The sequence below is a fragment of the Robertmurraya sp. FSL R5-0851 genome, assembly GCF_038002965.1.
Classification (GTDB): Bacteria; Bacillota; Bacilli; order Bacillales; family Cytobacillaceae; genus Robertmurraya_A; species Robertmurraya_A beringensis.
This window is the reverse complement of record NZ_JBBOOE010000001.1, coordinates 646697-702813: the sequence shown is the minus strand read 5'-3', so window position 1 is coordinate 702813 and position 56117 is coordinate 646697. Positions and strand designations below refer to the sequence as shown.

67 protein-coding genes, 3 pseudogenes and 1 riboswitch (2 of these 71 running past the window's edge) are annotated in these 56117 nt (G+C 39.7%); of the genes and pseudogenes, 18 read left to right on the top strand and 52 right to left on the bottom strand.

Going from position 1 to position 56117, the window contains the following annotated elements; translation table 11 throughout:
* The 5 genes and pseudogenes from MKX65_RS03690 to MKX65_RS03670 form a co-directional block, all read right to left on the bottom strand.
* Positions 1–949, bottom strand: the 5' portion of a protein-coding gene (locus tag MKX65_RS03690; RefSeq protein ID WP_169187606.1) for an ISLre2 family transposase. Its footprint begins 389 nt before the window's first position; 949 of the gene's 1338 nt are visible here — the first part of the coding sequence; its start codon is at positions 947–949; the stop codon falls past the left edge of the window.
* 692 nt (positions 950–1641) lie between these two features.
* Complete coding sequence (locus tag MKX65_RS03685) at positions 1642–2082, bottom strand: hypothetical protein (protein WP_377058055.1); 441 nt, start codon at positions 2080–2082, stop codon at positions 1642–1644.
* Positions 2083–2188: 106 nt separating this feature from the next.
* Positions 2189–2704, bottom strand: a complete 516-nt coding sequence (locus MKX65_RS03680; RefSeq protein WP_340902409.1) for a hypothetical protein — start codon at positions 2702–2704, stop codon at positions 2189–2191.
* A gap of 506 nt (positions 2705–3210) precedes the next feature.
* The gene (locus tag MKX65_RS03675) at positions 3211–4254 is read right to left on the bottom strand and encodes a Ger(x)C family spore germination protein (protein ID WP_340902408.1); all 1044 of its coding nucleotides are present in this window, start codon (positions 4252–4254) and stop codon (positions 3211–3213) included.
* 118 nt (positions 4255–4372) lie between these two features.
* Positions 4373–5157 (bottom strand): annotated as a pseudogene (locus MKX65_RS03670) (spore germination protein).
* On the opposite strand from MKX65_RS03670, the gene MKX65_RS03665 reads away from it, so the two are divergent.
* From MKX65_RS03665 to MKX65_RS03640, 6 genes and pseudogenes are all read left to right on the top strand, one after another.
* Positions 5137–5682: a recombinase family protein gene (locus MKX65_RS03665; RefSeq protein WP_340906155.1), complete on the top strand. Its 546-nt coding sequence runs from the start codon at positions 5137–5139 to the stop codon at positions 5680–5682. The pseudogene MKX65_RS03670 and the gene MKX65_RS03665 overlap by 21 nt on opposite strands.
* Position 5683: 1 nt before the next feature.
* Complete coding sequence (locus MKX65_RS03660) at positions 5684–5917, top strand: DUF4158 domain-containing protein (RefSeq protein WP_340902407.1); 234 nt, start codon at positions 5684–5686, stop codon at positions 5915–5917.
* A pseudogene (locus MKX65_RS03655) lies at positions 5847–6794 on the top strand (DNA topoisomerase); the annotation flags it as partial. The gene MKX65_RS03660 and the pseudogene MKX65_RS03655, both read left to right, overlap by 71 nt.
* Before the next feature lie 199 nt (positions 6795–6993).
* Positions 6994–8277 carry an MDR family MFS transporter gene (locus tag MKX65_RS03650; protein ID WP_340902405.1) on the top strand — a complete coding sequence of 428 codons (1284 nt, stop codon included), beginning with the start codon at positions 6994–6996 and terminating at the stop codon, positions 8275–8277.
* A gap of 122 nt (positions 8278–8399) precedes the next feature.
* Positions 8400–9629, top strand: coding sequence for an aminopeptidase (locus tag MKX65_RS03645; protein WP_340902402.1), 1230 nt, complete (start codon positions 8400–8402; stop codon positions 9627–9629).
* A 144-nt stretch (positions 9630–9773) separates the two neighbouring features.
* Entirely contained in the window at positions 9774–9995 is a 222-nt protein-coding gene (locus tag MKX65_RS03640) for a hypothetical protein (protein ID WP_119706709.1), read from the top strand.
* Between the two features lie 27 nt (positions 9996–10022).
* Here the strand turns inward: MKX65_RS03640 and MKX65_RS03635 are convergent, their stop codons facing one another.
* On the bottom strand, positions 10023–10154 hold the full coding sequence (locus MKX65_RS03635) for a DUF6254 family protein (RefSeq protein WP_340902399.1): 132 nt from the start codon (positions 10152–10154) through the stop codon (positions 10023–10025).
* A gap of 202 nt (positions 10155–10356) precedes the next feature.
* On the opposite strand from MKX65_RS03635, the gene MKX65_RS03630 reads away from it, so the two are divergent.
* The 3 genes from MKX65_RS03630 to MKX65_RS03620 all read left to right on the top strand — a co-directional run bounded on the left by MKX65_RS03630 (position 10357) and on the right by MKX65_RS03620 (position 11446).
* A complete protein-coding gene (locus tag MKX65_RS03630; protein WP_340902397.1) occupies positions 10357–10629 on the top strand; it encodes an acylphosphatase in 273 nt (90 codons plus the stop codon).
* A gap of 126 nt (positions 10630–10755) precedes the next feature.
* A complete protein-coding gene (locus MKX65_RS03625) occupies positions 10756–11280 on the top strand; it encodes a DUF421 domain-containing protein (RefSeq protein WP_340902394.1) in 525 nt (174 codons plus the stop codon).
* A gap of 13 nt (positions 11281–11293) precedes the next feature.
* Positions 11294–11446, top strand: coding sequence for a hypothetical protein (locus MKX65_RS03620; RefSeq protein WP_445677903.1), 153 nt, complete (start codon positions 11294–11296; stop codon positions 11444–11446).
* Between the two features lie 46 nt (positions 11447–11492).
* On the opposite strand, the gene MKX65_RS03615 is transcribed toward MKX65_RS03620, so the two are convergent.
* From MKX65_RS03615 to queF, 10 genes are all read right to left on the bottom strand, one after another.
* Positions 11493–11786: an antibiotic biosynthesis monooxygenase family protein gene (locus MKX65_RS03615; RefSeq protein WP_340902393.1), complete on the bottom strand. Its 294-nt coding sequence runs from the start codon at positions 11784–11786 to the stop codon at positions 11493–11495.
* Between the two features lie 52 nt (positions 11787–11838).
* On the bottom strand, positions 11839–12795 hold the full coding sequence (locus MKX65_RS03610; RefSeq protein WP_340902391.1) for a siderophore ABC transporter substrate-binding protein: 957 nt from the start codon (positions 12793–12795) through the stop codon (positions 11839–11841).
* Between the two features lie 16 nt (positions 12796–12811).
* Positions 12812–13573, bottom strand: coding sequence for an iron ABC transporter ATP-binding protein (locus tag MKX65_RS03605; protein ID WP_340902389.1), 762 nt, complete (start codon positions 13571–13573; stop codon positions 12812–12814).
* Positions 13570–14520: an iron chelate uptake ABC transporter family permease subunit gene (locus MKX65_RS03600; protein ID WP_340902387.1), complete on the bottom strand. Its 951-nt coding sequence runs from the start codon at positions 14518–14520 to the stop codon at positions 13570–13572. The genes MKX65_RS03605 and MKX65_RS03600 overlap by 4 nt, the downstream gene beginning before the upstream one ends.
* Entirely contained in the window at positions 14513–15463 is a 951-nt protein-coding gene (locus tag MKX65_RS03595; RefSeq protein WP_340902385.1) for an ABC transporter permease, read from the bottom strand. The genes MKX65_RS03600 and MKX65_RS03595 overlap by 8 nt, the downstream gene beginning before the upstream one ends.
* 671 nt (positions 15464–16134) lie before the next feature.
* A complete protein-coding gene (locus MKX65_RS03590; protein WP_340902383.1) occupies positions 16135–16641 on the bottom strand; it encodes a YfiT family bacillithiol transferase in 507 nt (168 codons plus the stop codon).
* Between the two features lie 24 nt (positions 16642–16665).
* Complete coding sequence (locus MKX65_RS03585; RefSeq protein WP_340902381.1) at positions 16666–16848, bottom strand: DUF3934 family protein; 183 nt, start codon at positions 16846–16848, stop codon at positions 16666–16668.
* Between the two features lie 98 nt (positions 16849–16946).
* Entirely contained in the window at positions 16947–17750 is an 804-nt protein-coding gene (locus tag MKX65_RS03580) for a nucleotidyltransferase domain-containing protein (RefSeq protein WP_340902379.1), read from the bottom strand.
* Positions 17751–17851: 101 nt separating this feature from the next.
* A complete protein-coding gene (locus MKX65_RS03575; RefSeq protein WP_340902377.1) occupies positions 17852–19858 on the bottom strand; it encodes a methyl-accepting chemotaxis protein in 2007 nt (668 codons plus the stop codon).
* Positions 19859–19978: 120 nt separating this feature from the next.
* Complete coding sequence (gene queF / locus MKX65_RS03570) at positions 19979–20476, bottom strand: preQ(1) synthase (RefSeq protein WP_119706693.1); 498 nt, start codon at positions 20474–20476, stop codon at positions 19979–19981.
* Between the two features lie 268 nt (positions 20477–20744).
* Between queF and MKX65_RS03565 the strand changes: the two genes are divergently transcribed.
* The gene (locus tag MKX65_RS03565; protein WP_340902374.1) at positions 20745–21125 is read left to right on the top strand and encodes a YckD family protein; all 381 of its coding nucleotides are present in this window, start codon (positions 20745–20747) and stop codon (positions 21123–21125) included.
* 57 nt (positions 21126–21182) lie between these two features.
* Here the strand turns inward: MKX65_RS03565 and MKX65_RS03560 are convergent, their stop codons facing one another.
* A complete protein-coding gene (locus MKX65_RS03560; protein ID WP_340902372.1) occupies positions 21183–22175 on the bottom strand; it encodes a Gfo/Idh/MocA family protein in 993 nt (330 codons plus the stop codon).
* Positions 22176–22317: 142 nt separating this feature from the next.
* Here MKX65_RS03560 and MKX65_RS03555 point away from each other — a divergent pair, with 142 nt between their 5' ends.
* Entirely contained in the window at positions 22318–22890 is a 573-nt protein-coding gene (locus MKX65_RS03555; protein WP_160547232.1) for a TetR family transcriptional regulator, read from the top strand.
* 78 nt (positions 22891–22968) lie between these two features.
* Positions 22969–23901: an SDR family NAD(P)-dependent oxidoreductase gene (locus MKX65_RS03550; RefSeq protein ID WP_160547233.1), complete on the top strand. Its 933-nt coding sequence runs from the start codon at positions 22969–22971 to the stop codon at positions 23899–23901.
* Positions 23902–23944: 43 nt separating this feature from the next.
* On the opposite strand, the gene MKX65_RS03545 is transcribed toward MKX65_RS03550, so the two are convergent.
* The 3 genes from MKX65_RS03545 to MKX65_RS03535 form a co-directional block, all read right to left on the bottom strand.
* The gene (locus tag MKX65_RS03545; protein WP_066052591.1) at positions 23945–24145 is read right to left on the bottom strand and encodes a cold-shock protein; all 201 of its coding nucleotides are present in this window, start codon (positions 24143–24145) and stop codon (positions 23945–23947) included.
* A gap of 213 nt (positions 24146–24358) precedes the next feature.
* The gene (locus tag MKX65_RS03540) at positions 24359–24796 is read right to left on the bottom strand and encodes a DUF1284 domain-containing protein (RefSeq protein WP_340902368.1); all 438 of its coding nucleotides are present in this window, start codon (positions 24794–24796) and stop codon (positions 24359–24361) included.
* A 50-nt stretch (positions 24797–24846) separates the two neighbouring features.
* Positions 24847–26178 carry an oligosaccharide flippase family protein gene (locus tag MKX65_RS03535; RefSeq protein WP_160547235.1) on the bottom strand — a complete coding sequence of 444 codons (1332 nt, stop codon included), beginning with the start codon at positions 26176–26178 and terminating at the stop codon, positions 24847–24849.
* 575 nt (positions 26179–26753) lie between these two features.
* Between MKX65_RS03535 and MKX65_RS03530 the strand changes: the two genes are divergently transcribed.
* Positions 26754–26876, top strand: coding sequence for a hypothetical protein (locus MKX65_RS03530; RefSeq protein WP_340902366.1), 123 nt, complete (start codon positions 26754–26756; stop codon positions 26874–26876).
* A gap of 244 nt (positions 26877–27120) precedes the next feature.
* Here MKX65_RS03530 and abc-f read toward each other — a convergent pair.
* From abc-f to safA, 8 genes and pseudogenes are all read right to left on the bottom strand, one after another.
* Positions 27121–28536 (bottom strand): annotated as a pseudogene (gene abc-f, locus MKX65_RS03525) (ribosomal protection-like ABC-F family protein); the annotation flags it as partial.
* A gap of 141 nt (positions 28537–28677) precedes the next feature.
* Complete coding sequence (locus MKX65_RS03520) at positions 28678–28803, bottom strand: RAxF-45 family protein (protein WP_306663969.1); 126 nt, start codon at positions 28801–28803, stop codon at positions 28678–28680.
* Positions 28804–28883: 80 nt separating this feature from the next.
* Positions 28884–29516, bottom strand: coding sequence for a response regulator transcription factor (locus tag MKX65_RS03515; RefSeq protein WP_340902364.1), 633 nt, complete (start codon positions 29514–29516; stop codon positions 28884–28886).
* The gene (locus tag MKX65_RS03510; RefSeq protein WP_160547237.1) at positions 29509–30546 is read right to left on the bottom strand and encodes a histidine kinase; all 1038 of its coding nucleotides are present in this window, start codon (positions 30544–30546) and stop codon (positions 29509–29511) included. The genes MKX65_RS03515 and MKX65_RS03510 overlap by 8 nt, the downstream gene beginning before the upstream one ends.
* On the bottom strand, positions 30543–31280 hold the full coding sequence (gene liaF / locus MKX65_RS03505) for a cell wall-active antibiotics response protein LiaF (RefSeq protein ID WP_340902362.1): 738 nt from the start codon (positions 31278–31280) through the stop codon (positions 30543–30545). Before liaF ends, MKX65_RS03510 begins: the two co-directional genes overlap by 4 nt.
* A 90-nt stretch (positions 31281–31370) precedes the next feature.
* The gene (locus MKX65_RS03500) at positions 31371–32015 is read right to left on the bottom strand and encodes a PspA/IM30 family protein (RefSeq protein ID WP_160547239.1); all 645 of its coding nucleotides are present in this window, start codon (positions 32013–32015) and stop codon (positions 31371–31373) included.
* A 23-nt stretch (positions 32016–32038) separates the two neighbouring features.
* A complete protein-coding gene (locus tag MKX65_RS03495) occupies positions 32039–32383 on the bottom strand; it encodes a lmo0954 family membrane protein (RefSeq protein WP_160547240.1) in 345 nt (114 codons plus the stop codon).
* 220 nt (positions 32384–32603) lie between these two features.
* Entirely contained in the window at positions 32604–33218 is a 615-nt protein-coding gene (gene safA / locus MKX65_RS03490; RefSeq protein WP_340902360.1) for a SafA/ExsA family spore coat assembly protein, read from the bottom strand.
* 121 nt (positions 33219–33339) lie between these two features.
* Here safA and MKX65_RS03485 point away from each other — a divergent pair, with 121 nt between their 5' ends.
* Positions 33340–33477 carry a hypothetical protein gene (locus tag MKX65_RS03485; RefSeq protein WP_340902357.1) on the top strand — a complete coding sequence of 46 codons (138 nt, stop codon included), beginning with the start codon at positions 33340–33342 and terminating at the stop codon, positions 33475–33477.
* Between the two features lie 184 nt (positions 33478–33661).
* Here MKX65_RS03485 and MKX65_RS03480 read toward each other — a convergent pair whose 3' ends face one another.
* On the bottom strand, positions 33662–33889 hold the full coding sequence (locus MKX65_RS03480) for a hypothetical protein (RefSeq protein WP_340902354.1): 228 nt from the start codon (positions 33887–33889) through the stop codon (positions 33662–33664).
* A 238-nt stretch (positions 33890–34127) separates the two neighbouring features.
* Between MKX65_RS03480 and MKX65_RS03475 the strand changes: the two genes are divergently transcribed.
* The gene (locus tag MKX65_RS03475) at positions 34128–35657 is read left to right on the top strand and encodes an FAD-dependent oxidoreductase (RefSeq protein ID WP_445677941.1); all 1530 of its coding nucleotides are present in this window, start codon (positions 34128–34130) and stop codon (positions 35655–35657) included.
* A gap of 33 nt (positions 35658–35690) precedes the next feature.
* Here the strand turns inward: MKX65_RS03475 and MKX65_RS03470 are convergent, their stop codons facing one another.
* The 10 genes from MKX65_RS03470 to MKX65_RS03425 all read right to left on the bottom strand — a co-directional run bounded on the left by MKX65_RS03470 (position 35691) and on the right by MKX65_RS03425 (position 43124).
* A complete protein-coding gene (locus MKX65_RS03470; RefSeq protein WP_340902350.1) occupies positions 35691–35828 on the bottom strand; it encodes a hypothetical protein in 138 nt (45 codons plus the stop codon).
* Positions 35829–35953: 125 nt separating this feature from the next.
* Complete coding sequence (locus MKX65_RS03465; RefSeq protein ID WP_340902348.1) at positions 35954–36094, bottom strand: hypothetical protein; 141 nt, start codon at positions 36092–36094, stop codon at positions 35954–35956.
* Between the two features lie 74 nt (positions 36095–36168).
* Complete coding sequence (locus MKX65_RS03460) at positions 36169–37311, bottom strand: DEAD/DEAH box helicase (RefSeq protein ID WP_340902345.1); 1143 nt, start codon at positions 37309–37311, stop codon at positions 36169–36171.
* Positions 37312–37396: 85 nt separating this feature from the next.
* Positions 37397–38614, bottom strand: coding sequence for a Ger(x)C family spore germination protein (locus tag MKX65_RS03455; RefSeq protein WP_340902343.1), 1218 nt, complete (start codon positions 38612–38614; stop codon positions 37397–37399).
* Entirely contained in the window at positions 38611–40200 is a 1590-nt protein-coding gene (locus MKX65_RS03450) for a spore germination protein (RefSeq protein ID WP_340902341.1), read from the bottom strand. The genes MKX65_RS03455 and MKX65_RS03450 overlap by 4 nt, the downstream gene beginning before the upstream one ends.
* Complete coding sequence (locus tag MKX65_RS03445; RefSeq protein ID WP_340902339.1) at positions 40197–41309, bottom strand: GerAB/ArcD/ProY family transporter; 1113 nt, start codon at positions 41307–41309, stop codon at positions 40197–40199. Before MKX65_RS03445 ends, MKX65_RS03450 begins: the two co-directional genes overlap by 4 nt.
* Complete coding sequence (locus tag MKX65_RS03440; RefSeq protein ID WP_160547248.1) at positions 41306–41482, bottom strand: hypothetical protein; 177 nt, start codon at positions 41480–41482, stop codon at positions 41306–41308. Before MKX65_RS03440 ends, MKX65_RS03445 begins: the two co-directional genes overlap by 4 nt.
* A gap of 210 nt (positions 41483–41692) precedes the next feature.
* Positions 41693–41851, bottom strand: coding sequence for a DUF1540 domain-containing protein (locus tag MKX65_RS03435; protein WP_340902336.1), 159 nt, complete (start codon positions 41849–41851; stop codon positions 41693–41695).
* An 84-nt stretch (positions 41852–41935) separates the two neighbouring features.
* Positions 41936–42379 carry a threonine/serine exporter family protein gene (locus MKX65_RS03430; RefSeq protein WP_160547250.1) on the bottom strand — a complete coding sequence of 148 codons (444 nt, stop codon included), beginning with the start codon at positions 42377–42379 and terminating at the stop codon, positions 41936–41938.
* A 16-nt stretch (positions 42380–42395) separates the two neighbouring features.
* Positions 42396–43124 (bottom strand): threonine/serine exporter family protein, encoded by a 729-nt coding sequence (locus MKX65_RS03425; RefSeq protein WP_340906153.1) that lies wholly within the window; start codon positions 43122–43124, stop codon positions 42396–42398.
* Positions 43125–43234: 110 nt separating this feature from the next.
* On the opposite strand from MKX65_RS03425, the gene MKX65_RS03420 reads away from it, so the two are divergent.
* Positions 43235–44230 (top strand): D-2-hydroxyacid dehydrogenase, encoded by a 996-nt coding sequence (locus MKX65_RS03420; protein WP_340902332.1) that lies wholly within the window; start codon positions 43235–43237, stop codon positions 44228–44230.
* A 173-nt stretch (positions 44231–44403) separates the two neighbouring features.
* On the opposite strand, the gene MKX65_RS03415 is transcribed toward MKX65_RS03420, so the two are convergent.
* From MKX65_RS03415 to mscL, 7 genes are all read right to left on the bottom strand, one after another.
* A complete protein-coding gene (locus MKX65_RS03415; RefSeq protein ID WP_340902331.1) occupies positions 44404–45126 on the bottom strand; it encodes an amino acid ABC transporter ATP-binding protein in 723 nt (240 codons plus the stop codon).
* On the bottom strand, positions 45123–45779 hold the full coding sequence (locus tag MKX65_RS03410; RefSeq protein ID WP_340902330.1) for an amino acid ABC transporter permease: 657 nt from the start codon (positions 45777–45779) through the stop codon (positions 45123–45125). The genes MKX65_RS03415 and MKX65_RS03410 overlap by 4 nt, the downstream gene beginning before the upstream one ends.
* Before the next feature lie 80 nt (positions 45780–45859).
* Entirely contained in the window at positions 45860–46000 is a 141-nt protein-coding gene (locus MKX65_RS03405) for a transporter substrate-binding domain-containing protein (RefSeq protein WP_340902329.1), read from the bottom strand.
* Entirely contained in the window at positions 45984–46118 is a 135-nt protein-coding gene (locus MKX65_RS03400; protein ID WP_340906380.1) for a hypothetical protein, read from the bottom strand. Before MKX65_RS03400 ends, MKX65_RS03405 begins: the two co-directional genes overlap by 17 nt.
* Positions 46119–46232: 114 nt before the next feature.
* Positions 46233–46412, bottom strand: a riboswitch (Lysine riboswitch).
* An 81-nt stretch (positions 46413–46493) separates the two neighbouring features.
* Positions 46494–47033: a signal peptidase I gene (lepB, locus tag MKX65_RS03395; protein ID WP_340902328.1), complete on the bottom strand. Its 540-nt coding sequence runs from the start codon at positions 47031–47033 to the stop codon at positions 46494–46496.
* A gap of 172 nt (positions 47034–47205) precedes the next feature.
* On the bottom strand, positions 47206–47637 hold the full coding sequence (locus MKX65_RS03390; protein ID WP_340902326.1) for a DUF4395 domain-containing protein: 432 nt from the start codon (positions 47635–47637) through the stop codon (positions 47206–47208).
* A gap of 346 nt (positions 47638–47983) precedes the next feature.
* Positions 47984–48373 (bottom strand): large conductance mechanosensitive channel protein MscL, encoded by a 390-nt coding sequence (mscL, locus tag MKX65_RS03385; protein WP_160547260.1) that lies wholly within the window; start codon positions 48371–48373, stop codon positions 47984–47986.
* 250 nt (positions 48374–48623) lie between these two features.
* On the opposite strand from mscL, the gene MKX65_RS03380 reads away from it, so the two are divergent.
* Complete coding sequence (locus MKX65_RS03380; RefSeq protein WP_340902324.1) at positions 48624–49679, top strand: fatty acid desaturase; 1056 nt, start codon at positions 48624–48626, stop codon at positions 49677–49679.
* A gap of 31 nt (positions 49680–49710) precedes the next feature.
* On the opposite strand, the gene MKX65_RS03375 is transcribed toward MKX65_RS03380, so the two are convergent.
* The gene (locus MKX65_RS03375; protein WP_340902323.1) at positions 49711–50058 is read right to left on the bottom strand and encodes a cupin domain-containing protein; all 348 of its coding nucleotides are present in this window, start codon (positions 50056–50058) and stop codon (positions 49711–49713) included.
* A gap of 103 nt (positions 50059–50161) precedes the next feature.
* Positions 50162–51280 carry an NAD(P)/FAD-dependent oxidoreductase gene (locus MKX65_RS03370; RefSeq protein WP_340906152.1) on the bottom strand — a complete coding sequence of 373 codons (1119 nt, stop codon included), beginning with the start codon at positions 51278–51280 and terminating at the stop codon, positions 50162–50164.
* 196 nt (positions 51281–51476) lie between these two features.
* On the opposite strand from MKX65_RS03370, the gene MKX65_RS03365 reads away from it, so the two are divergent.
* Positions 51477–52673: an MFS transporter gene (locus MKX65_RS03365; protein WP_340902322.1), complete on the top strand. Its 1197-nt coding sequence runs from the start codon at positions 51477–51479 to the stop codon at positions 52671–52673.
* 16 nt (positions 52674–52689) lie between these two features.
* Here the strand turns inward: MKX65_RS03365 and MKX65_RS03360 are convergent, their stop codons facing one another.
* From MKX65_RS03360 to htpG, 4 genes are all read right to left on the bottom strand, one after another.
* The gene (locus MKX65_RS03360) at positions 52690–52986 is read right to left on the bottom strand and encodes a 4a-hydroxytetrahydrobiopterin dehydratase (RefSeq protein ID WP_340902321.1); all 297 of its coding nucleotides are present in this window, start codon (positions 52984–52986) and stop codon (positions 52690–52692) included.
* Between the two features lie 12 nt (positions 52987–52998).
* Positions 52999–53595, bottom strand: a complete 597-nt coding sequence (locus MKX65_RS03355; protein WP_340902320.1) for a class I SAM-dependent methyltransferase — start codon at positions 53593–53595, stop codon at positions 52999–53001.
* Positions 53592–54914: a glycosyl hydrolase family 28-related protein gene (locus MKX65_RS03350; protein ID WP_340902319.1), complete on the bottom strand. Its 1323-nt coding sequence runs from the start codon at positions 54912–54914 to the stop codon at positions 53592–53594. Before MKX65_RS03350 ends, MKX65_RS03355 begins: the two co-directional genes overlap by 4 nt.
* 176 nt (positions 54915–55090) lie before the next feature.
* On the bottom strand, positions 55091–56117 hold the 3' portion of the coding sequence (gene htpG, locus MKX65_RS03345) for a molecular chaperone HtpG (RefSeq protein WP_340902318.1). It continues 851 nt past the right edge of the window; only the last 1027 of its 1878 coding nucleotides appear in the window; its start codon lies beyond the right edge, outside the window — the gene reads right to left on this strand; the stop codon is at positions 55091–55093.

Genomic DNA, 56117 nt, shown 5'->3' with positions numbered 1-56117 from the left:
GTTGTATGAACTCTTCTAACCGTTCTTCTTTCTTTTCGTTTTCAAGAGTACCAACTGCACTATTAAGTTCCACTAGGAATCCTTTCGCATCATATTGAGCCAGTTTCTTACGAATGACTCTATATCTCTTATGGCCTTTGAAAAGCGTTTTAACCTCACGAGCTACATGGAATCGGTCGATGACAAAGAATGCATTCTTATAGTGATCCTGACAAGCCGTAATCCACTGGGCTCCATCCCCATTAATTACGAGGTGATGTTCACTCGGATTGTAGTTGTAATTATCTATTAAGAACTGCTCAAATCCTTCCCAGAACGCTTCTTTACCTTTGTGGACATAGTGACGTTTTGCGATTAAGGATGTTCGTTTCCCGTTGACTATCCAGCCCTCATGTACGGAAGCAATCTTTTCTTCCCGCCCACGTCGTTTTCCACGTTGCCTTTTCACATATAGTCCGTCTACTTCTACAAAGAGCACTTTCCTCAATTGGTCGGTCGGCTTGACGAAAGTAACTTCTGTTTGTAGAAGGTGTTGACGAATAGTCTCATGGCTGATTACTTTGTAACCTAGTAGTTTCTCAATCATGGAGGAAGCATGACGATAGGATGTACCTTGAACTGCCATTTCCATTGCCATCGTTTCAACTAGGGGACTGAAACCTTTTGACCCCTCAAACTCTAAATAGTGATCAAGGAGATAAACGTATCCACCCTTTTCCCTGTCCCTATAGTAATTCCGATTGATGATAATAGAACCGAATGAAGTATCCATCTCTACGGCTCGCTTATCCTGAAGGTAAAATCTCTTTTTATCTCTATTTTCTGCAATCTGTTGATCCATTTCTTCGAGTTGCTTCGTGAGAACTTCACCAAATGTCTTTTGAAGCATAACAAATAAATCTTTTTCCAGTTCTTTTAATGTGGGTAATTGTATGGTATCTTTTTTCATAGGACTCCTCTTCCTTGTATTTGTGGTTTTCGCAGACTTTACTATACAAGAAGAGAGTCCTTTTTTCATTTGATTTTATTTTCCATCTACCGCACTTCCGTTTGGTGACCTGTTTCTCAATGGATGGGTCTACGCCCCATCCATTGAGAAACAGGGTACAACATCTCCCACAAACATTTTACTCATACGACTTTATAAGAGCTAGGCATAAAAAAGAAGGGTTAAGTTTAGATCAATGCTTTTCAAATCCTATCATACATAGGGAGATACATGGGAATAAGGTATTCGTTCCATTGGATTTAAAGAGAATTTGGAATCAATAAAAGTTTTTAGCAATGAAATATAGCAACCGTTTTGATTATAAGGCTATTTTATATATAAGGGATCCCACCAACAAAAAGCGCTTAAAACATACGCTAAGCATAATTCGTCATGAATAAAGCCGATTTTTCCTCAACTTACGAGAAATAATCGGCTTTATGGATAAGGGGGCAATCGATTGTCAAAATGAATCCATTCCTAAATACTATTTAAAAACCGGTTGATGTGAAACCATTACCATAATCTAAAAAAAGAGTATTATTCGGGGTGACACAAAAATAATTTATTCAAGTGGATTAACGGACTAGTGCGCCTAATATATGTGATATATATAAAGATATCTTACCATAGTGTAACGGGAGGGTAGTGATTTAGTACAGGATATCTGATGTTAAAAAGACTCCGGCAGGAGGAACGCCGTTCTGATATATAGGAGGTTCAGTGAGTGCTGTATCAGTTGTAGCAATCCAAGTTCCGTACTCACCTGCAAGCAAAGAGGGAGGTTTCATAATAAACCGTCCACTTAAAACGAAATGACGAATTCTAATCGAGGGATCATCAAATATAATTAAGTTACCAAAAAATGAGGCATATGGTGAATCAAAACTTATTTGTTTGGTGTTTTCTTCCCAATACCCATTAATTTGAATAGGTGTACCACGAAAATTAATTGTACCAGATACTTTATTATTACCTGTAATAGAATTAATGATGAGTACTCCCCAAATAATGGGTCGACCGGCTATAGAAGCCGAAATACCCCATTTTGATGGAAAAGGTATACTAACCATGAGTTTCTGTGCAGTTTGCAAAAGTTGATTCCTCGTTTCGTAATAATCATAAATACAAGAGTTTAAAGTTTAATTTCTATCTATACATCAGAGTGTTAAAAAAAGAAAGAAAGTCTAATAAATTATTTTAATATTTATTCATTTTGAATCTTCCATATTCGGTTTCGAACATTTCATTTACTTCCCAAGATTCAACGGTTTTATAAGCTGTTTGTTGATCAAAGCCTTTTCCCAGAAGGTAGGCCATTGCGGCAATTTCAGTTAGCGCATGTTCATAGGAAGTAAGAGCAGCTTCTTTTAGACCATAATCAACAAAAGGCTTTATTGCCATTAATGTTTCACTTTTCAAATCCTGATCCGAATTTTCTCTCTCATCGGATTCATTACCCTCTAGATTTGGATGTGCTTCTTTGTATAGCACCTCCCACTGTTCATACAGACTTGTAGCTGTCTCAAAGTCCTCAGAGTCTACTGTTAAATTTTTTTGTAATTTACTCATTAAATTACGCCATGTCTCTTCCCATTCCTCTAAAGTTCTTAAGTCAAAGAGTTTTGAGAACTTCGGTTTCACACTTTCCCAATGAACATAAATGTCGGTACACCATCCCAATAAATATTTATAGTTTTCCGTTTGGGCTTCCATTTTTTTATCACCCTTTTTAAATTTTTTCACTTCTAAAAAAAGAAGCAATATCGAGTGTTAAATGAGGTTAAATACCTTTTAAAACCAATTTACAATTCTAGGGTATCTCACTTATGTCCCTAGACTAGGCATTTGTCTCATTTAACAAAATAAATTTTGTTTTCTTTCCAAACGGATAAATATGTTGCATTCTGCAAGTATAATTTTCCTTTGCAAACAAGGCCGGTGTTAAAAGTATACAGGCATTTTTAAAACGTTCTTAACAAACAGATAAAGAGCAGGTAAGCTGAGGAACTTGATAAAAACCTGAAGGAAAGCCAACTCAATCGATTATGAAGTATATATAGGGGTCCTGCCGACAAAACGCGAATATTATACGCTAAGCAGATGTATTAGAATAAAAAGTCAATTCCATACATTAAGAATTGACTTTTGTGTAATTAATGAAGCTCCTTCTATGTAATTTCGCTACTTAATATAGTTCCAGAATTACTCTTTTATCGTTCTTAATAATGTCCGTCTTGGTATTTCAATTTTCCTGAGTTCACTAAATTAACTTGAATGTTGATTTGCTCGATACTATCCTTATTTAAGAAAAATCGCTTTTCTTTTATCTCTTTATTCCATTTCTGGGGGTTCTCACGATATAATATTTCTCCTAACTTATTAACATCCGAATTTATCTCTACTCCTTTCTCAAAAGTCTTTAAAATCTCATCCCTTATTATTTTTTCAGTGTTAGCAATTAACTTATTTTCACTAATTTCCTTTAACTTTTCGTTTATTCCAGCTTGTACGACTATGTTAATGTTATATATCACTTGTTCGTTATGGATAACAGGTGTAATTTTTATCTTGGGTTTTTCTAATACTATAGAAACAATAGGTTGGTCATCTTCAACTATCCACAAAGGAGATCGAACAGTTTTTTCATCCATCCATCTTAGACCGTTTAAATCAGATTCAGAAAGCCAGCCTTGCAGATGCTTATTCCTTACAAAGAAAGCACCGTCATTTCTTAACAATGGTGCTTTATTATCTTCCTCTTTCCAATTTTCAGTGGATATTTTTATAGAAGGAATGTAAGCTGTTTGCCCAACAGGATCGCTATCTCGTATGAATTGGAAAAATTGAATAGGTTGTATGTAGGATCTTTGCTTATATCCTTCTCTTGGTTCGTGAAGAATGGTCGAAAGTCCAGATAAGGTGAAAAATGATTTTGTTTTAAATACATCTTCAATGGATTCCTTTGTAGCATACAATAAGATATTATATCGTATTTCCCGATACCGATTAATAAAATCAATAGAGGTTTTAATATCTTGCTTAAGTAGTTTATTGCTCAAAATTAGTGTAGACACATGTCCCCAAAAAAGTCTTTGTTGTGCATCCTTGTATAATTGATTTAATGCTTCTGTCATCGTAATTCCTTCACCTCTCCCAATCCAAACCGGTGGCTGCTTATCAGGTCTGGCGCCTTCTAGTCTAGCCACATTAGAAAAGTCCAGTAATTGAGCATAGGCTATATATTTTCCATCTTTATAGTCCATTCAAGTGCTGCAACATAGTAAGTATCTTGTACTTCTTTGATATTCCAACATCCCGATAACACCGAACTAAAGAGAGTTATTATGCTTATTAAAAAGAGTTTGCGTATTTTCAATATCGTCACTCTCCTTCATCCGTCTTTGAGCTATCAGGCGTACGAACATAACTTACTCGTTCTCTATAACTTTTCCATGGTAATCGAAACAGTGCTTTAAAAAAATCCGAACTAGACTTCGGAAATACTAAAGCTAGGTAAGGGATTCCGAAAGAACGTAACCTCGCTATATAAATAACGATAAAAAATCCTGCAATCATAAAACCGTATAGACCCATAAAAATCGAACAAACAAGAACAACGCCTCTGAGAATAGATATTGCACTTGCTAATATTTGGTTCACTAGTGTATACCCTGAAATGGCAGAAAGAGCCGTAATAACAATGACTGAAGGAGAAATAAAACCCGATCGAATTGCAGCGTCACCAATGATGAGTCCGCCCACCACGGAGAGGGTTTGTCCAAGAGGTGAGGGTAATCTTTGGCCAGCTTCACGGAACATTTCAAAAAGGAATAAATCTAATGGTGCAGGAAATGGCAAACCCGATCTTGCAACAGTTACAGTCGCAAGAAGAGGAAAAGGAATCTGATCTTGATGGTATGCAAGCAGTGCCATCCAGAAGCCGGGTAGGTAGACAGCTAAAAGAAATCCTATCCATCGATAAAATCGAGCTAACGAAATGGGTAAATAGTTAATATGTGAATCTTCTGCTGTTTAATCAAGAAAGTAATGTTTACAGGAGCAATAATGACTAACGGAGAGCCATCTACTATTACGATTATTCTACCTTGTAATAAACAATCTACTGCAAAGTCAGGTCTTGATGTATCAGCAGAAAGTGGGAAGATGGATTACAACTTGATGCATTGAAACATTATGATGTGGATCAGATTTTCGAAGAAAAAGAATCGGGAAAAAAGAAAAATCGCCATCAGTTAGATGAGCTTCTAAAAATCCTCCGTAAAGGTGACACAGTGGTTGTCTATAAATTAGATCGTATCAGTCGGAGTACCAAACATTTAATTGAACTCATGGAACAGTTTGAAGAAAAAGGAATTCATTTCGTTTCTATTCAAGATAAAATTGACACAACGACAGCTATGGGACGATTCTTTTTCAGGATGTTGGCTAGCATAGCAGAATTAGAAAGGGACATTATTAGTGAGAGAACAAAAGATGGCTTGGTGGCAGCTAGAGCTAGGGGAAGAAATGGAGGTAGACCGAAGGTTGGATCAAAAAAAATCCTGCTTGCTTTAAAGATGTATAAAAGTAAAGACTACTCCTTATCACAAATTAAAGATGCTACAGGAATAGGAGCAACAACTTTATATCGTTACTTAGGAAAGAAAGAAATATCTAACGAGGAGCTATAACATGAGAGGAAAAGAATTGTTGACCTCTGATCAACGAAATATGTTTATGTCCATTCCTGACGATATTAGTGATCATGACATAGAAATGTACTATACCTTTAACTTAGAAGATCTTGAATTTATTAATAAGCACCGAAGAGACCATAATCGTATAGGGATTGCCTTACAGCTCGGTAACTTACCCTCGATCGGACTCTCGTTACCTCACGACCGATATGGAAGCGACGATGCTTGATCGAGTTGAAGCGATTGCTGGGGGCTATAAGGAAGAAGTACGTAGCATTCTCGCTAACAAAGGGAAGGTAGTCGCCAAACGGGTGTTTAATAATGGAAAAGTAACTGACCACCATGCGATTATTCCTACCGAAGAGCGATTATTTCTTCGTGATTTAGAGTCAGATGAACGAAAGCTGTACGATTTAATTGTGAAGCGATTCCTTGCTCTTTTTTACCCTGCCTATCAGTACGAAACCGTTCGTGCCATATTTGATGTGAACGGGGAGTCATTTTCTACGAAGGAAACGGTTGTAGTTGATGCAGGTTTTAAAGCTATTACAGGAAAAGACGAGGAGATAAGTGGTCAAAAGCTCGGACAGATCACGAAAGGGCAGTCCTTCTCGATGGGCCAGGTTCAAGCGGAGAAAAAGCTAACCGAACCTCCTGCACGATTCTCAGAGTCAGATATTTTAGGTCAAATGGAGAAATATGGCCTCGGAACCCCTGCTACTCGCGCCGAGATCATCGAAAGAATCATTGAAACCGAGGTCGTTGAACGGAAAAATGGACGTTTACATCCGACTCCTAAAGGAAAGCAATTGATGGATCTTGTGAATGAGGAGCTTACGTCTCCAGAGCTTACTGCACAATGGGAAAAAGAGCTTGAAGCCATTTCACGTGGCAAAGGGGATCCAAAGCAATTTTTAAAACGGATTCGGAAGCAAACCGAGCAATTGATTTCTGAAATTAAGACGAGCGATAAATCGTATCGTGCTCATAATTTAACGGGATCCAAGTGTCCAGAGTGCCAATCTTTGTTGAAAGAGAGAAACACAAAAGAAGGCAAGATTCTCGTCTGCTCAAGTTCGGAATGTAACTACCGAAAGCGTAAAAATTAACAATATAAAAGGAACGCTTAGGCGCCCCAGGCACCTAAGCGTTTTTTCAGGAACAAAAGTGTCCACCCTACACGGACAAACCAGGGCAATCTGTCCACGAGCGGTGACAGACACCACAAAAAGACAGATTGGGGGGGTTTGTCCACGGAGGGTGTCTGACACCGCAATAGGTACTGCATTGAGGAGGGTTTTCAGCATGAGAATACGCGATTGGGATTCCAATTTGAAGGTTCGTTTGTTTGGTGAGGCGTTAATGAACATTACCTTTTGGATGTTTTTTCCCTTTTTAACGATCTATTTTACCGATGAATTCGGGAAAAGCCTCGCTGGTTTGTTATTAATTCTTTCACAGGTTTTATCGGTTTTTGCCAATCTTATAGGTGGTTATTGTGCCGATCGATACGGTCGTAAACGGATGATGGTTCTTTCTGCCTTTGGCCAAGGCATTTGCTTTATGTTGTTCGGACTGGCTGATTCACCATGGCTTCAGTCTCCATGGATTGGCTTCCTCTGTTTCTCATTTGTTGGTTTTTTCGGATCCATCTACTGGCCAGCTAGTCAGGCCATGGTGGCTGATGTGGTCGACGAGGAAAACCGAAGCAGCGTGTTTGCCGTCTTTTATACATCGATTAACATCGCAGTCGTAATCGGTCCACTACTGGGTGCGATTTTCTATATGAATCACCGTTTTGAGCTTCTCCTTATCGCGGGGCTTATATGTGTCGGTTTAGCAGCCGTCCTGCAAAGATGGACACGTGAAACAGCACCAACTTACGTGCACAAGGGAAGTACCACTACGAAATGGTATTCGTTCGTTGGTAATCAGCTTCAAGACTATAAAGTCATTATCAAGGATCGAACCTTCCTTTTATTTATCATCGCTGGGGTACTAGCCGCACAAACCTTTATGCAGCTCGACTTGCTCATTCCAGTCTATACAAAGGAAGTCGTTCATAACCAATCTCTCCTAACGATCGGCAATTGGTCATTAAGTGTCGGTGGTGAACAAGCCTTTGGTTTCATCCTTGCAGAGAACGGCTTGCTTGTTGCCCTTTTAACCGTAGCTATTACTAAATGGGTCATTGGTTTTCAGGAAAGAAATGTATTTATCATCTCTTCCCTGTTATATGCCATCGCCATTATCGCATTTGGCCAAACAGAATGCATATGGGGACTTGTATTCGCTATGGCTATATTCACTCTAGCAGAACTGCTTGTTGCCGGGTTACAGCAAAGCTTTATTTCAAAAATAGCCCCTGAGCATATGAGAGGACAATACTTCGCTGCAGCAAGTCTTCGATACACCATTGGTCGAACCATTGCTCCGATCTCCATTCCATTGACTGTGTGGATCGGCTATGAATGGACCTTCTTTACCATTGCCGTTCTTGCCATCGGTAGTGCCGTTATCTATTGGATCATGTTTTCAAGGCTGGACCATAAACAACACCCTTTAACAGATGCAAAAGGCTCTGCCTAAGTATTATTAGTCGCCACCCGATCATGTACAAAAAAACCTTTCGGGTGGCGAATTTGTTTTCTTTTTTTTGAAAAAACGAATACAATAAGAAAGAAGAATCCACCAAAAAGGAGACTATACATATGAGCTTTCAAAATAACTTAGAAAAATACGCAGAGCTGGCTGTTAAAGTGGGCGTAAACGTCCAGCCTAACCAGACACTCGTTATCAATACATCACTTGACTCAGCTGAATTCGTCCGTCTAGTTGTACGTAAAGCCTACGAAGTTGGTGCCCACAATGTCATCGTCAACTGGCAAGACGATGAAGTGACGCGTACCAAGTACGAATTAGCACCTGATGCTGCTTTTAACGAGTATCCAGAATGGCGGGCTCGTGAAATGGAAGAGCTTGCCGACAAAGGCGCTGCCTTCATGTCCATCGTTTCTTCAAGTCCTGACCTATTAAAAGGTGTCAACCCTGAGCGTATCGCAAACTTTCAAAAAGCTGCGGGTACAGCATTGAGCAACTATCGTAAAAAAATCCAGTCCGATAAAGTGAGTTGGACGGTTATTGCCACTCCTTCTCCTGCTTGGGCTGCTAAAGTATTCCCAGACGCAGCACCTGAGGAACAAGTGAGTCTCCTTTGGGATGCGATTTTTAAAGCAACTCGTGCAGACCTAGACAATCCAGTCGAAGCATGGAAAAAGCATGACGAAACACTTCACGAGAAAGTTGCATACTTAAACGAACGCCGCTATAAAAAGCTACACTATACCGCTCCTGGAACAGACCTAACAATTGAACTTCCAGACAAACATATTTGGGTGGGTGCTGGAAGCATTAACGAACAAGGAAACCACTTTATGGCCAATATGCCTACAGAAGAAGTGTTTACAGTTCCACACAGAACAGGAGTGAACGGATATGTAGCAAGCACCAAACCGCTTAGCTACGGTGGAAATATCATTGATAACTTCACCATTACTTTTGAAAATGGACGCATTGTCGATGTAAAGGCGGAGCAAGGCGAGGATATCTTAAAACGCCTAGTTGATACAGATGAAGGATCACATTACTTAGGAGAAGTCGCATTGGTACCGTTCCAATCGCCCATCTCTCAATCCAATGTGCTTTTCTACAACACCCTTTTCGACGAAAATGCATCCAACCATTTAGCGATCGGAAGTGCCTACGCATTCTGTATCGAAGGTGGAAAAACGATGTCTGCTGAAGATCTTGAGAAGAATGGTCTCAACGAAAGCATCACACATGTTGATTTCATGATCGGCTCAGCTGAAATGAACATCGATGGTATTACAAATAATGACCAAACAGAACCCGTATTCCGAAACGGAAATTGGGCTTTCTAATTCGATACTAAAAAGGCTTGGTTCCCAAACCAAGTCTTTTTCTATAAGAAAAATTTTTCCCACAGATGGTCTAAACCCTCCGACTTTCCTATATTTTATAACATGGATGATTCCACATACTTCAAAGGAATAGGTGAGGTCTAGATGTTTGTTGTAACTTATTATGATCATAGAAATGTTTTATTAACTCAGTTACTCAAAAATCTCCCTGCAGAAGGGGAAAATGTTAAGATCAAGGGGCGAAAAGGAAAGATCACGGCCGTATCACCCATCGATGAAAAGTATGTTCACGTATATGTTGCTCTTGAAGCAGTTAATAAAAATAAACTTGCAGTAGTAGATAACTCCAAAAAGAAAAAGCGATAAAAAAAGCATGAGGAAATTCCTCATGCTTTACTTATTGTCGTTATTTTTCCCTTCGACTCCAGCACCTAATTCCTCAAAGCTTTTTACTTTTCCATGAGGATGCTGATTTTCTTTTCTCTGCCTCCACTGACGTTCTTCTTGACTCTTTGATTTTGTCATCACAGATGCTCCTTTTCAAATAACTTCTTATATATTTTCTCAGGAACTACTACAACTTATGTAATCATCTTGTTTTTTACAAACAAACCCAGCAGCACCTCGGTTACCTGGATAACTGAAAGAGGCTATTGCAATGAAATTCGAATTATGGGAGGATGAAACTACATATATATAATTGAAGTTGAATTTAGGAGTGAATAACGTGGACCAGTTACATATTGTCGTTTCTGGTAAAGTTCAAGGGGTTGGCTTTCGATACTATACGCAAATGAGAGCAGCCCAATATGGAGTCACCGGCTGGGTAAAAAATATGGAGGATGGCAGCGTAGAAATTATTGCTGTCGGTCAACCGGAGGATCTCCAGCTTTTTATAGAGTCCGTACGAGAAGGAAATCCATTCTCTAAGGTCAACAACATGGAAATACATACAAGGGAAAAAATCGATCCATACCCTTCCTTTAAGATTAAATATTAATACTCAGTAAAGAGACCTCATTTGAAGGTCTTTTTCTATTTCCAATAAATCACCAGTTGTGTTTTTCCTTTTTATGGACATATTAGATTTGTACCATGATGAAAAGTCTTTGGAGGAAAAGAGTGTATGAGTTATTTAGATACTGCAGCTAGAGTAAGCATCACCTTTATTGCCTTGTATGTATTCTGCCGAATTCTTGGTAAAAAATTGATTTCTCATTTAACACTCTTTGATTTCATAGCAGGGATTACGATTGGTTCCTTGGGAGGTTCTTTTATCTTTGCCGATCAAATCCCCCTTTCTATCGGTCTATTTGGAATGGTGATTTTCACCACTCTGACTCTTATTTCTGATATCCTCTCCATGAAGTCTCACCATGCTCGTAAGCTTCTTAACAGTGAGCCTTTGCTTGTCATAAAAGAGGGGAAAATTTTAGAAGACAGGATGTCCAAAGCAAGGCTTACGATGGACGATTTATTATTATTATTAAGAAAAAAGGAAATCTACTATTTAGATGAGGTGGAGTATGCTTTTTTAGAAACGGATGGATCACTTTCCGCCCAGAAAAAAATAGCTCAGCAAACCACGAAAAATCAAGATTTACAAATATCCCCCCCCTTTTCGTGGAATTCCAAGAAACTTTATTATTGATGGAAAGCTCGTTATGGATCACTTAAAGGGTACTGGAAAGGATGAGAATTGGGTGAGCAATATGTTGCAGGCAAACGGAATCCAAAGCCTTTCGGATATCGCGGTGGCTCAACTGGATGAACTAGGTACCGTTTTTCTAGATAAAAAAACAAAAGACACCCTCTAAGGTGCCTTCCATTAAACTTGTGACTCATATACATCCTGGCTAGATTCTACCACATACTCGGGCTTTGGTTTACCACATACTCGGGCTTTGGTTTACCAGCATTGGCTTTATGCCCAGCAATATGATCGGGGTGCTTCTCCCAGTTTTTCCAATCTGATTCTGACTCCCAGCGAATCATAACGATGACTTCTTCGTTCCCACGGCGACTTTTCTTCAATAGCACTTGCTTATCAATAAAGCCTGGTTGCTCTGCAATCAATCCGCCTTGCTTCGAAAAGCGCTCAATGACCTTTGAAGAGTGTCCTTCTTCAACCACAATTTTTTTCATTTGATAAAACATTGGAATGGCCTCCTATTTGTAAAAAGCCGGAACGAAGTCCGGCTTTCACCATTTATTTAAGTGCTGCTTTTACTTCTTCTACCATCAATTGCGTGGATTGAACACCATTTCCAGCGATGTACCAGTTTACAGCATCAAGGTAAATAATTTTTCCGTTTTTATAGGCATTTGTTTTCTTTACTAACTCATTTTCAATCGTTTCTTTTGCACCCACTTCTCCACCAACGGCAGCAGAGCGATCAATGACAAAAATAACATCTGGATTTTTCTCTAGAATGTATTCAAATGTAATACTTTGACCGTGTTGAGATACTTCTAAGTTCTCGTCTACTGCTTTGAATCCGAATGCATCATGAACAAAACCATAACGTGAACCTGGGCCGTATGCACTTACCTTTCCTTCGTTCGCTAATAAAATCAGAGCTTTGCTTTCAGAAGCCGATGCTTCCTTGTTCACTTCATCAATGCTTGCTTTTAACTCTTCTACTTTTGAAGCAAGAACATCTTCTTTTTCAAAGATTTCTGCTAAAAGCTCAAAGTTCTTTTCAAGTGAAGACATATAGTTGGTATAATCCACATCAATGAAAACAGTTGGAGCAATTTCAGCAAATTGGTCATATAATTCCGCTTGTCTTCCAGAAATAAAGATCACATCTGGCTCTAAGTGATGAATCGCTTCAAAATCAGGCTCTTTTAAGCCACCTACATTCGTATATTCAGAACCAGCATATTTTTCTAAGCTTTTTGGAACAGTTGCTTGTGGAACACCAGCCACTTCTACACCAAATGCATCTAATGTATCAAGAACACCAAAATCAAATACTACTACCTTCTTAGGGCTCTTCTCTACAGTCACTTCACCATATTCGTGAGTAATCGTTACTTCTTTTGACTCTTCTGTTGTTTCACCTTCCGTGCTAGCAGCCGTGCTTGCTTCCTCTTTGCCACCACATGCAGCTAATAAGAAAAGCATAGTGAAAATAATTGAAAATAAACCAAACTTCTTCATCTTTCTATCCCCTTTTTTATGAATTAAAGTATACGCAGATTCTGCAGTTGTTCATTTCTTGAATCGGTATATCCATATCATAAATTTCCTTCAAAGCTTTTGATTGGATAATTTCATTCGTTGGTCCATCTTTTACGACCTTACCATCCTTAAGAGCAACGATACGGTCCGAATAGACAGAAGCAAAATTAATATCATGAAGAACGATCACGACCGTTTTTCCAAGCTCATCCACCAAACGGCGTAAAATTTTCATAATCTGTACCGAATGCTTCATATCCAGATTATTTAACGGCTCATCCAGTAAGATATACTCTGTGTCTTGAGCAATAACCATCGCTATAAACGCTCGCTGCTTTTGCCCTCCTGACAACTCATCTAAGTATCTGTCTTCCATGTCCTTCAACGCCATGTACTCGATTGCTTGATCAACCATCTTCTCATCCTCAGCCGTTAAACGGCCCTTTGAATAAGGAAAGCGACCGAATGCAACCAGCTCACGAATCGTTAAACGAACATTCATATAATTCGATTGCTTTAAGATCGATACAATTTTTGAAAAGTCATTGGACTTCATCTTTTTTATATTCGATTGATCAATGAGCACCTCACCTGAATCTGCATCCAAAAGACGACTCACCATCGATAACAGAGTGGACTTTCCCGCTCCGTTTGGGCCGATAAAAGAAGTAATCTTTCCTCTTTGAATCGAGACCGTTACATCTTCTACGACTTTCTTTTTTCCATAAAACTTCGAAAGTACTTGAACTTGGATCAAGATGATCGACTCTCCTTTAGCAGTAAGTATATGAAGTACACGCCACCAATAAAGTTAATAATGACGCTTAGTGTCGTTGAAAAAGTAAAGATTCTTTCTACCACCCATTGGCCACCTACGAGGGCGATGACACTAATTAAACCAGCTCCACTGATCAGAATCTTGTGTTTATAGGTTCCAAACAACTGATAAGACAGGTTTGCTACAATCAATCCAAAGAATGTAATCGGACCAACAAGTGCCGTTGAGACGGAAATAAACACCGCAACAAGGATGAGCATTTTCTTTACTAATGAATCATAATTCACACCTAGATTGACGGCATTATCTCTACCTAGAGACAATACATCTAAATACGTTGTATATCGCCAAGCATAAAAAATGAGCAATCCGATAATCCCAATCGCAATCCATAAAATATCGGTATTGATATTATTAAAGCTTGCAAACATTCGATCTTGTACAATTTGGAATTCATTCGGATCAATCAATACCTGTAAGAATGTCGAAATGCTTGAGAAAAAGGTCCCTACGATAATTCCAATTAATAACAAAAAGTAGATGGGTTGATTTCCTTTCTTAAAAAGAAATCGATAGAGTAATAGCGCAAAGACAATCATCGCGACGACTGAAATGCTGAAATTCACTTGCTTGTTCGTAACCGTAACATGGGTTGAACCCAAGAAGAAAATAATGACGGTTTGGATCAGCATATACAGGGAATCTAGCCCCATAATACTCGGAGTAAGGATTCGATTGTGAGTAATCGTTTGAAAAACAACCGTGGAATAAGCGATAGCCACCCCTGTTAAAATCATGGCAACTACCTTGAATCCTCTTCTGGGAAGAGCATAATCATAGCTTCCATTCAAATCATGAAATAAATATAGAGCACAAACGGCTATTGCAGCCACAGTCAGTAATATATTCTTGGTTGAATTACGCATACGCCTTCCTCCGGAACAACAAGAATAGGAAGATTCCACTACCGATCACACCGACCATTAATGAGATAGAAATCTCATATGGATAAATAAGGACTCGGCCGAGAATATCGGTTACTAGAAGAAAGATAGCGCCCAGTAACGCCGTATGTGGCAACGTCTTTTGCAGATGATCTCCTTTAAAAATAGAAATAATATTCGGAATAATTAAGCCTAAAAAAGGAATGACCCCGACGGTAAGAACCACCGTCACCGTAATAAGAGCCACTAATACCAACCCTATATTCACGACTCGCTTATAGGCAAGACCCAGGTTTTTAGAAAAATCCTCACCCATCCCAGCGACTGTGAATCGATTAGCATACAAGTAAGCTACTAATAATACCGGTATACTTATGTACAACAGCTCGTAGCGACCTTTCATAATCATTGAAAAATCTCCCTGCAGCCATGCTGACATATTCTGAATCACATCAGCCCGATACGCAAAAAACGTAGCAACCGATGATAAAATATTTCCGAACATGAGTCCGACCAGCGGGATAAATATAGCATCCTTGAACTTAATTCTGTCCAGGATTTGCATAAAAAGAAAAGTTCCTGCTAAGGCGAAGGCAAAGGCGATTCCCATCTTTTGAAGCATTGTTGCATTCGCAAAAAATAGCATCGATACGAGAATTCCTAACCTTGTCGCATCTAATGTTCCAGCGGTTGTCGGAGAAACAAATTTGTTTCTACTTAATTGCTGCATGATCAAACCAGCAATACTCATCCCTGCTCCAGCTAGCAAAATAGCAATTAACCTTGGAACGCGACTAATTAAAAAGATCTCAGTTTCTTCTGATTGAAAGTCAAGTAACATCCTCGGTGAAATGCTGCTTACCCCTACAAAAAGAGATAGAACTGAAAGAATAAGTAACGCGAGTAGTAAGTATCGTTTCTTCATCGGCTCTCCTCTTTATCAAATATCTAATAATGAGAATCATTATCATAAGCTTTATCATATATTTATATACAAATAGTGTCAACCTAAATGAGAATGTTTTTCATGAAAAATTGAAAAATTACCCAAACTTACACCTCTCTTTTACTTGATATAAGAGGTTTTCTCAAGATGTGAAAATTTTATGACAATAGTAGATTCACTGAGTTCATATAACTAACTAAAAATAAAAAATATGTAGGATATAATTGGCAAGTTTCTTTATTATGAATACAAAACGAAATTTATATAAAACGAACTAGCAAATGAAATAAGCGGAGGATTTCCGGTTAGATACAGAATGGAGCCTTGTTTTGGGGTAAATAAGGGAGGGTTTTCCGCTTATGCAAAGCAAAATCTCCTATTTTCGTATTTTTTGAGCCAATAGGCGGAATCTCTCCGTCTATTTAAGCCTTTTTTAATAAAAATTACTAATTAAGCGGAATTTCTCCGTCTATTAATCAGCTCAAGTGCTTAACCAGGTCCCCAACCGAGAAGTGCGGACCCTCTTGAACCTAGGTATTGGTACTCAAAACGGCACTGCAAATGACATAAAGAAAAGACGTATGCATACGTCTTTTCTTGTGTATTTTAATAAATAAATACCCGAAAACAGAACCCTTTACTATAAAGGACTACAGCTTTGCATTTGTAATATGGGCAAGATGATGATTTCCATGCCATGCATACAATCCGATATTTTTCTCTACTGACACGAGCCCTGAATCTGGATGGACGAAGGTTCGTTTCATTTCTTCTTCACTCACGCTTTTTAGAAGTGCTACTAATCTTGTGTGGACTGACTCAATAAGTGTTAAAGACACCTCAACCGGTAGCTTCGAATCTTCTAACTCAGCCCATCTCGCTTCCTCATATGGCTTAATAACAGGGCTGGCTTCGGTCAAGGCCAACTTAAAACGAATATAAGCGTTCATATGGCTATCGGCAATATGATGTACCACCTGTCGGATCGTCCACCCTCCGTCACGGTAAGGCGTATCAAGTTGTTCTTCGCTTAAGCCAGAAACAGCTCCTTTTACCTTATTAGGCAAGCTGGCGATTTCCTCTATCCATTGATGTGTTAACGTTCTATTGATGTCTCCCTCAAACTGAAACGTCCCAATCGGGTATCTCTCATCCATCTTTACCCTCTCCCCATCACATCTTTATTTATCTGCTTGGTCCGAAGTTCCTTTCTCCACACCTGAACTAGGACCATGCTTCACACCTTTGCTTTTATATGGCTTTGCATTCTTAGCTTTTTTTGCTCCAGCTTGCCAACGCGTCCAGCCTTTTTTTCCCGTACCTTTGCCTACTCCACTCTTGCTCTTTGCTTTTACTCTCGCCAATTCTAATCACTCCATTGCTATACTATCTTATATTATAGACTAGTTTTAACTTATTGGAGGATCATATGCTGATATTTCACAATTTAAAGTAGACGAACTTACTGCCAAGCTTTCTCTAATAACTCTCTAAAAATCTCATTGAGTAAAGGTGTGGATATGTCTTTTTCACTTGCTTTCATGTTCTTTGTCATGCTTTCCATGTCTTCAATCTCTTGTTGTAGATAGTCGTTAAGAACTTTAATTGGAGGTTCTAACTGGAATGAGTGCTCTTTTCTCGCTTTTTTATGGGCGATTAGTTCTTCAATGGATTGTCTTTCCGGGCCCACAGGAACCAGTTCTTTTACAAGTACCTCAAACTTAATAGGTGGAAAGGTATGATTCAAAATAATCCACTTCCCTGCCAAAATCGGACGAAGAACCGTAAAGTACTTTTTATGATGTACCTCTTCTTCTATAAGGTACGAACGGAAGTTTCTTTTCGCCATACTAACATAATGGTGAATATTGGTTATAGGTGAAAACACCTTCTGTTCGATGGCTAACAACTTTTCAAGAGTAGAATAATTTTCATAGTAAATGATATCAGAATGAAGCCACTCGAAAAATGGCGGATTTGATTTTCGGAACAATCTTAATGCTTTCGTTAGTTCCCATCCACTCATGTCTAATAGTGGATGAACGGGGATAGAAAAGGAATCCTGTGAAGGGAACTCTAGTACATCTCTTCCTTGATCAATGGACAAATACCATTCCTTTGTATGTATATATAGAAATCTCACATCATAATCACTATCCATGGAAGAAAATCCCCAAGCCCGACTTCCCGACTCACATGCGTACAATACTTTAACATCATATTCTCGCTCCATTTGCTGAAGAACTTCTATTATATGTTCCTTCATGAAATCCCTCTTTTCTTTTATCATAATGGGCAGAAAATTGAAAACCAATACTATCCACTAATCGAAAAAAACCGGCAGGAACTCTTCCCACCGGTCTATTGCTATATTTTAAATTTCTTAATCATTTCGGCAAGCTTTGCACTTGCTTCATTTAACTCAATGGCTGATTGTGTGACCAAATCGAGCGCACGAACTTGCTCCTCAGTTGATTCACTTACCTTATCTGAAGCTACTGCAGAGTGCTCTGCAACGGAAGCGATGCTTTGAATTGATGCGACCACATCGTCTTTTAAATCATTGATATGGTCAATATCGCTTCTGATCGATCCGATGGAAGAGACAATCGCATGAATCGTTTGTGAAATATCATTAAACGCAACTTCTGTTTGACCAACAGCCTTGCTTTGTAGTTCTGAAATGGCTACGGTTTGCTCCATTTCCTTCACAACATGCTGTGTTTCTTTTTCAATACTTGAGATCGTTTGTTTGACTTGTTGTGCTGCTTTCGCTGATTGTTCAGCCAGCTTTCTCACCTCATCAGCAACTACAGCAAACCCTTTTCCACTTTCCCCTGCCCTAGCTGCTTCAATACTCGCATTCAAGGCTAGAAGATTCGTTTGATCTGAAATCTCTGTAATCGAATGAATGACTTTTTCAATTTCCTTCACCTTTGAGTCAAGGTTATGAATGACTGTTCCAACACTCTTAATAACCTCATCGCTTTCTATGGCTCGTTGTCTTAAGAAGTTCATTTGCTCCAAGCCTTTTACATTCGTCACTTCGGCTTGCTTGGATAAACCAGTCATTTCATTGACATTATCTTTTACTTTTTCGATTTGTGTAGATAATCCGATTGCCTTTTGGTTTGCACCGTCTACGTCCTGTGCTTGCTGATATGCACCTGTGGCAATCTCTCCTGTTGCTCTTGCTACCTCTTCACTTGCCGCAATCGTTTCCTCTGATACGGCTGTTAAGTTAGAAGCTGAGTCGTTTACACTGTCTACCGATTTTTCTACAGAGGTTATCAGGTCACGCATGTTTTCAACCATAATGTTAAAATGATCGGTCAGTTGACCGGTTTCATCCTTTGATTTGCTCTCCACATGAATCGTCAAATCTCCTGCTGCTACCTCTTGAACTTGCTGATTTAATAGGGTGATTGGCTTTGCGATACTTTTTGATAGGAAATAGGTAATCACAAGACCAATGATAATGGCGATTGCTGCAATGATGAGGATCGCGTCTTGAAGGATTTTGGCGCTTTCTAGTACGTTTTTCGTCTCATATACCATTCCGACCTTCCAGCCTGTTTGGCCGAGTGTTTGGTAGTAGAGTTCGAAATCCGTTCCATCTTCTGTATATGAAGTTGCCCCTTTTTCTCCACTATTCAATTGAGAAAAATAAGATTTTTCACTAACATCTTTTCCTTGATCCTTTGGATGAACTAAAGCTATTCCGCTTTGATCTAATAATAGGGAATAACCATTATAGCCTACTTTTGTCTCTTTGATGATTCCTGATAATCCAGCTAGGCTAAGATCCATCCCAACAACCCCAAGAGTTTCCTTCGTTACGGGATCAACCACAGACTGTGCTACCGTTACGATATATTCTCCTGAGCTTGCATCCTCATATGGATCCGTCCAAATGGTTTCTCCTGAAGATTGAACGGCTGCTGTGTACCAAGGTCTTCCCGTTGGATCAAAATCTGCAGGTAGCTCAATAACAGGGGTAGTCGTAAATTGCTTTGTTTCTGCCCCAACATAGATGGTTGCAGCATTTTGATTGAGGTTCATAAATTCTTGAAAGTCTTTGTCAATTATAGGCCAATAAATGCTTAAGCCATTTTGCTCGTTCGCTTTCACTTGCTTTAAGTAATCAATAACCCGGCTATCTTTACTATAGCGATCAACCGAACTTCCATAAAAATGTAAGTATAAGTCCATATTGCTTTTCAAGCTATCGACTTGAGCACTCGAGCTCGAACTCACACTAGTCAAGATTTCATCTTTCGTTTTAAAAAACGTCACAGCTGAAACCACTAATAAAGTAACAGCAATAAGGATACTGACCGTTAGCATAATCTTGGTTTGTATTTTATTAAACATATCCTCACTCCAACAATGTTTTTTCTTTATATCGTCACAGGTTGAAGAAATTTGAAGGATTTTGTCGAATTTTTAGAAAAAAATAAAAAGCAGAGAATTCAATCTCTGCTTTCATGGTTTTTAGCGATTATCAATCGTCTCTGGATTCAAGTCATGATTCATTAAGCGATAATGGGCCATTTCTTCGTATTTCGTACCTGGCTTGCCGTAATTTGTGTATGGATCAATGGAAATTCCACCTCTAGGAGTAAATTTACCCCATACCTCAATATAGCGCGGATCCATTAACTCAATTAAATCGTTCATAATAATGTTCATGCAATCCTCATGAAAATCTCCATGATTTCTAAAGCTAAACAGGTATAACTTTAATGACTTGCTTTCTACCATTTTCTGATCAGGAATATAGCTAATGTAAATCGTTGCGAAGTCTGGCTGACCTGTTTTTGGACAAAGGCTAGTAAACTCCGGACAGTTAAATTTTACAAAATAATCGCGATTCGGGTGCTTGTTATCAAACGCCTCCAGAATGCTAGGAGAATACTCAAACAAGTACTTCGTCCCTTGATTTCCTAATAAAGTTACGCCTTCTAATTCTTCATCTTTTCTTCCACTCATGAAAAGAACCTCCTATTTAAAAAAATAAAACCATATCCTCGTTTGGATATGGTTGATAGGTATCATCAAAGCCATAGTTTTTTATAGAGGGTTTTGTTCGCTATGAACCTCTCCCGACACACGGGAATATGAATATGTCATCGTTACTATAGTGAATTTCTGTAAAAGTGTCAACGGTTTTTTATTCCACTTGTTTTTAGCAATTCGTGCATATTTAAAGCAAGATTAGGAAAAATTAACCTTCGAATGAAGGAAAGGAGGGATATTAATGAAGAAATTTGTTGGAGTCATGGCTGCATGCTTGCTTTCGATGTCTATCTTTGGTGCCACGTCTTCTTTTGCTGAAGTGGAAAAACCTGAAGATGCTAACAACACCCAAGAAGTGAAATTAACTGACGCTCAAAAGGCAGAACTCGCTAAATTACATAAAGGTATTTTGGAGCAGAAAAAACAACTGATTCAAAAATACGCTGAATTTGGCGTGATCCCGAAGGAAAAAGCGGACAAAATGATTCAGCGCTATGAAGAGCATTACAAAATGCTTGAAGAGAATGGCTTTATTTTTAAAGGACCACACGGTGGATCCGACCGCGGACCACACGGTGGATCCGACCGCGGACCACATCACCAACACAAAAGCGAAGAATAACAACGAAAAACGGACCAGCTGTGAAGTGGCCCGTTTTTTGTTGGGTATTATTCGTGATTATAATCCCTTATTATCCGCTGGGAATTTTACACCAATTTGCTTGCGCACTTCATCCATAATTTCCATCGTTACTAAGGAGTTTTCGTATGTATTAATATTTGATTCCGTCTCGCCTTTTTCAATTAGTTCAATGAATTCCTTTGCTTCATAATACATTGAATTTACTTTTTGTGGAACGGAAAGGTCTACTTTTTCTCCATTTCGGTATTCGAGTATAACCTTTTCTGGCGTGTTCACTTTATCGATCACTAAATTTCCGTCTTCCCCTTGAATTTCAGAAGGAATGCTAGAACTCGTGATTTTTGAGTACATTAACACCGCATCCATATTTTTATAAGTTAAAAGAATACTCCCTTCTCCATCCACACCAGATTCCAGCAAGACACCAGATGCTTTAACGGATAAGGGCTTCCCGAATAGTGCCACGACTGGGTAAATACAATACACACCAATATCCATCAATGCCCCATTCGAAAAAGTAGGGTCAAAGGCATTTAAAATCGTTCCACTTCGATAGGCATCATAACGAGAAGAATACTGGCAATAGCTTGCAAATACACGTCGTACCTGACCGACTTTCTCTAGATTCTCCTGAATCACAGCAAAGTTTGGAACAAAGGTAGATTTTAATGCTTCCATTAAAAGAACATTGTTTTCCTTCGCTGTTTGAATCATTTGTTCCAATTCCACTTTGTTCGAGGCAATCGCTTTTTCACAAATAACATGCTTTCCATGCTTTAATAATAAAATCGCTTGTTCTGCGTGCAAAGAGTTCGGACTAGCAATATACACCGCATCCAGATGTTCACTTTTTGCCATTTCCTCTAGGTTTGTAAAGAAATGCGTAGCCTGGTATTTCTCCCCGAATTCCTTCGCCTTCTCTTCTGACCGTGAATATACGGACGTTAATTGAAAACTTGGCAGTTCATTTGCCGCCTGTAAAAATGATTCGGTAATCCAGTTTGTTCCTATTACACCAAAGCGTATCATTATGTTTCTCCTTTGCCATTAGTATGCTACCATTATCTTCCCTTCTTACGATTTTTTCAACCTTCATCAAAATCTCCTTGCCAACATTAGGAAATACAGGTATTATTTAATTGACCAGTGTTCAATTAATGAGGTGAAATCTTTGTCTCCTAGAAAACCTGCACAAGACGAACTAACCAAAGAAGCGATTATCCATGTTGCTCGTGAATTATTTGTAACTAGTGGCTATCCTTCTTTTTCAATGAGGAAGTTGGCAAAAGAGCTTGGATGTAGCCATGGGGCGATCTACTACCATTTTAAAAATAAAGCGGAGCTTTTTTATGGGATTGTCACTCAAGATTTCCTTACTCTTGATCAAGTACTTGAAGAGGTGCTTTCCACTCCAACTAACTCTAATGAGGAAAAATTGTATTTGATTCTTTTCGAGTACATCCGTTTCGGCCTAACCCATCAGCCTCAATATGAAGTCATGTTTCTGATTAAGGATGAGGAGATTAAAGGCTATCTGCTAGAGGCTCCTAATAAAAGCTATTTGCATTTTGCCAATGCGGTTGCTAGCCTTGCAACCAAGCGACTTTCACCAAAGGAGATATGGTCCTTATTTATTGGGATCCATGGGTTTGTCACGCATTACTGCCGAACCGAAACCACCTTTGAGGACGTGAAACCACTAGCCAAATCACATGTGGAGTTTCTATTAAAAGCATTAAAATAAAATAAAGGGTGGCAGAAGCCTTTTATTTTTACACTTTATTGAACAGTGGTCAATAACGGATAAAAGGAGAGATTTTATATGAAAAAAGCATTGGTATTAGGTGCAACTGGCGGCATGGGATTTGCTTTAGTAGAAGAACTTGTTAGTAGAGGAATCGAAACGATTGCCTTGGCGCGTTCTTCTGATAAACTAGCTCTTTTCAAGCATGATTGGGGTTCGTTAGCAAAGATCAAGGTTGGCGACGTGTTGAATGAGCAACACTTAGGTGAGGCAGTGAAACAGGTGGATCTCGTATTTCACTCTATCAATATTCCTTATGAAAAATGGAATCCTGGCTTATTTCAGATTCTTGAAGCTGTTCTTACTCAGTGTTCCAAACACAAAAAACCCCTCATTTACGTTGATAATATTTATTCTTACGGCAGACAATCATCACCGGTTACAGAACAAACCTCTAGACATCCACATACGAAAAAAGGAAACATTCGCTTACAGCTGCAAAGCAAAATTCAAACATCAAAAGTTCCTTACATCATTGCCTACTTCCCAGATTTCTATGGACCTAAAGCAGAGAGTACCATCCTTCATTACACCTTTAAGCAAATGCTAAAAAAGCAATCAGCTGGTTTTGTTGGAGACACGACCCTTCAACGTGAATTTATTTATACGAAGGACGGTGCAAAAGCGCTTGTCGAACTTGCCTTAAGAGACGACAGTTACAATCAGGATTGGAATATTTCTGGTGTGGGCACGATTTCTGGAGAAGAAATTGCGAAGATTGCCTCTCATTTTCTTGATAAACCTGTGAAGGTAAAAATGATTGGCCGACGGATGATTGCGGCTCTCGGTCTATTAAATCCTTCTATGAGAGAAGTGACAGAGATGATGTACTTAAATGAATCACCTGTCATCCTTGATGGATCCAAGTACGAAACGCTTATTGGACCACTTCCAAAAACACCCTATCAAGTTGGCATTGTCGAAAACTTAAAAGAGTTGGCCAAAAAATAGAAACAAAAAAAGACTCGTAAAGAGTCTTTTTTTCAAGCTTAAATTAAGCTTTGTTTACGTTAGCAGCTTGTGCTCCACGTTGTCCTTGTTCTACGTCAAAAGTAACTTCTTGACCTTCTTCTAAAGTCTTGAAGCCTTCGCCTTGGATAGCTGAGAAGTGAACGAATACATCGTCTCCACCTTCGCGCTCGATGAATCCAAAACCTTTTTCTGCGTTAAACCATTTTACTTTACCTTTTTCCATTGTGAGTTACCTCCTAGTGCCTTGACACCTATAATACTATCCTTGCTCTCATTGATATAAAGAAGTAGTTTCTTACATACCGAACAAAAATAATTCTCTTACATCTTACCATCAATAACTAGTTTTAGCAAACGCATTCAACGTTTATTTTTCGAGTCCTTTTGACATGATTAAACAAATTGAAGCAAAGCTCTACTTTTTTCTACTATAATTTTAGTAGAAATCATTTATTTTTTTTCGAAGCTCTTCTATCCCTTCTTTGCAAACCCCATATGGTAGCCAAGAGCATCCTTTACAAAGATAATCCAAATCGTCAGGAGTGACTTTGGAAGCTGTTAAGGCGACTAGATGTGACTTCAAGTAAGTCTTCTCTTTCTCTAATCCTAAATGGGATAGAACTTTTTCATCCATAGACAAAACATGCTCATTAGATCCTGCACTGGCCTCACATTTTGTGTTCCCTCGATGGGGACAAGCCATACATGCATCATCAAAGGCCGCTACCGTTTTTATCATAAAGTCATCATGATCATTTCTTACTTTTCCTACTATTTCCGTCATTCTTTCAACAAATGTTGGACTATAGCCCCTTCCTCTGAAACCATGAACACAGAGGAGATGATGCCCTCTTAACACCTTTTCTTCTTCCATTTTCTCTTCCTCCTCTCACTCCATTATTCTAGCAAGAAAGGCAATATCCTTTAATGATTTTCTTCCGCCAGTTTTTTTAGAGAGAAATGAGAGATACCGATCTTTTTACAAATCGTTATATAATGCATAAGTGTGAGCAACAGAGCCCCTGTGTTCAGACCAATTAGAACCCCCTCCATCTGAAAGTCGCGGAGTGAGCCAAGCACGTACATAATGGTAAACTGGATAATGGATGACCATACCGTATGATAAAACGCATCCTTCATCAGACCGAGCCCAATCAAGTAAGCCTGCATCGGGATGACAAAGAAATGAAGCAAAAAGTATGGCCAGAGGATTTGCAAATATCCGGAAGCGACCGACGACTCAAAAAACATACTTGTAAGTGGTTCAGCAAAAAAGTAACAGACGAGCATAGCTGGTATTCCGTACAATGCCGTCCCTTTTAGCACCTGCTGCAACAGTCGTTGGAGCCGGTTAAAGTCTCCAATTGCATACGCTTTAGAAACAGTCGGTATCAGCATGATCAACAAAGAATGACCAATAAAAGCTGGGAAAAACCCAATTGTCATCGCTACACCAGTGAGCATTCCAAATTGTTCCGTTGCTGCCTGCTCGCTCACCCCTGCATGTACAAGAGCCATTTTTATAATAAAGGGTTGTACCGCATGAGTTAATGAGTGAAAAATCCGAAGTCCTGTTGTTGGAATGGATACGGCCATCAAGCTCTTTCTTACCTCTTGATTAGGGAGGGCCTCTCTCGGCCTTCTTTTTAGCTCATGATACTGAATAAAAAACGTATGGATTAAATAGAGGACGATGACAAACTCGCTCCCAACAAATGTACAAAAGGCAATAAGAATGGCCGTATCCGTCTGGAATTCGAACAATTGGAAGAGAAAGACGAGCAAACCAAGCTGCACAAGCTTTCGTACCAGCTGTGTCGATGCAATCTTGCTCATTTGCTGTTTTCCCATAAAATACCCACGAGCGATGGAAGAGAATGAAATCATCGGAATCAGTAGGATAACGAGCCAGCGCAAGAGCGGATGATACGTGTCAAATGTCGATATATACGGGAGAATGATCGTGACAGCAGCAAGTAGGACGGAAGTGAAAATAATTGTTAGCTTAATCACATGCTGAAGCATGCTTTGGTGATAGCGGGCATCTTTTTCCGCAATAAACTTAGAAATCGAAACGGGCATCTCAAAGCTTGCTAGCATAATAATTAGGAAAATGGTCGGCAAAATTTGCATATATAAGCCAAGCCCATGCTCCCCTAACTCCTTAGCTAGTACCATATTCGCAATAAACTCTACACACTCACCCATAAAGGTGGCGACAACCAACAATAATGTTCCTTTCATAAATGCACTCATGCTGTCTCTCCTTACATTTAATAGCGTTCACCATACACTATATGAGACAAGTTCTAAGAATATTTTCATTAATTACTTCGGAGGTCGGGATTTGGGGTCAGAAAGAGCAGGTAACTGTATGGATTAAAGGGATTTCGACAGGTGTTGAGGGGTTTCGTACTTAGGAGTCCAAATCCTGGGGTATTCGGACAAAACTTGGTGATATTAGTGCTTGGGAGTCCGTATCCTGGGGGTATTCGGACAAGACTTGGTGGTATTAGCGCTTGGGAGTCCGAATCATGAGGGTATTCGGACAGGATTTGGTGGTATTAGCACTTGGGAGTCCGTATCCTGGGGGTATTCGGACAAGACTTGGTGGTATTAGCGCTTGGGAGTCCGAATCATGGGGGTATTCGGACAAGACTTGGTGGTATTAGCGCTTGGGAGTCCGAATCATGAGGGTATTCGGACAGGATTTGGTGGTATTAGCACTTGGGAGTCCGTATCCTGGGGGTATTCGGACAGGATTTGGTGGTATTAGCACTTGAGAGTCCGAATACTGGCGTTATTCGGACAGGACTTGGTGGTATTAGCATTTGGGAGTCCGAATGCTAGTGGTATTCGGACAGGATTTGGTGGTATTAGCACTTGAGAGTCCGAATACTGGCGTTATTCGGACAGGACTTGGTGGTATTAGCATTTGGGAGTCCGAATGCTAGTGGTATTCGGCCAGGACTTGGTGGTATTAGCGCTTGGGAGTCCGAATGCTGGTGTTATTCGGACAGGACTTGACTGGTATTAGCACTTAGGAGTCCGAATGCTGGCGTTATTCGGACAGGATAGAAAGAAATTACCTTTGGTAGTATGAATCCGATAGTTAAATGCTTACAAGTGTATAATTGCAGATAATATGACAGTCTAATCGATAGTATCGAATGCCAATTAAACTAAAATCCTTTGTTTAAAATTCAAATCCTGATACATCATCTGTGCCAGACGAAGTCGCATTTTTTCCCCACCGCTTAGCTGAGATACCTTGCGAAACACGCTGTGACCATAAAATAGAAAGCGGGCAAGAATATGTCTGGCTTCTCCTTCTGTTAGCTTTATTTCATCTCGAAATAGTTCGATCACCGTTTCGTCCTTTTTATTAGGAAAAATATGCTGTGAAAGATACCCGACTTTCACATTACTTCCAATCTTTACTTCTCCGCTATCCGCCTGCTCTTGCCCGAGAAGCATTTTAATAAGCGTGGATTTTCCCGTCCCATTTTCACCAACCATGGCCACCCTTTCACGGAATTGAATGTGGAGATGCACATCCTGAAATAGCAAATGCTGCCCAAAGGATTTATTTACCCCCTTTATGACCACCACATCCTTGCCACTTCGGTCGGCTACCTCCATCTCCAAATTCATCTTTTTGCGATTCAGAATAGGCCGATCCAGCTTCTCCATTCTCTCGAGCGCTCTTTCCATATTACGCGCACGCTTATGAAGCCCTTCATTCGGCGGATTGGCACGATTGGCCCACTCACGTAGTCTTTTAATGGCTTCTTTCATTTTTTTAATCTTTTTTTGCTGTTCTTCGTATGCTTGAAATTCCTTTAAGAGGCGCTCCTCCTTCTCCTTCACAAAGACCGAGTAATTCCCTATATACGAAGTAATCTCCCCATCCTCTAAATCAAGCATTTTGGTCACCACATCATCGAGAAAGTATCGGTCATGAGACACTATAACAACCGTACCTTTATACTCTTTTAAAAACTGTCCCAGCCACTCGACTGACATCAAATCTAAATGATTCGTTGGTTCATCGAGTAATAAAAGATCCGGTTGCTTTAACAGAAGTTGCGCTAAGCCAATCTTTGTTTTCTCCCCTCCACTTAGTGACTGAAACGATTAATCTAAGAGGTATTGAATAGAAAGGCCATTTGAGATGCGATCGATATTAGCATCCATTTCGTATCCGCCTAAAAGTGTATATTGATCCTGTAACTGTCCGTATTTTTCTATGCATCTTTCAAGCTCCTCTGCAGAAAGATTCGGACTCGCCATCTTCACCTCAAGCTCTTTCATTTGCGTCTCCATCTCTACCAATGAGGCGAATGCCGTTTTTAACACATCTAGGGCCGTTATTTCACTTTGGAAAACAGGAATTTGCTCTAAGTATCCAATTGTCGTCCCTTTTCTCCAATGAATTTGGCCACTATCTGGTATGTCTTCTCCAGCTAATAGCTTAAAAAGAGTTGTTTTTCCACTCCCGTTTCGACCAACGAGTCCGACACGATCTCCTTCATGTATTTCAAGTGATAAATTTTCAAAAATGGTGTTCCCACCAAACATTTTGCTAATGGAATTTACGCTTAAAGTAATCATTATTTAACGAACCTCCGGAGTTTTTTATATACAAAAAAACCATGGGAAAAATCCCATGGCACGAAAAATGTGTACGAAAAAAGAGCGCGGAAAGCCCTCTTTCATCCATTCATTATTTGTGGAAAAGAGATGTTTCACTGTTTAGTTTGCTATGGAATTGCTAAAAAAGGGCAGACTTCTCCCGTTGTTTGCAAAACCAGCAAAAATTGCACGGACGATATACGTATAGTCCATCCAGAATCCGCGCATCAAAACAGCATTTTTCATCTCTTTCCACCTCCGTTTCAGTTCAGTTACCTTCATCATATTCATTCCGGAGCTGAAAAGCAAGAAATTTATGTAAATTTTTACTTTACTAGGTCATGTTTGAATGCGTAAATCACGGCTTGCGTTCGATCTTGTACTTGAAGCTTGCTTAACACATTACTCACATGCGTTTTTACCGTCTTTAGAGCAATAAACAAGTCATCCGCAATTTCTTGATTGCTTTTTCCCTCAGCCATCAACAAGAGGATTTCCATTTCTCGTGAGGTAAGCTCCTCATGCGGTGCTACATCATTTTTTTGACGCATTTTCATCATCATTTTGCCTGTCACCTCAGGTTCAAGAACCGACTGCCCATGATAGGTGGCACGTACGGCATTAGCTATTTCACTAGCCTTTGAGGTTTTTAACATATAACTCGTTGCCCCCGCCTCAAGTGCTGGGTATACTTTTTCATCGTCTAAAAAGCTTGTAACAATGATGATTTTTGCCTCGGGCCATTCTGCAATGATTTGACGTGTTGCTTCAATGCCATCCATTTCCTTCATCACTAAATCCATTAATACGATATCCGGCCTTAATTCTAGTACCATTGGTATCGCTGCTTTTCCGTTATCCGCTTCACCTACAACCTCAATATCTGGCTGTGCCGATAAATACGAAGAAACTCCAATTCTCACCATCTCATGGTCATCCACAAACACGACTCTAATCATTGCTCTCACCCTTCCTCATCAACGGGACCTTCACTTCTAGACGAGTTCCTTTATCTTTTACACTAATAATTTTACACGTTCCACCAATTTCAACGGCACGTTCATACATATTTTGAAGTCCATATGAACCTGCTTTTGATTCTTCCACATCAAAGCCAACTCCATCATCCACTACCCTCATGATGATAAAATGGTCGCGCTGGATGAGTAATACTTCGAGCTCCTTCGCTTTTGAGTGACGAAGGATATTCGAAACCGATTCCTGAAGAATTCGAAAGAGATGATCTTCCACCCCTTTATCCAGTGGAAACTCCTCTACCTTCCATCCTATTTCCATCGTTACTTTTTGTGATAGTTCGACTAACAGCTCTTCAATTCCTTCTTGGAGAGTTTTTCCTTTTAACGGCACTGGACGTAAATGAAGTAGAAGCGCTCTCATTTCCAATTGAGACTGGTGAATCATTTCTTCGACCATCTTCATTTGCTTTGCTTCTCGGTCTTCACTTTCCACCTGCTTGGTCTCATTGATAGCCGACATCATCATCGAAGCGGCAAAGAGCTGTTGACTTACGGAGTCATGGAGCTCTCTAGCTAAGCGATTGCGCTCTTGAGAAATAATTTCTTGAATCCGATTTTCTTGATCCTCTGCCTTCTCATTCGCAAGCTTCTGTGACGCCTTTGCCTGGTCAGCAATTTGCTTCTGGATTTTCCGAACTCTGTGGACAATCGGTTCATAGGAAATCCCATTCTCCATCTGACTTTCGCGCCCTTCCTCGACTTCGTGAAGAAGATCGTCAATCGTTTGCATCTGTTTTCGCCAATAAAACCCCGATCCCAAACCAAACAAAATTCCAATCGCAATACTTACGCTTGGAAGGAAAAAGATAAATGGGATATCCATTAAATCACGTTCCCATAACTCTGACCAATTGTAGACTGGAAAAGCCATGAAAAAAGAAACCGATAAAAAGAGGAAGACTAGTAGAGAGAGCGTAATGCCCCACACAATTTGGCGTTGTACGATACTCATACTCGCTTCACCTCGAGGTCACCCACCAGCATTGAAGTGAATATCTTCACCTTCTGATCCGCTTTCTCATACTCGCTCGTTTGCACATGCAGTCGCTGATTAAATAGCTTATCTCCTGTTACATTCAATATATTACTAGAGCCAGCAAGAACACTGTGATTCACACAAACCTCAACATCGTATGGAACTTGAATCTGAATATTCCCGACTAATCCTCGTACAAATATAATCGTCTCACCTTTTGGTAAAACGGTATAGCTTAGGTCGATGATCGTGTCACCGATTCCCGTTTGTATATTAATATCATTCCACTCATATACATGGTCTTTCGTTCGTTGTTCACCGAAAAAAGTATTATCAAATAAGGGCGTTTTCTTTACGATCGTTTCTGTTTGTGGAGGACTCGATTGTGCTTCGACTACCTCAGGCTGTATTTTTTCTGGGGAACGCTTGGACTTGGCAAATTGAAAAATTAAATAGCCCAATATCCCAAACAAAAAGACTTTAATAGTCATCATATTAAATACACTTAAAATAAAGAAGATCGTTCCTGCCCAAAATAAGAACTTGCCTGATGTTTTTGGCTGGCGCTTCCTCCCAATATAGATCATTCCTGATGCAACAAGGAGGGAGAAGATCAGTCCACGATTAAAGAAAGTGACTTCAAGTAATAACAATACAATTCCAAACATCACGGCCCAGCTGAGAAGATCACTCTTCTTTTTTCCTACCATGTTGATTCCTCCTCTCCTGTCCTATATAGACCTATAGAAGGCGTATGTACTACGCCTTCTAATCTCCACCTTTTACAATACCAGTTTTTTTTATAAAGTAGTAGCTTCTTCTTTTTTCATTTCTTTTTCTAGTTTGGCGATGCGGGCATCGATGGTGTTTCTGTAATAGGAAGTATTTACTTTCTCTTCCATTCGATCAAGGTATGACTCAATTTCTTGAAAGCGCGAAACGGATTGGTTCGAGAGGTTGTCACTGTCTAGCACTTTATTCATTTGATAATGCGCACGAGATAGATTTTCTCTCCCCATTAGTTCCATGCGGCGAATATGCATATCCTTCAACTTATGCTTCATTTCCTCGTATTTTTGCTCTAGCTCTTGCAATTGATTTTCTGTGTATCGAAGGGATTCGCTTAATCGTGCGGCTCTCTCTTCGTATTGAAGTTGCTCTGCACTTGCAAATGTGTAAAGCTCCGTTTCACCTGCATGTTGTGCTACTTCTGCTTGGTATTTTCTTTTTTCAGCCAGTTCCTGCGCTTGCTTCAACTCACGAGTAAACCCATCACGCAACGTATATTGTCTTTCAACTAGCTTTCTTACTTTTTCTGTTTCCACTTCACATTCACGTAAATACTGGTTCAGCATGGCAATCGGATTTTTATTTTCCTTTTTTTCTAGTGCTTCATTTAAATCCGCTACAATCGTGTTTTTTAATCGAGTAAATAAGTTTGACATAAATATCTCTCCTCTTTTTAAAATTAGTTTTTATTTAGTTCAGACCATTGATTTTCAAAGTTTTGAAAAGGGTCATTTGAAACGGTTTCTTTCACTTTGGTTTCGTTAAATTTTTTATAAACAACATAAAGAATATATGCAGCGACAATTCCTACGATCGCCGGTGCGTTAGAGATCGATGCCATCAGGAGAATGAATCCTAAGATACCTAACCCGATTTTCATCCCCGTCGAATCTGTTTTTAAAAACTGCTTAAACACAAAGTACAGAATCGCCACGCTGACCACTAACCCTACCAGTGGACCAAGATTTGCTAATAAAACTAACGCTGCAATGCCTCCAATTAAAAGCAACCCGAATTTTTTCATTTGTTGTTGCCTCCCTTCTTGATATCATCTTACCTAGATTTCGAACTTCTCATAACGAGCTTAAGCTTGATTTACATATACGACTTGAGGCTTAGAGAGTGATAGGACTGGTGGTAAATCACGGGTTTGAGTGGGGTTGTAAGAGGAAAACTCGTCATTTTAGTTGTGGATGGTGAGGAGGTTTCCAAATAAAAAAAGCCGGAGTTTCCCCCGACTTGCCCTACTTCGAAATAAACATTTGTGTCCAGTAATGCTGCTTGGATCCGCCTTGGGCATAACCAACACCAATATGCGTGTAGCCTGAGCTCAGGATGTTTTTGCGGTGACCTTCGCTGTTCATCCATGCTGTCACTACCTCTTGTGCTGTACGCTGACCGGCTGCAATGTTTTCTCCTGCACTACGGTACGAGATTCCGAAGTTTTTCATCATATCAAATGGCGATCCGTATGTAGGGCTTGTATGAGAAAAATAGTTACGGTCTCTCATGTCAGCTGATTTGTAACGCGCCACTCGCGCTAGTTGCCAGTCCGCTACCAGAGGCTTTAACCCATACTTGGCACGTTGTTGGTTTGTCAATTGCACCACCTGATTTTCAATTGACTTTGTCGCATCAAAATCTGGGATATTTACCTTTTGTCCTGGATAGATTAATGCCGGATTTTTAAACTGAGGATTTGCTTGGATGATCTCTGACAATCCCACTTGATAGCGAACAGCAATTTTCCATAAGCTATCTCCCGGTTGGACCGTATACACTTGTTGTGCGAACGAGTTTGTCGGGATAACCACCAATGACAGTAATAGAACGATTCCTAAGAATAGCTTTTTAAGCAAATTTACCACCTCCTAACAATAATAGAATTCATCTTCCTCCTCCAAAAAAATCAAGGAGAATGTTTCCAAATCGGAAAAGATTTATGATCCCCTTCATATAGTGTGTAAAGGAGGGATTTCCATGGGTTTGATGTGGGTAACAACCGTTGGATTCGCTATATGCTTAGGAATTGTTGGTGGTGTGTTTATTTATTATCTAAGAACAGCACTTGATTCAGAGGATGCACATCGAATTGATCCCGCTCCAAAAGAAGAATAGAAATCAGTGGCTCGGATCTCTCCCGGGTCACTTTTTTTATTTCCTTTGACAACCTGGACAATAAAAACATTTTCTTGAGGATACCTCTTCAAAGCAAATCGTTTCTCCGCACCTCCCACACGATTCCCCTTCACGATCGTACACAAAGCAATGATCATTATATCCCCCCGTAAAGGTATCGCCTTTATATAAAGGCTGATCCATATAGCCTTAAATCAAGCCAGGCTTTATACGTTAAATGGCCATTCAACGGTTCAGGACCTAAATCAGACAGCTCCTTTTCAAGCTCCCCTTCTGTTAAAAGATGCAGATAGCCCAGCCTTAACCCAATAAAATACAACTCCATTTCCCCAAAGGAAAGAATCACCTGTTTGGTTCGGTTTGGCTGGTCATTTTCACTTCCTATATACATCCACCCGCCAAGCATTAAGTGCAGCAGTAAGCTGTCTCCCGTACTTAATTTAAAAATACCGGTATGTCTCCATTTCTGGCAATTCAGGCATGGCTGACTCTCCTTAAGTTCGGTTTCTTTTAGTATGTGCAAAACCAAATGGTTCGCTTGGAAAATTGTCCTTTCTTCGATACATATTTCTATCTCAATTGGAAAAATTATGTTCATCTAGAAGATTTGAGGAGGAACGGCTATGTCTATGAAGGACTATGAAATGCCCCGCTTTCCAGAGCCTTATTGGAGAGACATGGATTTACCGATTTACAATTCTTTAATCGAGGATATCCATGTGGATGTGGCTATTGTTGGAGCGGGGATCACCGGTATCACAGCGGGATATCTATTAGCTAAGGAAGGCTTAAAAGTTGCCATTCTTGAAGCTGGGAGGGTTCTAAATGGAACGACTGGTCATACGACGGCAAAAATAACAGCTCAGCATGGATTAATATATAATGAATTGCTCCAAAATTTTGGCGAAGAACGAGCGAAAATGTATTATCAGGGCTCTGCTGACGCTCTTGAGTTTATCAATCAAATGGTAAAAGAACATAGCATCGAGTGCGATTTTTCAACCCAAGAGGCTATTATTTATGCCGTTTCAGAGCAAAAAGCCTATACAGTGGAAGAAGAGGCAGATGCCTATCGTAAGCTAGGCATACGTGGGGAGTTAACAGAAAAACCACTTCCCTTTAATATTAAATCCATGTCTACTCTTGTCATGCCTGATCAGGCCCAGTTCCATCCACTCAAGTACTTGAATGTACTTTTACGTAAATTTATTGAAGCTGGTGGAGTTGTTTACGAAAATGTAACCGCTACAGATGTAGAGGAAGGCTCTCAGCCTCAGGTGGTTTTAAGAAACGGGAAAAAAGTATCCTGCGATCATGTTATTGCAGCGTCTCATTTCCCGTTTGTGGATAAAAATGGTTTTTATTTTACTCGCCTTGAAGTGAAACGCTCTTATATCGTTGCGGTAACCACGCAAAAAGAGTTTCCTGGTGGCATGTTTTATAGTGCCGACTCACCTACTCGCTCGTTAAGGTCTACCCCTCTAGAGAATGGAGAACAGCTTGTTCTTGTCAGTGGTGACGGTCATAAAACTGGACAAGGTGTGGACACCATGAAGCATTATTTGGCGCTAGAGGAGTTTGCTCATGATGTATTCGGTATTAAAGAGTACAAGTACCGCTGGTCTGCTCAGGATCTGATTACATTAGATAAAATTCCTTATATTGGACCGGTTACGGAGAAAAATTCCAATATTCATATTGCTACGGGCTACCGTAAATGGGGCATGACGAACGGGACGCAGGCAGCACTTGTCCTCGCAGATTCGATCCTCGGAAAAGATAATAAATACCGGGACTTCTATGCTCCTCAACGTTTCGATTCCGATCCGGATATCAAAAAATTCATTAAGATTAATGCGGACGTTGCAAAGCATTTGGTCAAAGGAAAGCTTGAGTATGTGGGGAAAGAACCAGGTGAGGTGGAGGTAGATGAAGGAGCAGTGGTGATGGTGAAAGGCGAGCGCGCCGGTGCTTATCGCGATCACGAGGGCTGCCTGCATCTGGTAGACACAACCTGTACTCATCTAGGCTGTGAGGTGGAATGGAATCACGGAGACCGTACATGGGATTGCCCTTGTCACGGATCACGTTTTTCTTATGATGGGGAAGTCGTAGAAGGTCCTGCGAATAAACCACTTAAAAAAGTGGAATTGGATTAAAAACTGGCCGAAGCAATTCGGCCAGTTCTTTTGTTATTGATTCGTCGGACGATTACGGTGAATGTCCTTTTTTTCTGTTGTTGTAAACTCAACAAGCTCTGAGCTCGTTTGTGGTTGCTTTCTGTTGTTATTACGCTGTGCATTGGAATTTCCAAGCTTTGTTCTTCCCATGTAAAACATCTCCTTTTAAAAAGAGGATACTTACATAAGTAGTATGAGAAGCAAGCCCACACCTTATTCGAAAACTGGAGGTTTTCTGTGCTTGGTGGCTTGCTCAAACGCAAAACCAAGCTTAATTAGAGTTGGTTCACTATAAGCAGTTCCGGTGAATGATCTTTTGAAGTCAACTCACCAGAAGCCATTTTTTCCTGAATTAGATCGATCGTTGCTTCTTCAAGCCATTCTTCATAAGCTTTATGTAAACGTGGACTCTCCATTCCTCCAACCCCTTTTTTTAAAATATAGCTTTATTATACAACAAGGAGTGGGAATTCCTCCCACTCCTTGCATCTTACTTTCTTGAATCCGCATCCACCATTTGACCTTTAAAAAACACCTTTTTTACAACACCCTTTTTTAACTCTCTAGAAAATCTCTTTAAATCTCTTTCCTCACGTTCATTTACTAAAGAAATAACCGTACCTTCTGCACCAAATCTTCCTGTACGTCCTGATCGATGTACATATTGCTCAATATCTCTAGGGAAATCATAATGAACCACATGTGTGATGCCTTTTATGTCTAACCCTCTTGCTGCAACATCCGTAGCAAGCAGCATATTCACCTTGCCTGTTCGAAAATCCTTCAAAGCATTTTTACGTTTGTCCTTGTTTAAATCACTATGTAAAACAGATGCTTTTACATGTTGAAAGGCAAGCTTTTCTGATACTACATTCAGGTTTCCGATATCTTTAATGAATACTAGGACACTTACCTCTTCCAAGCGCGATATTTTTTCAAGCAGCTTAATTTTATCGCGTTGTTCCGCAGCAAAATACACATGGTCAACCCTACCAGACTCAATCGTCTCATCTTTTGTTACTTTAATAACCTCAGCATCCTTCGTTAATTCCTTCGCTAAAGTCACAGAATGCTCCGGAAGAGTCGCTGAAAATAGAACCACTTGGCGATCCGCCTGAGAGGATTTTACAATATTCTTTACTGTCTGTAGATGCTCCTTTGTTAAAAGCTGGTCACCTTCGTCCAGTACAATCGTTTTTACCTCATGCATTTTGATTTTCTTTTGTGCAATCAGTTCCATCATCCGTCCAGGGGTTCCCGCAATAATATGGGGCTGTTTCTTTAGCTTTTCGAGCTGGCGCTTGACGTTTGCTCCTCCGATAAAAGAGGCAGAACGAATTCCGCTTCCTTCACTCCATTTTTGGATCTCAGAAAGGATTTGCATAACAAGCTCCTGCGAGGAAGCCATAATGACTGCTTGAATCGTTCGTTTCTCTGGATCAATTTTATTTAATACCGGTAGAAGATACGCTAGTGTTTTTCCCGTCCCTGTTGGTGACTCCGCTATCACATCTTTCCCTTCTACGATAAAAGGAACGGCTTTTGTCTGAACACTCGTTAACTCCTTAAATCCTTCTTTTGTCCATACATCTTGTATAAATGGCTGTAGCTCGTTTACAATTGTCGTACTCATATGCTTCTCCTTTAATCAAAGCTGATCTATTTCAGCTCTTCTCTTATAAACCTATATAAATACTAGCGGAAAGACCCCACAATGTCTATTCTCTTGGAATTTCTGTAATAAAGGTTTTCCCTCTAACACCAGATCTTCTTAAATGAAGATTGGTATCAACTTCTACGTCAGCTTGTGCAAATACTTCATCCCAGTGATCTTCCACTTTTTTGTACTCTTTATGATGTTGACGATTCAATGCCTCTCCAAAACCAAATATATCAACACCAAACTCTGTTTGAACTTTCTTGATTGTTTCCTTTATATCGTTTGCTACATAACGATTGATTTTCTTTTCAAAATCCTCGTATGTTCCAATTTTGGTCAAATCATTCATACATTGAGTGGCTTCAATTCTTGTTTCACCATTGATTATCACCTTTAAAACAGGCTTGCCATTCTCGAAATCGACTTTTAGTTTGTTATGTGTTTCTGTCACAGTTACAGCGATATACCTTTCATCCTCAGGTTTTTTTTCCTCGCCCGAACAAGGTATACTCATACTGGTTTTCTTTAGCTTTTGCGTCCAGTAGTAATTTCTTGTTTCGTCCACACTTAAATATCCAACTAATCGGTCGTCTCGGAAAACAGCCATCCCATCCATTTCTACAAGCGCATCCATTTCCGTCTTCATATTATTTTCAGAGCTTGCTCCTTTTTTGGGGTCCCCTGTAAGCACTAATGTAGCTGATACAGGATTGCGACCCTTGGATGTTAAAGCGGAAATAAAATCGGTCAGTCTTACTCCCGGGTCTCCTCCCCACTCTTCATTAAAAGATTGTGTTTGTCTGTGTATTTTTAAAGATGGAACCTTTTGGGTGGGATATGTCACCTTTGCAAATTCTTCTGCTTTTTCACCTTTTGTTACCATGATGTTAAAGTCATTACGAAACTGACCACTTCGATCAAGATAATCAATAAATTCCAATATCCCTTTCTTTGCAATTTCTTCACTGATATATAAAACCCTCGTGTGTGAAAAAATTAATCGTCTTGTCATTCCAATATTCATTTTATGGAGAAGCTCAGATACCGAATTTCCTTCAAGTGAGTAAGTTAAGGCCGGAGTAGCCTGCCCACCCATTTGATTTTTTGAAAATTGAGCTGCATTCACGATCTCGATGGTTAATCTGTATTTACTGTTCTTTCCCTCATCAACCGCAAGCCCTGTGACAATGGAAACATCGTTCAATTCAATTCGATCCCAACAGCCGGCTAACATAACGACACATCCCCATATGGATAATGCATGTTTGATTTTCATTTTTGTCCTCCTAATGGTTGGTCTGGAGGACTTGGCTGATTATTTTCTTCACTTCTGACAGGTGATTTTGGATATAAATACGAAGGTCGATTTTTATTTAACCATATCGGCACACGAACAAATACATCATCCTGATTTCTTGGTTGAAACGGTGCCACTGGTGCCAAATAGGGAATACCAAAGGACCGAAGACTGACTAAATGAATAACCATAACGATTAAAAATAATAGAACACCATATAACCCGATAAAGGCCGCGATAAAAATAACAACAAAACGGAGCAAGCGCGTGGCAATAGAAAAGCTATAGATAGGTGATACAAAGCTAGCAATAGCGGTAAAAGCGACGACAATAATGAGAACATTTGACACCAGCCCCGCCTCTGCAGCCGCTTGCCCTATAACGAGTGCCCCAACAATAGAAACAGTTTGCCCAACCACCCTTGGCATCCGTACTCCAGCTTCTCTCAACACTTCAAAGGAAAGCTCCATAATCATGATTTCAATAACAGCCGGGAATGGTACACCCTCCCGTTGTGCTTGAACACTAATCAATAACTGTGTGGGCATAAGTTCATGGTGAAAGGTGGAAATAGCAACATATAAGGATGGAAATAAAAGGGCAAACATGAAAGACGAATATCTAACGATCCTAATAAAACTTGGCATAATAAATGGCTGATAATAATCCTCGGATGCCTGAAAAAAATCAATAAATAGAGTGGGTACCGTTAATACAAAGGGGCTACCATCTACAAATATGGCCATTTTCCCCTCTAATAAGTGTCCGCAAATACTATCAGGTCGTTCGGTGTTATACACGAGTGGAAAGGGAGTAAGGGTTTTATCGACAATAAATTCTTCGACATTTCCTGAATCCAGTAAGGCACCTACATCGATCTGATTCAATCGTTTTCTTACTTCTCTTAAGAGATCTTCATTGGCAATGTCATTAATATACCCAAGTGCCACATTGGTTTTTGAATCCCTCCCCATTTGGAAAATTTCAAACTTAAGTCGAGGATTTTTCAGGCGCTTTCTGACTAATAACAGATTAACTGGCAATCCTTCTACAAAACCGTCCTTCGGTCCACGAATGATTGTCTGTGTGCTAGGCTCTGAAATGGCCCGTTGCTCTGGCAATCCAATCCCTAATGAAAGTGCTTCAGAGTACCCATCGACCATAATGATTGCTTCCCCGTTTAATATCCCCCATACCACTCGATGAAAGTTTTCCGCCACTTTATAATCAATCGAAGGAAAATAAAGCTCTCTCATTTCAATCATATTACTGAATGAACTATCGTTTGGATGATTAGTTGCACTCTGAATGACTCGATTTGACAGCTCATTTTTGTCAGTCATGGTGCTTAAATACGTTATATAAGCTTTCTGTCCTCCAATTTTAATGAGTTCACACTTAAAGTCAAAGGTTCCCTTGAACAGCTCTTCTAAAAGCTTTTTATTTTTTTCCACTTGATTATAATATTGCTTTGGTACATCCTGCTGTTCAAAAAGCTCTTCCTCTGTTGGTTTTCCGTTGTTCTTATTCTTTTTTCTTGAAAACAATGAACTGAACAAACTCATTTTCTTTCCTCCTTGCTCTTTCTTGTTTTCCATAGGAGAATTGGTAGGACCATCAACGGAAAAAATAATTGAAACGGGACATGCATAAACAATGGAACGACGATTAGACCCTCTTCAATATGTTCAGCAAAATTATCACTAATTTTCACTGAGATAAATGCAATAATCGTTCCAATCGGTACCACGTACATCCGATAGGGTCGATTGCTTATGAGCTCTAATCCTTTTAATGCTCCATAGAAAAACACACTTACTTTAACAATAATTCCAAACATAACGATGAAAACAACGATGAGATCGACCCGTTCGATAAACTCTAATAATGATATTTCCCGAGCCGACGATAACAGAGGAAAATTCGATCTTGCTCTCGCCTCTACACCAAGAGTGGTAATTTGTAAGATAGCATTGTAAATAAGCATGACTCCACTTGCCATAACAGCAAGCAGAGTTACTTTTTTTGCTTTTTTAAATTTCGATGTGTACGGGATAATCATCGTAAAAGCAATTAATTCTCCAAAAGGAAAAGTTAATAGCTGTGGAAAAACAGCTTTCATCACCGGTTTAAATCCATCGCCGAGAATCGGAAACAAATTTTCAAATTCCATTTCACCCGTGATAAAAACAGCTATACCGATGATAATGATAAAGGAGAAAAAATAGGGCATGAACACTTCACTGGTTCTTCCCATTACCTCAATTCCTAAATACAACATATACATAATCACGAGTAACATGGTTATCGCTATAAACTCAATCGGCGTCTCGTCAAAAATAAACGAAACTATCAGTTCACAAAAGTCGCGAAGAACACGGGAAGCAATATAAAGAAAGTACATAATATACAGTAAAGTGAATAAATTGCCTAACCACTTTCCAAAGCAAAACTGGAAAATTTCAAAGAGATTTTTTCCCGGTAACCTTGAGAGCATAAAATAATACATCAAGGCTAACCCCAACCCAAAGAACATGGCTAATCCAAACGCAATCCAAGCATCCTGGTTTGCATCATTCCCCGTACTTACTACGGCCGCACTTCCAATTTCAAAAATAAAAATCAATATAAATAATTGCCAAAGGGACAACTTCTCGACAAGTATATTTTTCATGACGGTTTACTTGATTTTTTACTTTTCCTAAACCGGTAATCTACCACCATACCGTAGATCAATCCGGCTATTAAATTCACAAACAACATCCATTGACTTGTCCCTTTTTCAAAGAAAATATTTGCATTTAAAATTGACATTAACGAACGTTCATATAAATATAGATCAAACATGGTAATCACTCCGATAGAGGCTAGCAATAAGAAAGTAAACAAAAAGGTTACCAACAGCAATCATCCTTATCCGATAAAAATTAACTCTCATGCCACTTTTGTATATCATTTGTTACTTGTGGGTGAATTATGCTGATTTGGTAGGAAATTCCGAAACTCTATTTTTACGCAAATAAAAAGACAGCGCTCGCTCGCGCTGTCTTTTTATTCTTATAATCCTTCAGGTTCGAATGTTTTACAATCTGTTTCACGGCTCGTATCCGCTTCTTTACCGCGATGGCTTACAATGAAGATTTGCTCTGCCGCACACTTCATTCCTTCTTCGTTGTACACACAATTACTGACTTCACATAAAACGTCTTGTGCCATGGTATCACACCTCCCCTATTGATAGGGTAAGCAAAAAGAGAAGGGGACATTCGGATTCCAACTTGGCAAATCCTTGAATCAGTCTTAGCTCTTTCTGATGATGGCTGTCTTTCGAATAAGCTGATTAATTACTTCTGAAAAAACGATTCCCATCGCAATCGCCCCTGAAATCAAGAAAGCTTTTGCCGCAAGGGCTAACGCAATATTATAGTCATTTTCAACAAAGTTTCGCATTGCATCATATGCCATTCCGCCCGGAACAAGCGGGATGATTCCAGCAACGATAAATATGATAATCGGCGTTCGATACAGCTTAGCAAACACCTGACTGGCCACAGCAATCACGAAGGATGCCACTAACGTAGCATTCACTGCATCAGCACCGTTCATCGTAAAGAGAATATATATAATCCATCCAAGCATCCCAACAAAACCGGATTGAATTAAGGAAGTTTTAGGAGCGTTAAAAATAATACCAAAAGCGGCGGCGGCCAAAAAACTAAATAGCAGATGTTGAAGAATGTACATTGGCTTATCGCCCCTTTTAAAGAAATGATAATACAACAGCAATGCCTGACCCGATCGCAAAAGCGGTTAGTAACGCTTCTGCCCCTTTAGATATACCTGAAACCAAATGTCCCGCCATTAAGTCTCTAACGGCATTGGTTAAAAGTAAACCCGGAACGAGCGGCATGACAGATCCGATGATAATTTTATCTAACTCTACACCTATACCCATATGAACAAATAAAAAGGAAAGAATACCAATAATAATCGAACCAATAAACTCAGAAAAAAACTTAATCGGGACCATTCTGTGAAAGTACATCACACTCGTAAACCCAAGCCCACCTGTTAGACAGGCTGGCAGAAAATCGTTCCAGCTACCATTAAACATAATTAAAAAGCAACCACTCGCCATTGCTGCTGCAAGGATTTGAATAGTAGTTGAATACGTTAATTGGGATTCCTCTACCTCTGTTAACGCACGAAAAGCATCCTCTATATCAAGCTCTCCACTCGTTATCCGACGAGAAACCCCGTTTACCAAAGCCACTTTATGAAGATCCGTTGTTCTTTCTGTAATGCGCACAAGCTTTGTTTTGGTAGGCTCTGTGCTTTCAATTGAAAAAATAATGCCTGTTGGTGTGACAAAACAATGGGCCTCTCTAACTCCAAAGGCTCGAGCGATTCTCTCCATTGTGTCTTCTACTCGGTATGTTTCAGCCCCGCTTTGGAGCATGATTCTCCCTGCTAATAAACATACTTCCATAATGTCGTACACGACTTGCTTTTTCTCCACTTTTATCACCTTACTGCTGACTTTTTGAATGTAAAGACTACTTTATCATATTTCTCAGATTAGCGGGTCACTACTTTTATATGTTATATTTAGAATATCGAAATTTTCAAAAAAGTAGGTGCCACTCTTTGAGAAAACTTGTCATTACTCATAATCTGGAACAAGTATATGTTAACGAAATACAAGCTGTTTTACCAGACTGGGAAATTGTTGTGGGAAAAGAAATCTATAAAGAACATATTCCTACCGCTGAAATCATTTTAGGATGGAAAAAGGATATTAAAGACCTTTTAGGAGACTCCTCTACTCTGAAATGGGTGCAAACTTGGAGTGCCGGTGTGAATAATTTACCTCTTCCCACTCTTCATGAGCGCGGAGTACTAGTGACAAGCGCGAATGGTGTCCATGCCTTTCCCATTTCTGAAACCATTTTCGGATTGATGCTTGCCCTTACTCGGAATATTCATACCTATGTTCGAAATCAATCTTCAAAACATTGGCATCATGCTGGCTTAAAGCTTGAGATCCACGGAAAAACGATTGGTATTATCGGTGTCGGAGCCATTGGAAAGGAAACAGCTAAGATCGCTAAGGCGTTTGGAATGAAAGTACTCGGGGTAAGGAACTCCCATTTGTCTGAGGAACATGTGGATGAAATGTACACGACAGCAGAACTTGAGACAGTCCTTCCACAATGTGATTATGTCGTTTCTACCCTCCCTTTAACGAAGGACACAAAAGGATTATTCTCTAAGAAACAATTTCAGCTCATGAAGCCTGACTCCTTTTTCATTAATATTGGTCGTGGCGAAATTGTGGTGGAGGAGGATCTGATTCAGGCACTTCAAACCGGGGAAATCGCAGGGGCCGGATTAGATGTATTTGAGGTCGAACCTCTCCCTGAGAACAGTCCTTTATGGGAAATGGAAAATGTGATCGTTACTCCTCATACTTCTGGTTCAACTGAATATTATGACCGTCGAGTGGTGGAAGATATCTTTTTGCCAAACTTACGACAGTATATAAATGGTGAGAAGCCACCGATTAATGTTGTAGATTTTGTAAAGGGATATTAAAAAACACAGGTCCCTTAGAACCTGTGTTTCCGACTCGATGGGACTTTAACTCATAAACGACGCTACCCGTATCAAGGATACGAGAGGTTGCTCTGTTCTTTGAGCTACGAGTCTTAACTTATTGTGCCTCAATAAAAACAAATTATGCAAAAAGGATGTCCTGTGACATCCTTTTACAGTACTTTACTCAAAAATGATTTTGTTCGTTCCTGCTGCGGGTTGGTAAACAGCTCTTCAGGTACATTTTCTTCCACAATATAGCCGCCGTCCATGAAGATGACTCGATCGCCCACTTCTCTAGCAAACCCCATTTCATGTGTCACCACTACCATGGTCATGCCTTCTTTTGCTAGCTGTTTCATTACCTCTAGAACCTCACCGACCATCTCTGGATCTAGTGCAGAGGTTGGTTCATCAAAAAGCATGATTTTTGGTTCCATTGCAAGTGCTCTTGCAATCGCCACACGCTGTTTTTGACCACCTGATAATGAATCAGGATAGGCATCAGCTTTATCTTCTAGACCGACTTTTCGTAAAAGGTCTAAACCCTTTTGACGAGCCACTTCTTCATCGACCTTCTTCACCTTCACTGGTGCCATCACAATATTTTCAATCACCGTTTTATGTGGAAATAGGTTAAATTGCTGAAATACCATTCCTACATTCTGTCTTACTTTATTAATATTCACGCTTTTATCGGTAAGGTCGACACCTTCAATATATACATGACCGTCGGTTACGGATTCTAACAAATTCAAGCAGCGAAGAAACGTCGACTTTCCTGAACCAGATGGTCCAATCACCACAACCACTTCTTGCGGTTGTATTTCAGCATTAATGTATTTTAGTACTTCGTTCGTACCAAATGATTTTTTTAGATTACTTACTTTAATCATTCTGTTGATAACCTCCTCTCAAGACGGTTTAACAAGAAGCTCAAAGATAATGTGATAACGAGGTAAATCACTGCAACCGTAATATACGGTTCCCAAACTTTGAAGTATTGTCCTTGCATAGCCCATCCCCAGTACATAATCTCTGGAGCCGCAATGACCGCTGCTAAAGAGGATTCCTTAATAAGTACGATAAATTCATTTCCTAATGGAGGAATCATTCTCTTAAACGCTTGTGGCAGAATGACGTGTCTCATAGCTTGTACATGAGTCATACCAAGTGTTCTAGCTGCTTCCATCTGCCCTTTGTCAATCGATTGAATTCCAGCTCGGAAGATTTCTGCAATGTATGCTGCTGCATTCAGTGATAATGCAAGAATAGCCGCTGTCACTGGCTCCGTCTTCCCTGTAAACAATGGAACGAGACCAAAGTGAATGAGCAAAATCTGGACAAATAAAGGAGTTCCTCTAAAAAATGTAATATATAAGTCAAAAGGTAGTGACAACCACTTGTTTTTCACCATTTTTCCTAACCCAATGGCCAAACCAAGTGCTGTTCCAATAACAATTCCTGCGAGCGATAAACCAAGGGTAAGCAAGGTTCCCTTTAAAAACAATGGCGCATAGTCCATGATGAGATCAAAACGAAAGTCCATCATACTCCTCCTTTACTAGGATGAAAAAAATGGCGTAACACTATGTAAAAGAGTTACGCCCTAAATAATCAAGTAACCAATTATTGTTGTGCTTTTAAATCTTCAAGGTCCGGCTCAGAACCAAACCATTCTTTATAAATCTCTGCATATGTTCCGTTTTCATAGATCGCGTTAATGGCTTCATTAATTTCTGCTGTTAACTCGCTATCTTTCGGGAACACCCGCCGGACTTGCCGCTTCTGACAGTGAACGTGGCAACATAAAGATACCCGAACCTACCATATTTCCAACGACTAATGCCGTTAGTATCCATAAACCTAACTTCGTTTGTTTTCCCATGATATTATTCCTTTCTATAATTATTCCCCAACTCTCAAAATAGAGGTCCCTATAGACATAAAAAAAAACACACCAAAACGTGAGTACAGTGTGTTTTACAATAACCGCATCAGGCCACTGGATAGTTCAACATAGCTTACGAGCTATGACAGTCCTACACCTATTCGATGTAGTCCCAGCTACTATAATTAGAGAATTATAGTGCTTCGGCGAAAATTCCTTTCAACTGACATCATGGAGCTTCTCTTGCTCTCATCCAATCTACTCTTACTTTTCGCAACCTCTACCTCACCTTTTATCTGATGAGGAAAATATTTAATTAAAATGCTTTACCAGAATAATTCATGAACGCTTTTATGTCAATGGAATTAATTACTACTGTACCGTTCGAACATCAGAAAATGGATAAAATACAAACTCACTGACGCCAACAATCTTTTCCTTCTTAATAAAACCAAGGCCGTTTCTTGAGTCCATACTGCGAAGTCGATTGTCACCTAATACAAAATAATGCCCTTCCGGTACAAGAATAGGTCCATAATCTCCTGTTAACACACTACCTTGGTCATGCGCCTGCTCTCGATTACTTTCTAAATACTCTTCGCTGTGAACATCACCATTGATCAGTAACTGATCATCCCTAATTTCGATCAAATCTCCAGGCAAGCCTATAATTCTTTTAACGTAATTTTCGCCTTCTCCTTTAATAATCACAATGTCCTCACGATCAATTTTGTCTGTATTGACTTTGCTCACAAATATTTTCTCTTGATCGTGAAGCGTGGGTTCCATCGAGGCACCATCCACAATATAAGGAGCAAAGACAAATGTACGAACGACGACTACGATAGCAAAAGCAATAAACACCGATTTACCCCAGCTAATTATTTCTTGCTTCTTCTTAGTTTCTCCCATCCTATTCTGCTCCCTTTTTATGTAATAAACTTGTTTACATTTTATCATAATCCCTTAGCACCCACGGTGACCAAAGCTCACTCACAGCCCATAAATCGTTAGACAAGATTCTCCAAAAGTTCCTAGAAAAAGTAAAAAAAAGTCAGCATTAGCGCTGACTCCTACCTACAAGTTATGATTGACTCTTCATTTTTCTATACTGATACATTTTCCACTGATAATGAATAAAGCAACCGATACAAAAACCTAAAAGGGCAACGGTTGCAGCAACCGCGACTAGAATGGTAAAGATATACCCTATCACCGGCAGATTGAAGGCAAACCCCATAAATCCTGCCCCTAAGCATAAAATAGCAATTTTTTGATTAAACTGCTGTTGCTCCCAATCTTCTTGCAGATACTTTGATGGTGCTTTTTTTAAAAACCGCTTCGTTACCTCCATAATCGGATTTATTCGAAAAATAACGCCAAATATACCGGAGAGTAGAGGAATCAATAAAAGCCATTCCATATTAGTAACCCAAGTAAGGATAACGGTAAGTACAATAACCGACTGATTGACTTGCACAAGTGGCTTTGGGATCGTACGAACATCAGCTGACATCTATATCACACCTTTATTATAGGATTAGTTGGTAATTTATTTTAACTAATATCCAAGTATTTGTATACAAATTAGCATGACTCTAATCGAACGAAAAAATGATAATTGGCATAAGTCTTTTCAGTAAAATAAGCGGAGGTTTTCCGGTTAGATACAGAATGGAGCCCATTTCGGAGTAAATAAGATGAGGTTTTCCGATTATACAAAGAAAAAACCCTCATTTTCAAATTTTTAAAGTCAATAAGCGGAATTTCCCCGTCTATTTATCAGCTCAGGTGCTTAACCCTAGATGCGGGAATCAGCAACTCTAATAAAGAAACTCGCCAATTTGGCGAGTTTTCCTTTTTTACACACCCTTTTGTTGCTGTTGTTCCTTTAAAATATCACGAATTTCCGAAAGCAATTTTTCCTCCGTTGTTGGTGCCTTTTCTTCCGTTTTTACTTCTTGCTTCTTTTTAAACTTCTGTAATAATTTCACAAATAGGAAAATAGAAAAAGCAATGATAAAGAAATCAACGACATTTTGTATGAATTGACCATACTTGATGGTTGCATCAGCATATGTATATTGTAGGTTCGTAAAATCAAATCCCCCTAATAAGAGCCCAACAATCGGCATAAGGATATTGTCTACAAGTGAGCTAACGATTTTTCCAAACGCCGCACCTATAACCACCCCGACAGCCAGATCAATCACATTTCCTTTTAAAGCAAACTTCTTAAAATCCTGCCACATTTTATTTCCTCCTATCCAAATGTATACAGATTAGTATATCTTGAAACAGGGAACGTATGTAAACATATGCTCATGAAACAGATGTCTGCATTTTTCGAATTGTCGAAGGATTTTCCGGTAATTCCCTTTAAATTTTTTCTTGCAACATGACATTTGTCATGTCCCACTCTATACATTTATGCCTTTTCATGACCTGCTCATAAAGACTACAATAACAGTAGTTAAATTTAAAACCTTGTAGGAGGCTTTTATGAGCAAGCAAAAAACAGCTGAATTAAGAAAAAGCATAGTCCCTTTTGAAAAGTCAGATATAAGTAAAAGTATAAAACAAATGATTAACACCTTTGTCCCATTCTTCGGTTTATGGTATTTAGCGTACGCAAGTCTTTCCATTTCTTATTGGTTGACATTGCCTCTTGCTATCGTTGCTTCTGGATTTGTGATTCGAATCTTTATCATTTTCCATGATTGCTGCCACCAATCGTTCTTTAGAAATCGTAAAGCAAATGCGATCGTTGGTAACATCAGTGGAATTATAACAATGTTCCCTTATGAACAGTGGAAGCGAAGTCACAATATTCACCATGCAACAAGCGGAAATTTAGATAAGCGTGGCATTGGTGATATTTGGGTAATGACAGTTGAAGAGTATTTAGCTGCTACACCAGCTCAACGCCTTCAATACAGAATGTACCGCAATCCGTTTGTCATGTTCGTTCTAGGACCGATATTCTTGTTCCTAGTGACTAATCGTATCAATGTGAAGGATGCTAAACGCAAAGAGCGTCTCAACACTTATTTCAACAATATCGCGATCGTTGTGTTGTATGCGTTTATGATTTGGTTAGTTGGTTGGAAAGCTTTCCTTCTTGTCCACGCTCCTATTTTGTTTGTTGCTGGAGCATTAGGAATTTGGTTATTTTATGTACAACATCAATATGAAGACAGCTATTTTGAACACGAAGAAGAGTGGAACTATGTGAAGGCAGCTGTTGAAGGAAGCTCTTATTACAAGCTTCCGAAGGTTTTGCAATGGGTAACTGGAAACATCGGCTTTCACCATGTGCATCATCTAGCACCTAAGGTTCCAAACTATAATCTAGAACAAGCACATGAATCTACACCACCATTACAAAAAGCAACAACCGTTACTCTAGGTACAAGCCTTGAGTCCATTCACTTCAAGCTTTTTGATGATGAAAATAAGCGATTTGTAAAATTTAAAGACATTCAACATCTTCTTGAAGAAGGAAAAGCTAGCCTGCAATTAGGCGGAAAGCGTCCTACCGCTGAGGAGAAATTATGAGGAAGCTCACCAGGTCTGGTGAGCCTTTTTGTTAGATTTCTTTTACATATCTTTCATCTGGAATCTTGTTTAGCATCACATACAAGCTAGTATTACCCCCACCATTTACAAAAGACATTTCCTCTTCCCCAGAAAAATGAATCACATCATGCCTAGCTACAGCCAGGCTTTCTCCATCCACATGGAAGGTTCCTTCTCCCTCTATCACCTGAATAAACACATTTGTTCCAGGATGTTTATGAGCGGGCAGTGCCCGATTTTTCGAAAAGTTTAAGACGAATACCGTACTCTCTCCTTCTTTAAAAATGACTCGTTTCGTAAATTTTTCTTCATTATATGTGATAAAGGTAGATAAGCTTTGTTTTTGCATCATGATCATTCCTTTCCTTCTTTATGACTACATCATATATTGATTCGTTTTGTTTTGATGTGATTTGAATCATTTTAAGAAAGAAACTTATCTTCGCGCACCCTCAAAACCATCAATCCCCAATCGCACCCTCCACCGCATAACGACTCACATCCAGCACGGTTTCTTCTCCAAGAGCGAGCTTTGCGAGCTCGGCACCCAAAAACGGGCCGCTCGTCAGGCCAGAGGCTCCGAGTCCATTCGCGACGAAAACACCCTTAAGTCCGGGAACAGGGCCAATCACTGGTAGAAAGTCGAGGGTAAATGGACGAAAGCCCACTCGTGTTTCAAGTACCGTCGCTTCCTCTAAACCCGGAAATACCTCTAATGCTTTCCCGATAATTTCATTTAACCCACCAGCAGTGACTCTCGTATCAAATTCTTTATGGTCTTCATGTGTCGAGCCAACGACCACCCGACCATCTTCAAACGTGACTAAATATTGATTATTCGGAGGCATAACAACGGGCCACTTAGACGTATCCACACCTGGTAATTCTAGATGGACAATCTGCGCTTTTTGCCCCGAAACTTGAAATTTCACCCCAACGGGCTCCAGCACCTCTCGTGCCCAAGCTCCTGTCGTGACAAGCACTTGATCCGCCTCAAACTGCTTACCATCAACCACCACTCCACTCACACGGCTATCTTCACATACGAGTGAAGCATTCCCACTTACGTATTCCGTACCGAGCTGAACGGCAGCTTTTACCAATGCATCACGCATGAGCCTTCCGTCTACCCTCGCTCCACCGGAAACATAAACCGCTCCATATCCTTCTGCTACGAGAGGAAACACCTCTTTTGTTTCTTCATACGTTAAGATGTTCACCTCGCCGATTTCTGGTGCATCCTCTCTCCGTTTGATGGTCCTATCTGCCATTTGCCTCAGTTTTTCCTCATTTGTATGAAGGCTTAGGGCTCCAACTTTTCGGTATCCCGTATGATTTACTCCATAGGAGGACAATTTATCAACTAATTCAGGATAATAACGTGCACCATGCTTTACTAACTCATACCATGCCTTATTTCGTCTTTGCGAAATCCATGGGCAAATAATTCCCGCTGCCGCATTTGTGGCTTGTCCCACCTCGGTACGGTCAACCAAGACAACACTCTCTCCCTTTGACGCTAAGTGAAAGGCTGCAGAGGCACCTAATATTCCTGATCCTATTACAATCACTCTTCCCATCATGAACACCTATTTCCTATCGTAATAACATTAATATTACTAAACGTTCTTTTTCATCTCAAATTCAAAAAAATAGTAAATCAAAAAGCCATTGTCTATAATAGATTTATCACCATTTTTATATAAATTCGTACATATATTTTGTTTAACACAATGATTAGAGAAACGGGATTTTCCCGAATGGGAGTGGATGGTTATGAGCACACCTCTTGCGGAAAAAGCTCCACCTTCAGAAAAAGAGAAAGAGAAAATATGGACACGTGACTTTATTCTCATTTGCTTATCAAACTTTTTTGTTTTCCTTGGCTTTCAAATGACTTTGCCCACCATTCCTTTATTTGTGGAGAACCTCGGTGGAAATGACCAGCTGATTGGAGTGGTTGTGGGAATCTTTACTTTTTCCGCCCTATTAATTCGACCTTACGCTGGGCATGCGCTAGAAAGCAGAGGACGCCGATTTATTTATCTGGTTGGATTAGGGATTTTCGTCCTATCCACTGGTGCTTTCGGTATGGCTGGAGGACTTGTTTTCTTATTTATTTTAAGAATTATTCAAGGAGTCGGGTGGGGACTGTCCACAACTGCTTCAGGTACGATTGCGACCGATTTGATTCCATCCAAACGTCGTGGAGAAGGAATGGGATATTACGGTCTTTCTGGCAACTTAGCGCTTGCCATGGGGCCGACACTCGGACTTGCGCTAGTAGGTTACCTTAGCTTTACTGAACTTTTCTTGATTTGCGGCGTACTCGGTGCCGTCGCTATTGCCTTATCTTCTCGGATTAGATTTAAACCCGTTGTACCCGTAACTACTTCTGAACCTAAAAAGCTCGACTTTTACGAAAAAACGGCTTTGCCCCCTTCGATTCTGCTTCTTTTTATCACGGTTACATTTGGTGGAATCGCTTCCTTCCTTCCTTTATATACAGTAAAAAAAGGAATTGAAGGAATTGAATGGTACTTTCTCCTTTATGCTATTGCTCTTCTGATCTCAAGAACGTTTGCTGGAAAGCTCTATGATCAAAAAGGGCATCGCTTTGTATTCCCCGCTGGTTCGATCATGATTATGGCTGCCATGATTCTGCTTGCCTGGATTCCAAATAGCACGATCCTTTATTTAGCAGCCATTATTTATGGGTTCGGCTTTGGTACGGTGCAACCGGCTCTTCAAGCGTGGAGTGTTCAAAATTCTCCTATTAGCAGGCGCGGAATGGCTAATGCTACCTTTTTCTCCTTCTTCGATTTAGGCGTGGGAATTGGTGCGATCGTGTTTGGACAAATTGCTTTCTGGTTAGACTACCATAGCATCTACATAGCATCAGCCATTTCTGTGTTCATTGCGATACTGCTATATTACACTGTATTTGGAAAAGAAAAGGCGAGAGCGCATTAAGCACTCCCGCCTTTTCTTATTCCACAAATTGATCGTAAATCTCATCAAATATTTTTGCCATTTCCATATCCAGTGAAGTGAGACCTCCAGCATTCCAAGAGCTAAGTTTTATCGTTACCACTTTATAATCAATAGAGATAAATGGATGATGATTACGATGTTCCGAATAATTTGCTAGCTCATTTACAAAAGAAACACCTGTTAAATAGTTTTGAAATCGATATCTTTTGCTCATCCATTTACCCTCGTCCCATTTCCAGCCAGGCAAATTTTTCACATATGTAATAATGTCTTGCTCTAGCAGTTTCTCCATAGCGATTCCCCCTTAAAAAGCTAAGCCATAAATAGAAAATCTCTCAAACGGATTTCCTTCTGAACAAATGATCTCGGATGTTAGCTGAAACATGCCCATACTTTCTAGAAAGTCGATATACTCTTCACTTGCATAGTACAAAATCAGCTTGATGTCTCGATCATTCTCCTCCACCGATTGAAGGATACGATGAATTATATTCCGGAAAATATGAATAGAGAACGGGTTAAAAAAGTAAAAAATAATATCCTGCTTGTGGATCGGGTATTCCTCTGCAAAACCGTTAAAAAAGTGAATCGAATGATCTGAGCCATACTTTTTACGATAATTTTCTCTATTTTTCAAGGCAAGCTGATAATACTCCTCATTCATCTCTACACCCGTTACGATTGCTCCAGTATAGTGATAGAGAAAGAAATTTAGCCTTCCTTTTCCACAGCCAAAGTCAACGATACGGTCCGATGGTTTGAATTCATATTCATGGATGAGTTGTTGAAGATGCAAATAGGGTGTGGCTTCATACCGGTGAAATTGCAATGACTTGTAAAAATGGAGTTGTTCACCCGTTGTGACGATATGTAAGCTCTTGTCGAAATCCTGTTCTTTCATGTTAGCTCCTCTGATGTATAAAATTTACCTTTTATCCCACCTGCATGATAAAAACCATCTATATAGATTTTATGAAGGACCACCTGTTTTGCACGATACTGGATGGCTATGACAGGGTGTCCCTCAAAATCATACGAAGGGTCCCCAAGAATAGTGAATTGGTTCACCACGACATTCCGGTATGCGGAGACCACCATCGCTCTTGGAGTTGACACTTTATAAAGGGAAGTAAAGATAGGAGCAATGGCAACCAGATTCATGGCTTTTAGGTTATAGGCTGTTTTCGACTGTGGATCATTTCCTTTATGATGACCGATATGGCGGAAGTTGAAGGCGCGATTATCTTGAACCGACAAATGCCCAATGATGGTGACATAGGAAGCAGCGGAAGCATTATGATGAGCCTTGACTTCCACTCCCCCAAAGCATCTAGTTGTCGTATTGTTCGCAAGCCAGACATATCTCGAGCCATCATCGATTTCAATGCCATTTGAGTTGCAAGAGCCCGTTTCATGAGCTCTTCCACTTGGATCACACATATGCGATTTAGATATAAAAATATAATCACTATGATGAGTGGTAATTCCGTCATCTCCAAATCCGTATCCGTTACATTCATCGAGCCAGATATACTGACTTCTTCCTGGACCCATGAATCCATCTTTTATGTAATAGTAAAGCGTAGAAGAAACGTCAAAGGCATGTAACCCAGCATCAATGGCTTCTACCTTTTTCACCCACCCATACTTCACATGAGCAAATGTGAAGCAACTCGATCGATTGTTTCCACTCGCGGTTCTTTCCTCACTCGATAGTCGATTCACATTCCAATCAAGGGTCATACCTTCCACATAAATATGGTGATTTCCACTGATATGATGTTTATTGGTGAGAAGAATGGCGGATTTTAGAGCGTCATGATGGAGTTTAAGTATTGTTTTTCCCTTTCCTGCCCCAACAAGGATCGTGTTGGAGGGAAGTTTAATTCCTTTTGTGACAAATACACCTTCAGGGATAATAATCTTACAGCTGCCTCGACCAATGGCTTTTCGAAAAGCGTTTGTATTGTCAGTTATTCCATCACCAACTGCCCCAAAGTCAACCACATTTCTTTCGTACTTTATTTCACTTTGAAGTTTCTGGAATTCGACGTCTAAATCTGGAAGCCATGAGGGGATCGCCTCCCCCTTTTCATTTACGAGGGTACTCATATCATTTATGGAAGGACTAGGATGCACGACAATTTTCCGAAAAAGAGTGTCCGTCTCTTTGATCAGTTGATCTATTGGGGTTGAGAACTTTGACCAACGCCGAATCAACTCTGGGTTTTGCTCTGGATTATGATGTTTTGTTAGGTGAAGCAGAACCTGTCACCTCCAGGTGAAGATAGTGTATATCTTCATAGTAGTACACCCCTTGATACAATAACAAGGATCGGTGGTATTTTTTTGAGGGTAAAAAGAAAAGAGCACCCAAATTGAGTGCCCTCACATACTTACACCATAATTTTGCAAATATCGTTTGTAAATTCTACTGGATCTTCGATTGGTAACCCCTCAATGAGCAATGCCTGATTGTAAAGAAGCCCTGTAAACAAGGTTAGCTTGTCCTTGTCATTAGCAAACGCATCCTTTAAGGAGGCAAATACTTCGTGGTTCACGTTGATTTCTAACACTTTGTCTGCTTTGACATTTTGGTTATTTGGCATCGCTTGGAGAACTTTCTCCATCTCAATGGACACGTCACCTTCCGTTGTTAAGCAAACAGGATGTGATTTAAGACGCTTAGATACACGTACGGCCTTTACCTTTTCTCCAAGCGCTGACTTCATGTATTCAAACAGTTCTTGGTTCTCCGTTTGTTCTGCTGACTCTTTTTCATCTGCTTGCTCTTCAATTCCTAAATCACCACTAGAGACGGACTTGAATTCTTTTTCCTTATAATTCATTAGCATACGAATCGCAAACTCATCAATATCATCTGTGAAATAAAGGATTTCATAGCCTTTATCCGCCACAAGCTCGGTTTGAGGAAGCTTTTCAATGCGCTCTACTGACTCACCTGATGCATAGTAAATATACTTTTGATCCTCAGGCATTCTTGACACATACTCATCTAATGTAACAAGCTTCTTTTCTTTTGATGAATAGAACATGATGAGATCCTGAAGCGTCTCTTTATTGCTTCCAAAATCGCTATAAACACCAAACTTTAATTGGCGGCCAAAGGATTGGAAGAAGGCTTCGTACTTTTCGCGGTCTTCTTTTAACAAGCTTTGTAGCTGACCTTTGATTTTGTTTTTAATATTTTTCGCAATGAGTTTTAATTGACGATCATGTTGCAACATTTCTCTAGAGATATTGAGAGATAAATCTTCGGAATCCACCATCCCTTTCACAAAGCTGAAATAGTCCGGTAATAGATCCGCGCATTTATTCATGATGAGAACACCGTTTGAATAAAGCTCCAACCCTTTTTCATATTCCTGCGTGTAGTAATCAAATGGAATTTTTTCTGGGATA

Excerpts from the sequence above, each read along its gene's own strand:
- MKX65_RS03590 (WP_340902383.1), bottom strand. The coding sequence starts at position 16,641 with ATGGATGAGAGATACCCGATTGGGACGTTTCAGTTTGAGGGAGACATC.
- MKX65_RS03465 (WP_340902348.1), bottom strand. The coding sequence starts at position 36,094 with ATGGAGAGTCCACGTTTACATAAAGCTTATGAAGAATGGCTTGAAGAA.
- MKX65_RS03620 (WP_445677903.1), top strand. The coding sequence starts at position 11,294 with ATGGATCACTTAAAGGGTACTGGAAAGGATGAGAATTGGGTGAGCAAT.
- MKX65_RS03675 (WP_340902408.1), bottom strand. The coding sequence starts at position 4,254 with ATGGACTATAAAGATGGAAAATATATAGCCTATGCTCAATTACTGGAC.
- MKX65_RS03470 (WP_340902350.1), bottom strand. The coding sequence starts at position 35,828 with ATGGGAAGAACAAAGCTTGGAAATTCCAATGCACAGCGTAATAACAAC.
- MKX65_RS03360 (WP_340902321.1), bottom strand. The coding sequence starts at position 52,986 with ATGGAGAAACTGCTAGAGCAAGACATTATTACATATGTGAAAAATTTG.
- MKX65_RS03400 (WP_340906380.1), bottom strand. The coding sequence starts at position 46,118 with ATGGGAAAACAAACGAAGTTAGGTTTATGGATACTAACGGCATTAGTC.
- MKX65_RS03495 (WP_160547240.1), bottom strand. The coding sequence starts at position 32,383 with ATGAAAAAATTCGGGTTGCTTTTAATTGGAGGCATTGCAGCGTTAGTT.
- MKX65_RS03480 (WP_340902354.1), bottom strand. The coding sequence starts at position 33,889 with ATGTATATAGGAAGTGAAAATGACCAGCCAAACCGAACCAAACAGGTG.
- MKX65_RS03375 (WP_340902323.1), bottom strand. The coding sequence starts at position 50,058 with ATGATCATGATGCAAAAACAAAGCTTATCTACCTTTATCACATATAAT.
- MKX65_RS03460 (WP_340902345.1), bottom strand. The coding sequence starts at position 37,311 with ATGAGTACGACAATTGTAAACGAGCTACAGCCATTTATACAAGATGTA.
- MKX65_RS03520 (WP_306663969.1), bottom strand. The coding sequence starts at position 28,803 with ATGAAAAATGCTGTTTTGATGCGCGGATTCTGGATGGACTATACGTAT.
- MKX65_RS03355 (WP_340902320.1), bottom strand. The coding sequence starts at position 53,595 with ATGAAAGAACAGGATTTCGACAAGAGCTTACATATCGTCACAACGGGT.
- MKX65_RS03540 (WP_340902368.1), bottom strand. The coding sequence starts at position 24,796 with ATGGAAGAAGAAAAGGTGTTAAGAGGGCATCATCTCCTCTGTGTTCAT.
- MKX65_RS03535 (WP_160547235.1), bottom strand. The coding sequence starts at position 26,178 with ATGAGTGCATTTATGAAAGGAACATTATTGTTGGTTGTCGCCACCTTT.
- MKX65_RS03365 (WP_340902322.1), top strand. The coding sequence starts at position 51,477 with ATGAGCACACCTCTTGCGGAAAAAGCTCCACCTTCAGAAAAAGAGAAA.
- MKX65_RS03475 (WP_445677941.1), top strand. The coding sequence starts at position 34,128 with ATGAAGGACTATGAAATGCCCCGCTTTCCAGAGCCTTATTGGAGAGAC.
- MKX65_RS03545 (WP_066052591.1), bottom strand. The coding sequence starts at position 24,145 with ATGGAAAAAGGTAAAGTAAAATGGTTTAACGCAGAAAAAGGTTTTGGA.
- queF (WP_119706693.1), bottom strand. The coding sequence starts at position 20,476 with ATGAGTGGAAGAAAAGATGAAGAATTAGAAGGCGTAACTTTATTAGGA.
- MKX65_RS03635 (WP_340902399.1), bottom strand. The coding sequence starts at position 10,154 with ATGACAAAATCAAAGAGTCAAGAAGAACGTCAGTGGAGGCAGAGAAAA.
- MKX65_RS03650 (WP_340902405.1), top strand. The coding sequence starts at position 6,994 with ATGAGAATACGCGATTGGGATTCCAATTTGAAGGTTCGTTTGTTTGGT.
- MKX65_RS03565 (WP_340902374.1), top strand. The coding sequence starts at position 20,745 with ATGAAGAAATTTGTTGGAGTCATGGCTGCATGCTTGCTTTCGATGTCT.
- MKX65_RS03610 (WP_340902391.1), bottom strand. The coding sequence starts at position 12,795 with ATGAAGAAGTTTGGTTTATTTTCAATTATTTTCACTATGCTTTTCTTA.
- MKX65_RS03645 (WP_340902402.1), top strand. The coding sequence starts at position 8,400 with ATGAGCTTTCAAAATAACTTAGAAAAATACGCAGAGCTGGCTGTTAAA.
- MKX65_RS03430 (WP_160547250.1), bottom strand. The coding sequence starts at position 42,379 with ATGTACATTCTTCAACATCTGCTATTTAGTTTTTTGGCCGCCGCCGCT.
- MKX65_RS03445 (WP_340902339.1), bottom strand. The coding sequence starts at position 41,309 with ATGAAAAATATACTTGTCGAGAAGTTGTCCCTTTGGCAATTATTTATA.
- MKX65_RS03600 (WP_340902387.1), bottom strand. The coding sequence starts at position 14,520 with ATGCGTAATTCAACCAAGAATATATTACTGACTGTGGCTGCAATAGCC.
- MKX65_RS03435 (WP_340902336.1), bottom strand. The coding sequence starts at position 41,851 with ATGGCACAAGACGTTTTATGTGAAGTCAGTAATTGTGTGTACAACGAA.
- mscL (WP_160547260.1), bottom strand. The coding sequence starts at position 48,373 with ATGTGGCAGGATTTTAAGAAGTTTGCTTTAAAAGGAAATGTGATTGAT.
- MKX65_RS03615 (WP_340902393.1), bottom strand. The coding sequence starts at position 11,786 with ATGTTTTATCAAATGAAAAAAATTGTGGTTGAAGAAGGACACTCTTCA.
- MKX65_RS03580 (WP_340902379.1), bottom strand. The coding sequence starts at position 17,750 with ATGAAGGAACATATAATAGAAGTTCTTCAGCAAATGGAGCGAGAATAT.
- MKX65_RS03510 (WP_160547237.1), bottom strand. The coding sequence starts at position 30,546 with ATGAGTATCGTACAACGCCAAATTGTGTGGGGCATTACGCTCTCTCTA.
- MKX65_RS03640 (WP_119706709.1), top strand. The coding sequence starts at position 9,774 with ATGTTTGTTGTAACTTATTATGATCATAGAAATGTTTTATTAACTCAG.
- MKX65_RS03455 (WP_340902343.1), bottom strand. The coding sequence starts at position 38,614 with ATGAAAATCAAACATGCATTATCCATATGGGGATGTGTCGTTATGTTA.
- liaF (WP_340902362.1), bottom strand. The coding sequence starts at position 31,280 with ATGGTAGGAAAAAAGAAGAGTGATCTTCTCAGCTGGGCCGTGATGTTT.
- MKX65_RS03425 (WP_340906153.1), bottom strand. The coding sequence starts at position 43,124 with ATGGAAGTATGTTTATTAGCAGGGAGAATCATGCTCCAAAGCGGGGCT.
- MKX65_RS03415 (WP_340902331.1), bottom strand. The coding sequence starts at position 45,126 with ATGATTAAAGTAAGTAATCTAAAAAAATCATTTGGTACGAACGAAGTA.
- MKX65_RS03370 (WP_340906152.1), bottom strand. The coding sequence starts at position 51,280 with ATGGGAAGAGTGATTGTAATAGGATCAGGAATATTAGGTGCCTCTGCA.
- MKX65_RS03500 (WP_160547239.1), bottom strand. The coding sequence starts at position 32,015 with ATGTCAAACTTATTTACTCGATTAAAAAACACGATTGTAGCGGATTTA.
- MKX65_RS03390 (WP_340902326.1), bottom strand. The coding sequence starts at position 47,637 with ATGTCAGCTGATGTTCGTACGATCCCAAAGCCACTTGTGCAAGTCAAT.
- MKX65_RS03660 (WP_340902407.1), top strand. The coding sequence starts at position 5,684 with ATGAGAGGAAAAGAATTGTTGACCTCTGATCAACGAAATATGTTTATG.
- MKX65_RS03450 (WP_340902341.1), bottom strand. The coding sequence starts at position 40,200 with ATGAGTTTGTTCAGTTCATTGTTTTCAAGAAAAAAGAATAAGAACAAC.
- MKX65_RS03560 (WP_340902372.1), bottom strand. The coding sequence starts at position 22,175 with ATGATACGCTTTGGTGTAATAGGAACAAACTGGATTACCGAATCATTT.
- MKX65_RS03575 (WP_340902377.1), bottom strand. The coding sequence starts at position 19,858 with ATGTTTAATAAAATACAAACCAAGATTATGCTAACGGTCAGTATCCTT.
- MKX65_RS03485 (WP_340902357.1), top strand. The coding sequence starts at position 33,340 with ATGGGTTTGATGTGGGTAACAACCGTTGGATTCGCTATATGCTTAGGA.
- MKX65_RS03595 (WP_340902385.1), bottom strand. The coding sequence starts at position 15,463 with ATGAAGAAACGATACTTACTACTCGCGTTACTTATTCTTTCAGTTCTA.
- lepB (WP_340902328.1), bottom strand. The coding sequence starts at position 47,033 with ATGGGAGAAACTAAGAAGAAGCAAGAAATAATTAGCTGGGGTAAATCG.
- MKX65_RS03680 (WP_340902409.1), bottom strand. The coding sequence starts at position 2,704 with ATGGAAGCCCAAACGGAAAACTATAAATATTTATTGGGATGGTGTACC.
- MKX65_RS03515 (WP_340902364.1), bottom strand. The coding sequence starts at position 29,516 with ATGATTAGAGTCGTGTTTGTGGATGACCATGAGATGGTGAGAATTGGA.
- MKX65_RS03550 (WP_160547233.1), top strand. The coding sequence starts at position 22,969 with ATGAAAAAAGCATTGGTATTAGGTGCAACTGGCGGCATGGGATTTGCT.
- MKX65_RS03420 (WP_340902332.1), top strand. The coding sequence starts at position 43,235 with ATGTTATATTTAGAATATCGAAATTTTCAAAAAAGTAGGTGCCACTCT.
- MKX65_RS03625 (WP_340902394.1), top strand. The coding sequence starts at position 10,756 with ATGAGTTATTTAGATACTGCAGCTAGAGTAAGCATCACCTTTATTGCC.
- MKX65_RS03410 (WP_340902330.1), bottom strand. The coding sequence starts at position 45,779 with ATGGACTTTCGTTTTGATCTCATCATGGACTATGCGCCATTGTTTTTA.
- MKX65_RS03440 (WP_160547248.1), bottom strand. The coding sequence starts at position 41,482 with ATGTTTGATCTATATTTATATGAACGTTCGTTAATGTCAATTTTAAAT.
- MKX65_RS03380 (WP_340902324.1), top strand. The coding sequence starts at position 48,624 with ATGAGCAAGCAAAAAACAGCTGAATTAAGAAAAAGCATAGTCCCTTTT.